The following is a 55,702-nucleotide window of genomic DNA, read 5'->3' on the forward strand; positions in this document are numbered from 1 at the left end:
CCAGGGTGCGCAGGCGGCGGCCGTCGTCGGGCGTGGCGAGCGCGGCCCGCTGGAGGGGGTGGATCTGGAGGGCGACCAGGCCGCCCGCGATCGCGGTCAGGATCATCGCCAGGGTGATCCAGATTTCGCCCATGCGGCCCTGGACTGCGGCGAGCACGATGCCGACGAGCGGCACGATCAGGCCGATCTTGGCGTAACCGCCGGTGATCCGGTGCATGGCGCGGGCCACTCCGAGGCTGCGTTCGGTGTCGGGCGGGCCGCCGGTGACCGGCGCGTACTTGGGGAACAGGCTGGTGGCGACGGCCGATCCGCCGACGAACACGATGCCCGCCACCACATGGATCGACAGCAGAACGTGCTGCACGGGACGTACCCCTCTCATCCTTCAATGTGATTGAAGCTTAACGGCAAGCTTCAACTGCGTTGAAGGATGTGGCCGGTATCACCCGGGCGCGGAGAATGCCGCCAGGATGGCCGCGCCCACCTGTCGCAGGATCGGATCCGAGTCCGGTCCGAACAGCCGGGAATCGACCTCCGACACCACCTTTCGAGCATCGGCGAGCAATCGCTCGCCCTTCGGGGTCAGCTCGATCGTCGACGCCGACCCCGCGCGTGCGGTCCGATCGCGCACCAACTCCGCGTTCACCAGCGACTTCACCGCATTGTGCACGCTCTGCACGCTCGTTCCGGACATGCGTGCCAGATCGCTGAAGGACACCCCGGGCAGGCCCGAGATATGTCCGAGCAAACCCAGCCGGGCAATGGTGAGATCCAAGGGCGCCAGCCCCGCGCCCAGCTCGGACTCCACCTTGCGCGCGAGCGTCAGCACGATGATCGACGCACTGGTCACGGGGGGAGTGGGCCGGGCTTCCTCGGTGGTCACCCGTTTATTTTCCCGTACCGCCCGACACGCCGATTTGCCCGGGCTGAGCTACTCGTCCGATCTGCCCGAGCTGACTAGGCTCCCGCTGGTAGCAAACTGTCAGCAAAGGAGTCGGATGGGCGCGGCGGTGGGGCGGGAGGCCTGGCAGGAACTGATCGAGGGCATGGTGGTCCAGAAGAGACGCCTGGTCCAGTTCCGCGAATACGAATCGGACACCCGGCCCAATCCGGGTGCCAGCGAGGACGAACTGGTCGCGGCCGAGCAGCGGCTGGGCCGGCGACTGGATCCGCAGTATCGGGAACTGCTGACCGTCGCCGACGGCTGGGAGTACTTCGATCTGTCCTACTCGCTGCTCGGCACCGAGGACATCGGTTCGGGCGGGCGGTGGGCCTCGGGCCTGATGCAGGCCGATATCTGGTTCGACGACGACGAATGGGCCGAGGAGGTCGGCGCGCCCAACGATCCCGGGCAATACCAGCTCGTCGTCGAGAACGACATCGGCTACGCCGGGAACATCTACCTGTTCACCGGCCGGGCGACCCGCCTGGTGACCGGTGCGGCGGTGCCGCTGCCGCCCGAGATGACCTACCCGGACCTCTACAGCTTCTTCAGCGCCGAACTCGACAGCATGATCGCCGAAGCCGACCAGGCCACCCTCGGCGAATACTCCGAACCCTGGTGGGGCCGCAATCTGCGCACGCACCCGCCGACGCTGGCCGAGATCGTCGCCAAGATCGACGAACTGCACGCCATCGGCCGCCCGGACAGCCCCTCGCCGCTGCATCCCGGCGCCTCCGACTACGAATTGGCGCTGCTGCACCGCAATGTGGGCGGCTATCTGAATCCGGAGCACCGCGAATTGCTCTCGGTGTCCAACGGTCTGCGCACCCCCTATCACGGCGTCGGCGACATCCTCTCGGTCGCCGAGATCCTCGACGGCGCCCGCTGGCGAGACATGCTGGTGCGCAAGCAGATCGAGGACGATCGCTTCTATCACGATCAGGTCCTCTATCGCCGCGACTCGGATCTGCCCGATCCCGAACCGCTGGCTCCGGTGGCCGAGCGGATCGGGCTCATTCCGGCCATCCCGTTCGCGATCTCCGGCACCGACCCCCAGGGCGTCGACACCCGCGACGGTCATGTCCGTGACCTGCTGATGGACGTCACCGTCGCACGCGGTGCGCATCGCACGTCGTCGGGGACCGTGCGTCAACATCTGCTGCACGCGTGTTGGCGGATCTGGTGGGAGATCGGCTGCCCGACCAAGGTGGCCGGGCGGTAGTCGGTTCGGCGGAAAGCCGGACGGCGGCGCGGCACGGGATCTAGCATCCGCTTACGCTGCCGCTCGACGAAGGGATCGCCCATGGGCTCAGCATCGCGAGGTGAGTCCGTGCGGGCGGCGGCCGCGCTGCGCCCGCGCGACGACGACGCCCTGCGGGCCGAACTGCGGCGCATAGTGGGTGAACTGGCGGTGCCGGTGGCGTTCGGCGGTGTGGTCCGGTCCGATGCCGTGCTGAAGCTGTCGGAGTTCGTCGGCACTCGCACACGTGGTCTGCACGGACTGCTGGTCGCCCCGGCCAGCGGACTGGGTGGACGCGTGGTGGCGCTGGGCCGCCCCGCCGGTGTCGCGGATTACGCGACCGCGCGCTCGATCAGCCACGACTACGACCGGATGGTGGTGGGGGAGGGCATCCGCTCGGTGGTCGCGGTGCCGGTGGTGGTGCGCGGGCAGGCGCGGGCGGTGCTGTACGCGGCGGGCCGGACCGAACCCGTTGGTGATCGGGCCACCGAGGTCGTCGCGCGGGCGGCCGCTCGCCTGTCGACCGAATTCGCGATCCGCGACGAGGTGGATCGGCGCATGCGAATGGCGCGGGCCGCCGCGGCGCCGACGGGTTCGGCGGACCTCGCCGAGGGGATTCGCGATATCCACGCGGAGTTGCGCGGCTTCGCCGGGGGTGTGGCCGATCCGGCGCTGCGGCGTGGGCTGGTGGGATTGTCGGAGCGGCTGGCCGCGCTGGTGTCGGGCGAGCACGCGGCCGAGCCGACGGTGACCCTGTCGCCCCGCGAGCTCGACGTGCTCGCCCAGGTCGCGCTCGGCTGCTCGAATATCGAGGCGGCGGAACGTCTTTCGTTACAACCCGAGACGGTCAAGAGCTATCTGCGCGGTGCCATGCGCAAACTCGACGCCGGCACACGGCACCAGGCCGTGGTCAACGCCCGCCGATTACGTCTGCTCCCGTAGTACCCACTTTCGGGGGTGGTCGCCGCGTGACCCGGCTCACTAGGGTGCCTTGCGCAAGCCACGTTCGATCAGGAGACAGACGATGACCGACCCCGCCGCCCGTGTCCGCCGGCTGCTCGAGGAATACGGCTCGCCGCAGGCGTGCGCCGCGGATCTGCTCTGCGATCGGCATCCGGCCGACGCCGTCGCTTTCACCGTCGTCGAAACCGATCTGACGGCGACCGATCTGACCTACGGGGAGCTGCGCGAGCGCTCCACCCGGTGCGCGGCGGCGCTGGCCGGACTCGGTGTCGAGCCCGGCGACCGGGTTGGCGTGTTGATGGGCAAGTCCGCGGATCTGGTCACCGTACTGCTGGGTATCTGGCGTCGCGGCGCGGTGCACGTGCCGTTGTTCACGGCGTTCGCGGCGCCCGCGGTCGCCTTCCGGTTGACCTCGAGCGGTGCGAAAGTCGTTGTCGCCGACGCGGATCAGCTGCCCAAGCTGGAGCCCGACCCGGCCTGGCGGGTAATCGTGGCGGGCGCCTCCGACGCCGAGCTCGCGCTGGATCGTCTGCTCTCGGAGTATTCCGCGGACGACCCGGGCGGCCGGGCCGTGGCGGTCGGGCCGGAGGGCCTGTTGGTCCAGCTCTACACCAGTGGCACCACCGGAACGCCGAAAGGCGTGCCGGTCCCGCTGCGGGCTCTGGCGAGTATGCAGTCCTACCAGGAATTCGCGCTCGATGTCCGGCCCGAGGACGTGTACTGGAATATCGCCGATCCCGGCTGGGCGTACGGCCTGTACTACACCCTGCTCACCCCGCTGGTGACCGGAACCCGCAGCCTGCTCCTGCATTCCGGCTTCTCGGCCCCGTTGACCTGGCAGGTGCTCGAGCGGTTCGGCGTCACGAACTTCGCCGCCGCGCCGACCGTGTATCGCGCGCTACGGGCCGACAGTTCCGGCGCGCCGACTGGTTTGGCGCTGCGCCGCGCCTCCTCCGCCGGTGAACCGCTGACTCCGGACATTCCGGCGTGGTCGGTGACCACGCTCGGTGTGGCGGTGCGCGACCACTACGGACAGACCGAGACCGGCATGCTGATCGCCAATGCCTGGCACGACGCGGTACGCACCGAGACCCGGGCGGGATCGATGGGGCGGCCGCTGCCCGGTTTCGCCATGGCCATCCTGGCCGAGGACGCCGACCGGGTGCTCGGCCCGGGGGAGCCGGGGCGGGTGGTGGTCGATATCCGGTCGAGTCCGGCCTATTGGTTTCCCGGTTATGTCGACGCGCCGGAGAAGACGGCGTCGCGCTACGCCGGCGACGGTCGCTGGTATGTGACCGGTGATGCCGGGACCGTGGACGAGGACGGGTTCTTCTACTTCTCCGCTCGCGACGACGACGTGATCATCATGGCGGGTTACCGTATCGGCCCCTTCGATGTGGAAAGCGTGCTGGTGCTGCACGATTCGGTGATCGAGGCGGCCGTGGTCGGCATGCCGGACGAATTGCGCGGCGAAGTGGTCGAGGCGTTCGTCGTGTTGCGGGCCGGCGCGCACGGTGGCCCGGAGCTGGAAGCCGAACTCCAGCAGCTGGTCAAGACGAAGTTCGCGGCGCACGCCTACCCGCGCACCGTGCACTTCGTCGACAGCCTGCCCAAGACCCCTAGCGGGAAGGTGCAGCGGTTTCTGCTGCGGCAGCGCTGATCTGCGCCGGTTCGCCCCGGCGGACCACCACGACGCCGACGAGAATCAGTGCGCCGCCGAGCAATTGGAGCGCGCGCGGCGCCTCGCCGAGCAGCAGCCAGGCGAAACTCAGGGCGGCCAGCACTTCGAAGAGTGCGACGAAGGAGGCCAGGCGGGAGCCGAGCAGGCGGGTAGCCGCGATGCCGGAGACGTAGGCGAAGGCCGCGGTCACGGTGCCGAGCAGCAGCACCGGGACCCACCAGGCGACGGTGAAGCCCTGGAACGCAACGGGATTCGTGGCGGCTGCCAGCGGGACCAGCCCGGCCGCGCCCGCGGCGAGCAGGGTGAGTCCGCCGACCGTCAGCCCGCCCGCCGCCAGCACGGTGCCGGGCAGGCTACCCGCGCCCTGGGCGGACAGCACGAAATACGCTGCCGCGCCGATCATCGCGGCCAGCGCCCATGCGATTCCCGCCCAGCTGGCGGCCAGTCCGGAACGCAGGTCGATCACCAGGATCAGGCCGAGGATTCCGATCAGGCCACCGGCGACGGTGGCGGCGCCGGGGCGTTCGCGGTGCCGCGCCCACAGCCAGCCGACCACCGCGATCGGCGCTGTGTACTCGATCAGGAGCGCCACGCCGACCTCCATGTGCCGGACCGCGTTGAAGTACGCGAGCTGGGTGCCGGCCACCGCCAGCAGGCCGTAGGCCGTGATCAGCGCGGCATTGCGGCGCAGCAGCCCCGGCGCGCCGCGCAACTGGATCGCCGCGATCGGCGCCAGCACGGCAGCGGCTACCAGGACGCGCACGGCGACGGCCGCCGCGGCTGTCCATCCGGCGTCCATCAGGCCGCGGGCCAGCGGGCCCGAGAGGCCGAACGACATGGCGGAGGCCACCGCGACGAGCAGCCCGGACCGGAGCCGCCTACTTCTGATGTCATTAGTCATAACCGCCATGGCTGATGACGCTACGGTCGCCTTGGTAATGTGTCAACATGAATTTCGCTCATGACACCGAAGCGTCGCTGGTCGCCGCGGTGGAGCTGGTCAACTCGGCCGAGGACCCCGACACCCTGACCGAGATCGCCCACCTGGACCGGTTTTTCGTCAAGCACGCCTACACCGGCGCGCACGCGCGCACCGCGGCCGAACTCGCCGCCGTCCGCGCGCTGCGCCCGGCTCTGCGCCGCATGCTCACCAGCGATCGCGACAGCACCGTCGACCTGGTGAACGCCACCCTGGCCGAGCAGCACGCACTACCCCAGCTGGTCCGGCACGGCGAGGTCGACTACCACATCCATGCCGTCGCGCCCGACGCCCCGCTCCCGGTCCGGATCGCCGTCGAAACCGCCATGGCCGTCGTCGACCTCATACGCGCCGACGAGCTCAGCCGCCTCGCACTGTGTGCCGACGCCGCCTGCGACGGCATCGTGCTCGACCTGTCCCGCAACCGCTCGCGCCGCTATTGCAGCACCGCCTGCGGCAACCGCAACGCCGTCGCCGCCTACCGGGCGCGCAAGAAGTGATCGGGGCGAGCGAAACCCTTGCCAGTGCACTACCGCGTTCCTAACGTCGGGGAATGAGCGAACCCACCCCCGCCACCGATCCGACGGCCGACTGGAGCTTCGAGACCAAGCAGATCCATATCGGACAGGTCCCCGACAGCAACACCCAGGCGCGCGCCCTGCCCATCTACCAGACCACCTCCTACACCTTCCGCGATACCGACCACGCGGCGGCGCTGTTCGGGCTGGCGGAACCGGGCAACATCTACACCCGAATCGGCAACCCCACCCAGGACGCGGTGGAACAGCGGATCGCGGCACTCGAGGGCGGCGTCGCCGGGCTGCTGCTGTCCTCGGGGCAGGCGGCGGAGACGCTCGCCATCCTGAATCTCGCCGGGGCGGGCGATCACATCGTGTCCAGCCCGCGGCTCTACGGCGGCACCTACAACCTCTTCCACTACACGCTGCCGAAACTGGGCATCGAGGTGTCCTTCGTCGAGGACCCCGACGATCTGGCGCAGTGGCGTGCCGCCCTGCGGCCCAACACCAAGGCGTTCTACGGCGAGACGATCTCCAACCCGCAGAACCACATTCTCGACATCCCCGGAATCGCCGGCATCGCACACGCCGCCGGGCTGCCGCTCATCGTCGACAACACCGTCGCCACACCGTATTTGATCCAGCCGCTGGCGCACGGCGCGGATATCGTCGTGCACTCGGCGACCAAGTACCTGGGCGGGCACGGCGCGGCCATCGCCGGTGTCATCGTGGACGGCGGCACCTTCGATTGGACTGTGCGCGAGGGTGATTCGCCCCGATTCCCCGGCTTCGTGGAACCGGATCCGAGCTATCACGGGGTGGTATACGCCGACCTCGGCGCGCCCGCCTTCGCCATCAAGGCGCGTGTGCAGTTGCTGCGCGATCTCGGCGCGGCCATCGCGCCGTTCAACGCCTTCCTGATCAGCCAGGGGCTGGAGACGCTGAGCCTGCGGGTGCAGCGTCACGTCGGCAATGCGCAGGCGGTCGCCGAATTCCTCGAACAGCGTCCCGAGGTGACCTCGGTCGCCTATGCCGGGCTGCCCTCCTCGCCCTGGTACGAGCGCGGAAAGCAGCTGGCGCCCAGGGGAGTCGGCGCTGTCATCGGGTTCGAGCTGGCCGGTGGCGTCGACGCGGGCAAACGGTTCGTCGACGCGCTCACCCTGCACAGCCATGTCGCGAATATCGGTGACGTGCGGTCGCTGGTCATCCATCCGGCCTCCACCACCCACTCCCAGCTGACGCCGGAGCAGCAACTGAGTTCCGGAGTCACCCCGGGGCTGGTGCGCCTCGCGGTCGGCATCGAGGGCATCGAGGACATCCTCGCCGATCTGCGCACCGGATTCGCCGCCGTGGCACCGTGATTGGGTGGCTCGATCACGCGCTCGCCGCTCGGCGAGCGAGATCTCCCGAAGTGGGTAAGCTTCCGCTCGGCAAACCCGGAGACGCGGGTGCCTTGATGGAGTGATGAGGGATCGGTTGTGGCGGTAAGCGCGGAAACAGCGTGGGTGTTGCTGGCGGCGGGATCAATTTTCGTCTGGGCACTCGTGCTCGGCGTATGGAAATGGCAGGCGATGACCACCGCGGCGGACGGGCGCGCTCACCCCTACGTCGATATCGCACACCGTTCCGCGCTGCTGTATTCGTTCGCGACCGCCATGATCGCGATCTTCGTCGAACTGTCCGGCTGGCCGGCCGCCGTGAACGCCACGGCGGCCGGAGCCATGGTCGTGATGTTCGTGATCACCATCGCCAACTACACGCGCCTGGGCCTCACCCGGGAGACCGAGAACCAGATGCACAATCCGCCACCGGCGCTGCGCTTGGTCCTGGCAGCCCTGATCCTCGGTGAGATCGGCAGCTTCTGCGTGCTGCTCACCGGATTCGCCGTCGAACAGCTCTGAGCTCACCTACCTTTCACGAAGTGCGCGTTGAAGTGCGCGTTGCGGGAACTGTCGGCTGTTTCGGGCGAGACGGTTTCGATCAGGGCCATCAGCCGGCCGATCGCCGGGGCGATGCGGCGCGGGCGGTCGATGATGGCGTCGCAGACAGCGCGGGCGGCGTCGGCCGGCGTCAGACCGCGGTCGCGGAAGTGGGGGTTCGCGGCGGTCATGGGCGTCTGGACCAGGGGCATGTAGACCGAGCTGAAACGGATGTTCTCCGTGAGGGTTTCGGCTTGCAACGTGGTGGTGAGCGTGTCCAGCGCGGCCTTGCTGGCCAGGTAGGCGCCGTAGCCGGGGCCGCCGGCCAGATTGGCTACGGACAGTACGTTGACGATCTGACCGTCGCGGCGTTCGCGCATACCCGGTAGCACCGCCAGCACGAGCCGCGTCGCGGCGAAATAGTTGAGCCGCATGGTGCGCTCGTAGTCGTGAAAGCGGTCGTAGGACTCCGCGACGATGCGGCGAATGGACCGTCCGGCATTGTTGACCAGGATGTCGACGCCGTCGTGCTCGACCAGCACACGCTCGGCCGCCGAGTCCAGCGCCTCGAAATCATTGAGATCGCACGGGTATACGAATGCCTTGCCGCCCGCCTGCTCGATCTCCTGCGCTACGTCCCGCAGTTCCGATTCACGCCGGGCGAGCAGTGCCACCTTCGCTCCGGCCGCGCCGACGCGTACCGCCGCCGCCCGCCCGATGCCCGAGGACGCGCCGGTGATCAGCACGGTTCGCCCCGCTACTCGCTGTTCGAGTGTGTGCTTGCGCCGCAGCCTGGCCAGGCTCAGTTCGGTGTCGAGTCCCTGGGAGATCTTGTCGGCCCACGCCCCAATTCCATACATAGTGATGGATATTAAGTTATATAACTGGTGATGTAAATTGCTCGGCATGGACGCCGCCAACCTGCACCTCATCGCCCGTCGACTGCGCAGCATCGCCTTCGCCGCCACCGGCCACACCGGCGCCCAACGCTTCGCGCCCAGCGAGTACGCGGTGATCGAAGATGTCGCGCTGCACCCGGATTCATCGATCCGGGAGATCACCGAGCGCACCGCGATCGTGCAGAGTCTCGTCTCGCGCATCGTCGCCCGCTATCGCGACGAAGGCCTGCTGGCCACCGCCCCCGATCCGGCCGACGGCCGCCGCGTACTCGTGCGCATCGACCGAACGGTGCGGCAGGAGATCTTCCGTGCGCGTGGCCGCGAGTCGATCGACGCCGCGCTCGCCACCGAACTGCCGGGGCTCGCGCCGGAGCAGCAGCAGAGGATTGTCGGGCTCCTGGACGAATTGGGTGCGCTGCTCCGGGGTGTGCCCGAGCGCTGAACGGGTGCCCTACTGTGCGATCGGCCCCGGCAGTCGCAGGACGTGCTCGACCCCGAATATCCGCCCGGCCAAGCGTTCTCCGGCCGAGAGATGCTGGGCGACCGCGTGCCACGCGACCACCTCGGGCCCGTCGACCCGGTAGGTGACACCTTCGTGGACAACCTCGGCCGATCCTGCCGCGAGCACATTGCGCAGCCAATCGGCGGAGGTGCCATACGGCAGCAGGGTGAGGAAGTCGCCGTCGGCTTCGGCGATGCCGATCGGCGTCTCGTAGGGCTTGCCGCTGACCCGGCCGACGTGCCGGATGACCGACGCGTTGGCGCCTACCCGGCCCGCCGTTTTCATGTTCTGCCGGTTGGTGAAGCGCCGGTTGAAGCGGCGGACCGCCGTGAGGCCGGGGCGGTAGCCGGTGCGCATGGACAGCAGCAGGAACAGGAATCCGGCCAGGGCCAAGCCCACCGGGGTGCCGAGGAGGAACGCGATCCAGATCCACATGGCGGACTCTTCTCTTACGTTGTAAGTCGTGTTCCACAAGCGAAGCATTACAACGTAAGGCTGTCAAGAGCTGGGCGTCTTACCTCGTACGGTAAAGTTGCCCGGCAATGGTTACCGAGCGCCCCCGACTGAGTCGCGAACAGATCCTGCGCGCCGCCGTGGCCCGCGCCGACCGCGACGGTGTCGCGGCGGTCACCATGCGCAGTGTCGCCACCGACCTCCGGGTCGAGGCCATGTCGCTCTACTATCACGTGGCCAACAAGGGCGAACTCCTCGACGGCATGATCGAGGCCGTACTCGACACCATCAACGCGGCCGTCGCGCCGCTGGTCTGCGAATCCCCGGCCGACTGGAAACCCGTACTGCGCCAGCGCATTCTCCGCGCCCGCGCAGTCCTGCTACGTCACCGGTGGGCACCCGCGCTGATCGGCGCCCGCTCGCCGATGAACCTCGCCCTGCTCACCTACTTCGACGCCGTCATCGGCCTGCTGCGCACCGGCGGCTTCACCTACGACCTCGCCCACCACGCCCTGCACGTCCTCGGCAGCCGCGCCCTGGGCTTCACCCAGGAACTGTTCGATTCCGCGGGCGAACAATCCGACGAGGAAGCCACCGCCGCCCTGGCCGCCATGGCCGACCGCTTTCCCCACATCGCGGGCATGATCGCCAACCCGCCGCACCAGGACTCCGGTCCCGAACTCGGCTGGTGCGACGACCAGACCGAATTCGAGTTCGGTCTGGACCTGATCCTCGACGGTCTCGAGCGGCTGCGCGAATCCGCCTGAGGGCCGGTCGGTCGCCCTAGGCGAATACTCGCTGACACAGACCTTTCCGGACTTCGTAGATGCCATGGTCGACCAGGACGGAATCGCGTTCTATCTCCATTCGCCGATGCGGCGGCCACCGGGTGTGCAGCGACCATCGGACTCCGTCCAGTTCCTCGGTGCCGATTTCGAGGTCGGCAAGGTTCGCTTCGGTGAAGTCGTTGAACACTCGGCACACACGGATCGTCTGGTTCGTCATCTCCTTGACCGAGAAGGAAACGTGGCTTCGGAGCGCGATTATCCGCGGTGTGGAGAATGAACAGGCGATCGAATCATGGTCGTCGCACGCGCTCTCCATCATCTTTCGCAGTTGGCCGGCCAGCCTCGCGACGTGGTCCGCGTAGCTGGCCAGATCATCCAGGTAGGTGAGCATGTTCGTGATCGGCGACATATTGTCCGCATGATCTGCCGGGATTTCCTCCACAATACGGTGCTGTATTCCGGATGCGCGCCTGAGCGCCTTGGGAATCCGGTGCAGTCTGTCGAACTCGAAAAGAGCTGATTCCCGGTGGAGTGCGGGCGGCGAACCGAACTCGGGATCGGAGATCTCGATGATGATCTTGTCGCACAAATAGGTCGCGGCCTCGCGGGCGTCCTGCAATTCGCGGTAGATGAGTTTCCGCGTCCACCACCGAAGATCGGAATCGACACTGTGCCACGAATGGAAGCGCTGGAGTCCCGGCCTGTGGGGATCGGCGGGATCGATGCCCCGGGACAGGTCGGGGTCGTCGTCCTCGTCAGCGCGACGAACCGGCACGGCGCCCGGCTTCGGAGGTGAGACGCGCCTTCCCGGTGTGCTGCCTTCGGTGACATGCTGACTCGTTCCCGGGCCGCGGGGAGATCCGGTCGCCGCGCTTCGATCCGAGCGTGCGGGGAGTGGACGCGCGGAAAGGACCTCGGCCAATCCCGCTTCGATATCGAGGCTCGAGCGGAGGTCGGTGACATAGCTGTCGTGCCGCACGGGCAGCAGGATCTCTCGCAGGCCCGCCTCGACGTCGAGGATTTTCGACAGGTCGGCGACCAGTGATTCGTGGCCGGACGTGACTCGGCGAACGATTGACGAAATCTCGTGTGGGTTGTCGGTCATCGGTCCTCGCCCGCCTCCCAGTTGGTCGCGATCGTTCGACGCGCCTTCATCAGGTTGGCGCGGACAGCGGCTCGGGTGATCTGGAGGGTCGAGGCGATCTGCTCCGTGGTGAACTGGGCGAAGGTCCACGCCATGACCTGTCGTTGTCGGGGCGGCAAAGCGGCAAGCGCGCTGAGGAAGTCGAGCTGGCACTCCGCGGCCGCGAAATCGAGATGACCACTCCAGAGCGCTGTGCGCTCGGATATCTCCGCGACCGGATCTTCCGCCAGTCTGCCGAATCGTCGCGCGTACGCGCGGCTGCTGACCGTGCACACCCAGGTCCACGGGTAGTCGATACTCGACCACGACCGCCACAACTTCGTCATCGTGTCCTGCGCGACGTCCGCGGCGTCGGCCTCGGTCGCACCGTGCTGTTCGACTAGGAACGCCACGAGTCGCGGGACGTTCTTGCGGTAGAAGTCACTGAAGGCAGCGACTTCCAATTCGACTGGACTGGCCGTGATTCGAGATGTCCGGGCACGGTGGAGCTGCCCACTCGGGTTGTCCGGCTCACTGGTCACGGGCGTGACCCCGGCTCCGCACCTATGACCACGCTGACCCGTCCGCCGCTGGCACCCACGTCGTCGAGCCGGCTGCCGCCCGGTAGCGCCTCGACGAGTCCGACCACATACCGCTGGCGCGCTCGCTCCTGTTCGGTACGTGCCGATAGCCTCAGCCACAGCCTGCCCAGCGTCAGAAGGTGCACTCCGAACGATGTCGCCAGCAATGCCGTGATCGGGCCCATGGTCTGCTTCCTCTATGTGTGTGTCGTCCACATATATAGAGGCTTCCGAGCGGGCTGATGTGAACTCCGCGGGCCGAATTCGTCGGCATGCCGGTATCGGCCCAGGACGGCCCTGCCGGACCAGGGCAGCTGAGCGCTCGTGCCCGCAATGACCGGAGTGAGAGGTTCCTGAGTGTTTCAGGTTCGGGATCGACGGGTAACTTCCCTCTGGCCTGGCGAATGTGCCAGGCCAGAGGGGTGGAGCGCCCCCGGCAGGAATCGAACCTGCGACCTAGGGATTAGAAGGCCCTTGCTCTATCCAACTGAGCTACGGAGGCAGTGCGTTCCACCATGGCCGACATCGGCCTTGCTGTCCAGCAGCACGGTAAGTATAGCGACCGTCCAGATCGGTACTTTTTAGCGACGGAAACAATTCTTACCGTGTCGGCCGGTGTCGACCCAGGAACAGGTTATCGGCCCAAACCCGGCCGGGCCATGTATTAAGGGTCCAACTACGCTCAGTCGTATGTCGTCACCGCGGGACCCGCACACCGAAGCAGAGGGATCGGACTCCGCCGGGACGGGTGCCACGGGAACATTCGCAGTGGTCACCGCCATCTCGATCGCCATCGCCGCGGTGGTCGCGGCCCTGGTCGTCGGTCTGTCGGCGGCGCAGGCGCTGAGTCTGCTGGGCATTCCGGACCCGGGCTCGCTGACGACCTACGGCCTGCCCGCGGTCCGGGCGCTCGCCGACCTGCTGGCCGCGCTGACCGTCGGATCACTACTGTTCGCGGCGTTTCTGACTCCGCCGCAGAGTAGCGGCCTGCTGGATGTCGGCGGCTACCGCGCACTGCGCCGAGCCTCGAATTTCGCCCTGCTGTGGGCGTGTTGCGCGGCGCTGCTGGTACCGCTGACCGTATCGGACACGACGGGCCGACCGGTCGGGCAGATCTGGCGGCCGGAGGAGTTGTGGCGCGCGATCGGCCTGGTGGACCTGGCCCAGGCCTGGCGGACCACGGTGATCCTGGCGCTGATCGTCGCGATCGGCTGCCGCCTGGCGCTGCGCTGGGGCTGGACGCCGGTGCTGTTCGGCGGCGCGCTCGTCGCCATGATGCCGCTGGCGCTGACCGGGCACTCGTCCTCCGGCGGTGCGCACGACCTGGCGACGAACAGCCTGATCCTGCACCTGGTCTCGTGCGCGGTGTGGGTGGGCGGGCTGTTCGCGGTGCTGGCGTACGCGCTGCGCGACGGGACGCACACTGCGCTCGCCGCCCGGCGGTTCTCCCTCGTCGCGACGATCTCGTTCGTGGTCATCGCGGCCAGCGGCGTGCTCAACTCGGTGATCCGCGTGTCGTGGGCGGATCTGACCGGGACCACCTACGGTCGCCTGGTCGTGGCCAAGGCCGTCGCGCTGATCGTGCTCGGCGGGTTCGGCTACCTCCAGCGGCGCGCCGCGCTGCCCGCCCTGGCCGCCGACCCGCGTGACCGCGGCGCGCTCATCCGGTTCGCCGGAGTGGAGGCGTTGATCTTCGCGGCCACCATCGGACTCGCGGTCGGGCTCGGCCGCACCCCGCCCCCGCCGCCGAGCTCCGAGCCGACACCGGCGGAAGTGGAGATCGGATACAACCTGGCCGGCCCGCCGACCGCGGCGCGTCTGCTGTTCGACTGGCGCTTCGACCTGATCTTCGGCACGCTGGCCATCGTGGTGGCCGTGCTGTATCTGATGGGGGTGCGCCGGCTGCGTTCGCGCGGCGACGCCTGGCCGATCGGCCGGACCATCGCCTGGCTGTCCGGTTGCGCGATCCTGTTGTTCGCCACCTCGTCGGGAGTGGGCCGCTATTCGCCCGCCATGTTCAGTGTGCACATGGTCCAGCACATGGCGTTGTCCATGCTCGCCCCCATTCTTTTCGCGCTCGGCGGCGCGGTCACCCTGGCGTTGCGTGCGCTGCCCGCGGCCGGGAAGAACGGAGCGCCCGGCCCGCGTGAATGGATCCTGGCGGTCGTGCACAATCCGGTCTCGCGGTTTCTCACGCATCCGCTGGTCGCGTCGGCCATCTTCGTCGGCGGGTTCTACGCGCTGTACCTGGGCGGCATCTACGACTCGGTGGTCGACTCGCATGCCGCGCATCTGATGATGAACGCGCACTTCCTGCTCAGCGGCTACCTCTTCTACTGGGTGGTGATCGGCATCGACCCCAAGCCGCGCCGGGTCGAACCACTGACCAGGCTCGGCATGGTGTTCGGTTCGCTGCCGTTCCACGCCTTCTTCGGCATCGCGCTGATGAGCACGACCACGGTGCTGGGCGGCTGGTTCTTCCGCAGTCTGGCACTCGGCTGGAACGGCGACCTGCTCGATGACCAGCGCACCGGCGGCAGCGTCGCCTGGGCCAGCGGCGAGGTGCCGCTGGTGGTGGTGATGCTGGCGCTGTTGATCCAGTGGTCGCGCAGCGACGAGCGACTGGCCAAGCGCACGGATCGCGCCGCCGAGCGCGACAACGACGCCGAACTCGCCTCGCACAACGCCATGTTCGCCGAGCTGGCCCGGCGCGACCACTCGACCCGTCAGTGAGCGAGCCGGTGTGACCGATCAGGGCGTGTGTCAGGACTGTGTGGGGGAGCGGGAATTCGCGGGGCGGGTGTATCGGTCGGATGTGCGGGCCGCGCGCAAGCGACTGGCCGGCCGGGTGCGTAAGACGCCGGTGTTCCACACGTCGGTGCCGGGCCCCAACGGCCCGGTGCCGGTGACGTTGAAGCTCGAATACCTCCAGCACGGCGGCACTTTCAAGGTGCGAGGCAGCTTCAACGCGCTGTTGGAGTCCGGTGCGGCAGCCGAGCAGGTGGTGATCGCCTCCGGTGGCAACGCGGGTATCGCGGCCGCGCTGGCCGCGGCTCAGCTCGGCAAGGGCTGCACGGTGGTGGCCCCGGAATCGGCGCCGCACACCAAGGTCGCGGCCATGTGGTCCTACGGTGCGGAAGTGCGGTGGCACGGAACGACTTACGCCGAGGCGCACGAATACGCGGCGGAGCTGGCGGCACAGCGGCGGGCGCTGCAATTGCACGCCTACGATCTGCCCGCGGTGGTCGCGGGCGCCGGGGTGATCGGACTGGAGCTCGAGGAGCAGGTGCGCGGGCGGCCACCGGTATTGGCGGCGGTCGGTGGAGGCGGCCTGATCGCCGGGCTCGCGGCCGCTTTCGGGCGACGGCAGCCGGTGCTCGGGGTGGAATCGGAGGGTGTGCCCGCGTTGCACGCGGCGCTGGCCGCGCGCCGGCCGGTGGAGGTGCGCCCGACCGGGCGGGCCGCGCACGCGCCGGGCGCCACCAGGATCGGCGATATCGCGTTGGATCTGGCCTGCCGCTACGGGGTGCGCTCGCTGCTGGTCACCTCCGACGCGATCGTCGATGCTCGCGACTATCTGTGGCGTGAGTTCCGCATCGCGGTCGAATTGTCCGGGGCGATCGCGTTGGCCGCGGTGCGCAGCGGGGCCTACGTTCCCGCTCGGGGCGAGCGGCCGGTAGTCGTGCTCTGTAGTGCCAGCACCGATCTCGACATGGGTGGGGCATCGTAGTCTGCCGTTCGGACATCGTGCAGCGGAAAGCCCTGGTCGCAGGGTGTGAAGGACCGGATGTCCACAGTGGGGAAAGTTGTCCACGAATTCGGTTCCGCCGGTCCGTCGCGGGGCCGGAGCGCGCACGCTGGAAGCGAGCACCCGGGCTGCCCGCCCGGGCCGAAATCCGAAGGGGCGTGATCATGTTCGAGACCACGGGGACCATCATCGGCACTGTCGCCACCCCGCCCGCCCGGCGGGTACTGGCCACCGGGGAGGAAGTGGTGTCGTTCCGGGTCGCCAGCACCGCGCGCCGCCGCACCGACCTGGGCGAGTGGATCGACGCGGGCACGCTGTTCGTCACCGTGAGTTGCTGGCGGCGGCTGGTGCACGGCGTCGATGCCTCCCTGCGCCGCGGCGACCCGGTGATCGCGCACGGGCAGTGGCGCGCCGTCGAGTACCGGGCCAAGGACGGCACCGACTGCCGTGGGCTGGAACTGCGCGCCTACGCGGTCGGCCCGGACCTGTCGCGGTGCAGCGCGGTTCTCACCCGTCACTCCGGGTCCGGCTCCGGGCCCGCGAGCCTCATGCGGAATACTTGCACCGGATCGAGCGCTGAAGAACGCGCACGTGTCGGCGAGCATCAGGGGGACGCGACGGCCGTGCCCAGGGCATCGTCCGACCGCGCGGAAACCCAGCCAGCCGAAACCCAGCCGGTCGAGGCCTGATCCGCCCACCGCGTACCCACCCACCCTGGCGGCCGCAGCCCCTTGGCTTCGCTTCGTCCACCCCTAGACCGATAGGCTTGCGTATATGGCTGAGTTCATTTACACGATGAAGAAAGTTCGTAAGGCGCACGGCGACAAAGTCGTGCTCGACGACGTCTACCTGAACTTCCTTCCCGGCGCCAAGATCGGCGTCGTCGGCCCGAACGGCGCCGGTAAATCCAGCGTGCTGAAGATCATGGCCGGAATCGACCAGCCGAACAACGGCGAGGCGTTTCTCGCGACCGGCGCCACGGTGGGCATCCTCATGCAGGAGCCGCCGCTGAACGAGGAGAAGACCGTTCGCGGCAACGTCGAGGAGGGCCTCGGCGAGGTCAAGGTGAAGCTGGATCGCTTCAACGAGATCGCCGAACTGATGGCCACCGACTACTCCGACGAGCTCATGGAGGAGATGGGCAAGCTCCAGGAGTACCTCGACCACGCCGACGCCTGGGATGTCGACTCCCAGCTCGAGCAGGCCATGGACGCGCTGCGCTGCCCGCCGCCGGACGAGCCGGTCACCAACCTCTCCGGTGGTGAGCGCCGCCGCGTCGCGCTGTGCAAGCTGCTGCTGAGTAAGCCCGACCTGCTGCTGCTCGACGAGCCGACCAACCACCTCGACGCCGAGAGCGTGCTCTGGCTCGAACAGCACCTGGCCTCCTACCCGGGCGCTGTCCTCGCCGTCACCCACGACCGGTACTTCCTCGACAATGTCGCGGAATGGATCCTGGAGCTGGACCGGGGCCGGGCCTACCCGTACGAGGGCAACTACTCCACCTACCTGGAGAAGAAGGCCCAGCGCCTGGAGGTGCAGGGCAAGAAGGACCAGAAGCTGCAGAAGCGTCTCAAGGACGAACTCGCCTGGGTCCGTTCCGGTGCCAAGGCGCGGCAGGCCAAGAACAAGGCGCGTCTGGGACGCTACGAGGAGATGGCGGCCGAGGCCGAGAAGCACAGGAAGTTGGATTTCGAGGAGATCCAGATTCCGGCGGGCCCGCGCCTGGGCAGTGTCGTCGTCGAGGTCGAGCACCTGGACAAGGGCTTCGGTGATCGCCAGCTGATCAAGGATCTGTCGTTCAGCCTGCCGCGCAACGGCATTGTGGGCGTCATCGGCCCCAACGGTGTCGGTAAGTCCACGCTGTTCAAGACGATCGTGGGGCTCGAGCAGCCGGACAGCGGCACGGTGAAGGTCGGCGAGACGGTCAAGCTGAGCTACGTCGACCAGAACCGCGCGGGCATCGACCCGAAGAAGAACGTCTGGCAGGTCGTGTCCGACGGGCTGGATTTCATCGAGGTCGGCAATCAGGAAATGCCTTCGCGCGCCTACGTGAGCGCATTCGGCTTCAAGGGCCCGGATCAGCAGAAGCCGGCGGGCGTGCTCTCCGGTGGTGAGCGCAACCGGTTGAACCTGGCGCTGACCCTCAAGCAGGGCGGCAACCTGATCCTGCTCGACGAACCGACCAACGACCTGGACGTGGAAACCCTGGGATCGCTGGAGAACGCGCTCGAGCAGTTCCCGGGCTGCGCCGTGGTCATCTCCCACGACCGCTGGTTCCTGGACCGCACCTGCACGCACATCCTGGCGTGGGAGGGCGACTCCGACAACGACGCCAAGTGGTTCTGGTTCGAAGGCAACTTCGAGGCGTACGAGGCCAACAAGATCGAGCGCCTCGGTCCCGAAGCGGCGCGCCCGCACCGGGTTACGCACCGCAAGCTGACCCGCGACTGAACCCACTCCCGACCGGACGGCGGGGCGAGCGCATGACGCGCATCGCCCCGCCGTTCGGCGTTCGGCACCCGAACATGCTGTCGAGCGCTCGAATTCCGCCGAAGGTGTCACAAAAGTGCCATCTCGCCGAATGTCCTGCGGTGGCAACCCGTCGCGAGCGGACTCGGTCGAAGGAAATTTCGTCGGCCGACGCAGACTCGTGACACTCGCTAGGGTAGGGCTCGTGCATGCGCGGGCGCAGTTCAGTCGACGACGAGTACTCACTGCGATCGCGTCTACGTGAGGGTGTCGGTCCGATAGGTGCTGTGCCAGCGAATTCGACGATGGCAATTCGGCGGCTACCACAACGGCTGTGGTGAACACCCTGTGTTTGGAAGGGATTTCACCCCCGCGCGCGTATCGCACAGCTACTCTCGGACCGGCGTCACTTTGTTGCGGAACCGAATCCGAGGAGTTGGCGAAAAACTATGACGGTCTCGTCCGAATTGTCCAATGGCGGGCGGCATCTGGAGCGAGCGGACGCGTTGGCGTGGTCCGCGAGTTTGCCGGAATCGCTGCGAGAGTCGCTCGGGACACTCGAGGAGGCGTACTTCCGCCACGTCGACGCGGGCGATGTGGACTGTGCGATCACCGGAATCACCCAGATCTTCCGGCGGCACCTGGAACTGGCGATGGTCCGGCCCAAGGGACGGGCCCTGGTTCGGGTGTACCACCCGGAGGACGCGTCCGGCCTGGGCGCCGCCGTCCAGCTCGTCACCGACGACATGGCCCTGCTGGTGGAGTCGATCACCTCGTCGCTGAGCCGGATGGGTGTCAGCGTCAGCGAGGTCATCCACCCCATTTTCGAAGTCGAGCGTGACGAGAACGGCCGCCTCACCAAAGCCGTTCCGCACGAGGTCGATCGCAACGGCGGGGTCCTGCGGGAAAGTTGGATGCATCTGCAGTTGCATCCCTCCACCAGCCGCGAGCTGCTGGACCGGATCGAACAGGCGATGCCCGATGTGGTGGCCGACGTCCGCCAGGTCATCGGTGACACCGACGCGATCCAGGCGGTGCAGAGCAAGCTCGCCGACGATCTGGAGCAGTCCGCCAAAGCCGGCGACGCGCCTTTTCCCGCGGCCGATCTGATCGATACCGCGAATCTGCTGCGCTGGCTGGCCAGCGGTAACTTCACCGTGCTCGGCTTCGCCCAGTACCGCCTGGAATCCAACGGTGACGGTCCGACCGCCTCCAACCCGATGCCCGGCACCTGCCTGGGCGTGCTGCGCCCCGATGTCGGCACCGACTTCCGAGTGCCGATCAACGGCCGCGACCGCCCGCTGCTCATGCTCACCCAGGGCCTGGTCCCGGCCACCGTGCACCGCTCGGTCTACCCGTATTTCGTCGGTGTCGCCGATTGGGACGAGCAGGGCAACATCATCGGTGAGCACCTGTTCATCGGGGTGTTCACGGTGACCGCCGTGCACGAGAACGTGCTGGACATTCCGGTGATCGAGCGCCGGGTGCGCACCGTGATCGAGGACAGCGGCTTCGATCTGGACTCGTTCTCCGGGCAGGCGATGCTGGAGGTCATCCAGTCGTTCCCGCGCACCGAACTGTTCTCCTCCGATATCGCGACCATGCGCAAGACCGCGGTGGCGGTGCTGAACGTGAGCCTGCGCCGACAGGTCCGGCTGTTCATGCGCGAGGACACCTACGGCCGCTTCGTCGCCTGCCTGGTGTACCTGCCGCGCGACCGCTACACGACTCGGGTGCGGTTGGAGATGCAGGAGATCCTGGTCCGCGAACTCGGCGGCGTCTCCATCGACTATTCGGCGCGGGTCAGCGAAAGCGAGCTCGCCAGCGTCTATTTCACGGTCCGGATGCCGGACTCGGATTCGGGTACGCCGCGTGCGGCGCGCACGCTGGCCGACACCTCCGAGGCCAACCGGCTGCGGATCCAGCAGTTGCTCGCCGCGGCCAGCCACACCTGGGACGACTACCTCAACGACGAGGTAAGCACCTCCACAGTGCTCGATCCCGGTGTGGCGCAACGCTATGCGGCCGCGTTCCCCGAGGGCTACAAGCAGGATTTCGGTCCTCGGCACGCGCTCGACGACATCCATCGCCTGGAACGCCTGTCGGCGGGCCGGATCGATCAGCGCCTGTATCGCAAGCCGGGGTCGGATCCGGGTTCCTGGCGGTTCAGTCTCTACATCGGCGGTACCGGCGTCTCGCTGAGCCAGGTGTTGCCGGTGCTGCAGAGCCTCGGCGTCGAGGTGGTCGACGAGCGCCCCTACCAGATCGTGTTCGATCGCCCGGGCGGCCAGACCGTCGAGCGCTGGATCTACGATTTCGGCCTGCTGGCCCGCCCGGAACTGCTGCGCAGCTCGCTGGATCGGGACCTGGACGCGGAACTGCTGGAGGCCTCGGCTCGGGCGGACGCGCTGGAAGCCGAGGTGCGCGGTCTGCGCGCCCGGTTCACCGACGCCTTCGAAGCGGTCTGGTACGGCCGCGCCGAAGCCGACGGTCTGAACGAACTGGTGCTGCGGGCCCGGCTGCCGTGGCGCGCGGTGTCGATCCTGCGCACGTACGCGAAATACCTGCAGCAGGCCGGTTTCCCGTACAGCCAGGCCAATATCTGCCGGGTGCTGCTCACCTACCCGGATGTGGCTCGGTTGTTCGTCGACCTGTTCAATTCCCGGTTCGATCCCGACATCGCGATGCGAGCTCAGCGCCCGGAGGAGGTAGCGGAGCGTGACCATGAAGGGCGTAGTGAGCATCGCCGATCAGATACCGTGGACGAGGACGACGCCACGAAGCTGGAGGCGCAGCTGCGTGGCCGCATCGACGAGGTGGTCAGCCTCGACGCCGACCGCATCCTGCGCGCCATCCTCGGACTGATCAAGGCCACGCTGCGCACCAACTACTTCGTCACCGATCACGAGGGCACGCCGCGCGATTTCCTCTCGATCAAGGTCGAGCCGCAGCTCATCGCCGAATTGCCCAAGCCCAAACCGCAATTCGAGATCTTCGTCTACTCGCCGCGGATCGAGGGCGTGCACCTGCGTTTCGGTCCGGTGGCGCGCGGCGGGCTGCGCTGGTCGGACCGCCTGGAGGATTTCCGGACCGAGATCTTGGGCCTGGTCAAGGCGCAGGCGGTGAAGAACGCGGTGATCGTCCCGGTCGGCGCCAAGGGCGGTTTCGTGGTGAAGCAACCGCCCGCCGCCACCGGCGATCCGGGCGTGGACCGGCAGGCGCTGGGCGCCGAGGGCGTCGCCTGCTACCGCACCTTCATCTCCGGGCTGCTCGACATCACCGACAATGTCGACCGGGCCACCGGTGCGGTGCTGCCGCCCGCGCGGGTGATCCGCCGCGACGGCGACGACACCTACCTGGTGGTGGCCGCCGACAAGGGCACCGCGACGTTCTCCGATATCGCCAACGATGTGGCGCAGCGCTACGGGTTCTGGCTCGGTGACGCCTTCGCCTCCGGCGGGTCGGCGGGCTACGACCACAAGGCGATGGGCATTACCGCCAAGGGCGCGTGGGAGAGCGTGAAGCGGCACTTCCGCGAAATGGATCTCGACACCCAGACCCAGGATTTCACCGTGGTCGGCATCGGCGACATGAGCGGTGACGTGTTCGGCAACGGCATGCTGCTCTCCGAGCACATCCGCCTGGTCGCGGCCTTCGACCACCGGCACATCTTTCTGGACCCGAACCCGGACGCGGCCACCTCCTACGCCGAGCGCCAGCGCATGTTCGAGCTGCCGCGGTCGTCCTGGGCCGATTACGACACCTCGCTGATCAGCGCGGGCGGCGGTGTGTGGGACCGCACCGTGAAGGCGGTGCCGATCAGTCCGCAGGCCCGCCAGGCGCTGGGGCTGGCCGACGACGTGGTCTCGCTGTCGCCACCGGATCTGGTGCGCGCGATTCTGCTGGCACCGGTGGGGCTGCTCTGGAACGGCGGTATCGGCACCTATATCAAGGCCAGTACCGAATCCAATGCCGAAGTCGGTGACAAGTCCAACGATCCGGTGCGTGTCAATGGAAAGCAGTTGCGCGTCAAGGTGATCGGGGAGGGCGGCAATCTCGGTGCGACCGCGCTGGGCCGGATCGAGTTCTGCCGGGCCGGCGGCAAGATGAACACCGACGCCCTGGACAACTCCGCCGGCGTGGACTGCTCGGACCACGAGGTCAATATCAAGGTCCTGCTGGACGGCGTGGTCAGCGCCGGCGTGCTGCCGGAGGCCGAACGCAATCCGCTGCTCGCCTCGATGACCGACGATGTCGCCCGGATGGTGCTGCGGGACAATGTCTCCCAGAACTTCCTGATGGGCATCTCGCGCTTCAACGCGGCCCGCATGCTGAACGTGCACATGCGGCTGATCGAGGATCTGGAGGACCGGCGCGGCCTGGACCGGGAGCTCGAGGCGCTGCCTTCGGATATGGAGATGAAGCGGCGCATGGAGGAGGGGTCGGGGCTGGCATCGCCCGAGCTCGCCAATCTCATGGCGCACGTGAAGCTTTCGCTCAAGGCCGATCTGCTGGAGACGGATCTGCCCGATATGGCGCATTTCGCCGCCCGGCTGCCCGACTATTTCCCCGAACCGCTGCGGGTCCGTTTCGCCACGGCGATCAAGAAGCATCCGTTGCGCCGGGAGATCCTGACCACCATGATCGTCAACGAGGTGGTCGACTACGGCGGCATCACCTACGCGCACCGGCTCAACGAGGAGATCGGCGCCAGCACCACCGATTCCGTGCGCGCGTTCGCGGCGGCCGCCGAGATCTTCGGCCTGCACGACATGTGGGCGCGGATCCGCGGGGCCGACACCTCGATCGGCGTCCGTGACGAGCTCGAGCTCGAGACCAAGAAGACGCTCGACCGGGCCTCACGCTGGCTGCTGAGCAATCGTCCGCAGCCGATCGCGGTCGGCGCCGAGATCAACCGGTACAGCCGGGGCGTGCGCGAGCTGGCACCGAAGGTGCCGGGCTGGCTGCGCGGTCATCATCTGGCCATGCTCACCGGTCAGTCCGCCGACCTGATCGGCCGCGGCGCGCCCGCCGAGCTCACCGATGAGGTCTACGGGCTGCTCAACCTCTTCCCGCTGCTGGATGTCATCGATATCGCCGACATCACCGATCGCGGCGGTGACGAGGTCGGGGCGCTGTATTACGCGCTCAACGACCACCTCAAGATCGACTGGTTGCTCCAGGCGGTCAGTCATCTCGAACGGGGCGATCGCTGGCACGCGCTGGCCCGGCTCGCGCTGCGTGACGACATGTACGGTTCGCTGCGGTCGCTCACCCTCGACGTGCTCTCGGCCGGTGATCCGGAGGAGACCGCCGACGAGAAGATCGCCTACTGGGAGTCCAAGAATCAGTCCCGTCTCGGCCGTGCCCGCGCGGCCCTGGCCGAGCTGTTCGAATCCGGCACCCACGACCTGGCCACCCTGTCGGTGGCGGCGCGGCAGGTGCGCAGCATGGTCAGCGGGGTCGGCGCACAGTCCGAGCGCTGAGTGTGAACCGCGGGGCGGCAGCCGGTTTCAGGCTGCCGCCCCGCGGTGTTATCGCCGCACCAGGCTGGTGCGACCCGCCGCGCCGATCAGCGCCGCGGCACACGCGACTTGCAGAATCCATTGCAGCCAGTCGATACCGCCGGTGGAATCCCAGCCGAAGATCAGGGCGATGATCCCGCCGATGAAGGCGCCGAGCGAGCCGAGCCCCCAGGTCTTGAGGAATGAAATATCTTGCTTGCCCGGTAGCACCAGCCTGGCCAGCGCGCCGATGATCGGACCGATCAGAATCGCGAACAACAACATCCCGAAAATGCGCATGGGGAGAGCCTTTCTCGAACGCTGCGCGTCAGAAGACGCTCCGCCAGTGTAAGAACGCGCGCGTGGTCCCGGATACGGCTGCCGGGCAACGGTTTCGACTCGATCAGGTGGCCAGTACCGGTACCCGGCGCAGGCCCAGCGACAGCGCGCCGACGACGGCCATCAATCCCGCGGTCAACGCGGCCACGCCCGCCCAGCCCGCGCCGGTCCACGCGTGCGCGCCCAGACTGCCGAACACCGAGGCGCCGACGTAGTAGGCGAACAGGTAGAACGCCGCCGCCTGACTGGTGCTCACGCCACCGGCGTGCGCGCGGGCCGCGACCCAGCCGCTGGCCAGGCCGTGGGTGACGAAGAAGCCGACGGTCAGCGCGGCGATTCCCGCGACGACCACGGGCAGCCGGCCGGACAGCGTCAGCCCGGCGCCGATCAGGGCGAGGGCGCTGCCGATCGGCATGATCGCGCGCCGGCCCAGCCGGTCGGCCAGCCGGCCGGACACCGTCGCGCCGATCGTGCCGAGCGGGTAGACGAGGTAGACCAGGCTCACCAGGCCGACGCCCAGCTGGAACGGTGCGCTGGTCAACCGGAAGCCGAGCGCGTTGAACGCCGCCACCAGCGCGCCGACCGAGCATGCGCCGATCACGTAGAGCGCCAGCAGGGCTCGATCGGCCAGGGCGTCGCGAGCCATGGCGACGAGGTCGCGCGGCCGGGCCGGGCGGGCGGCGAAGTTCCGTGAGCGCGGCAGGGTCAGGGCGACGATCACCGCGCACAGGGCCGCGACCCCGGCGGCGGCCACCAGCGCCCACCGCCAGCCGAGCGCTTCGGCGATCGGCGCGGTCACCAGCCGACCGGCCATGCCGCCGAGTGCGGTACCGCCGATGTAGAGGCCCGCCGCCCGCGCGTGCGTGGACGGGTGCAGCTCCTCGCGCAGATACGCGGTGGCTACCGCGGGCAGTCCGGCCAGCGCGAGCCCGCCGAGCAGGCGCAGGGCCAGCAGCGCGTCCCAGCTGGGAGCGAGGGCGCAGGCCAGCGCGAGCACCGCGGAGGAGATCAGCGAGAAGTGGATCAGCCGGGTGCGGCCGACGGCCTCCGACAGCGGGCCGAAGACCAGCAGTGCCAGCGCCAGCGCCGCGGTGGTCACCGACATGACCAGCGTGCTCTGCCCGGGGGTGATGCCGAACGCGGTGACGAATTCCGGCAGCAGCGCCTGGGTGTCGTAGAGCAGGACGAAAGTCGCCATGCCCGCGGCGAACAGCGCCACCAGCACCCGGCGATAGCCGGGGCTGCCCGGCAGATAGCCGGGTGCGCTGTGCTGGAGCTCGGGTGTGGCGACAGAAGTCATCCGATGATTCTGTGCCGCACGGCCTCATGCGTCCAATGCCGCAAATGCCGAAACGCGATACGTCGAACGTATGATGTGTCGGTGCTGCTGCGCGACCTCGATTGGCTGGTGGCCCTGGCCGACCACCGGCACATGACCGATACCGCCGCGATCCTCGGCGTCAGTCAGCCCACCCTCTCGCGCGCCCTCGCACGCATCGAAGGTGAACTCGGCACGCGGCTGTTCGAACGCGTCCCCACCGGGGTCCGGCTCAACCCGAACGGCGAACTCGTCGTCACCGCCGCACGCGACCTGATCGCCCGCTACGAGCAGTTGACCGCGGAACTGGCCGGACGCTTGAACCCCGACAGCGGCGTGGTCCGGCTGGCCTTCCTGGACTCCATGGCGACCTCGCTGGTACCGCAGATCCTGCGCGGCTTCCACGAGCACGCACCCGCCGTGCGGGTACTGCTCAGTCAGGAACCGCACCACCACATCCTCGGCGACCTGCGTACCGGCGCGGTCGAACTCGCGGTCACCTCCTGGCAGGAGCCGGGCGACTTCGGCTGGCTGCCGCTCCAGCGCGAACGCCTGGTCCTGGTCGTGCCGCCCGCGCACCGGCTACGCGACCGCGCGCGCATCGCGCTGACCGACCTGACCGACGACGAATTCGTCACCACCCCGGTCGGTTTCGGCTACCGCACGCTGATCGACGGCCTCTTCGCCGAGGCCGGGGTGACCCCGCGGATCTCCTTCGAGAGCGCCGACCTCGCCACCATCGAAGGTCTGGTCGCCGCGGGGCTCGGCGTCGCCATCGTGCCCGAGCAGTTCGCGGGCGTCTCCGGCACCATCGGCCTGCCGCTCACCACGCCCGCGGCCCGCCGCACCATCGCACTGACCTGGCGCACCGATCAACCACTCGCCCCACCCGCCGCCCGCTTCCTGCGCTACCTCGAAACCGCGTGGCCCGAGCCCTAGCCGCCCCTGTCCGGATCGCGCGGCCGGACATTGCCATACTGGGGGCCGAGATCGATCCCCAGTTTCGGTATGTCCGGGCCGGAGAATCGGAAAGTTCGACATCCAACGGTCTCGCCGATCGCCGACGGCAATGTGGCCGGGCGAGCGCGGCGGGCGGGCCAATCGGAGGTACCACGGTGACGAGTTCGGTGCGCGGGAACGGGCAGTCGTCCGACGCGGTGGCGGTGCTACCCAGGCGGTTTCACGCCAAGGTGGAGATTCGCTGGTCGGATATGGACGCGTTCCAGCACGTCAACCACGCTCGCATGGTGACTCTGCTGGAGGAGGCGCGGATCCCGTGGCTGTTCGACGACGGTCGCCCCACCGTCGCGCTGCGCGAGGGCTGCGTGCTGGCCGATCTGCATGTGCGCTACCGCGGTCAGTTGCGGCACGAGGACACCCCGCTCGATATCGCCATGTGGATCGAGCAACTGCGCGCGGTGGATTTCACCGTCGGCTACGAGGTGCGCGGTGCGGGTGCGGCGCCGGATTCGCCGCCCGCGGTGACCGCGTCCACTCAGCTCGCGGCCTTCGATATCCAGACCCAGCGCCTGCGCCGGCTGACCGAGGCCGAGCGCGAGTACCTCGGCGAGTGGATGTGACGGCGGCGCTTTCGTGATGGGGGAGCAGCGCGTACTGCATGTGGCCGATCCCGCCGAGCGGGAGAATCTGGCCACCTTCCTCGGTCGTGCGGTCCGGCTGGACCCGGCCGCCGTCGTCCGGTTGCGTCGTCGCGACGCCACGCTCGTCTCCGCGTGGGTGGCAACGGGTTTCGAGACGCTGGCGGTGCGTACGGTGGTCGCCGAACTCGGGGTCGACGATGTCACCGTCGGCGCTGATCTGGTACTGGCGGGTCTGCCCTCCGGTAGTCCCGTCGACCTGGGCTATTCGATGGATTCGGCATGGCGCGGCGCCCTGCCGCCAACCGACGGTTTCACCCACGTCGATGATGTTCCGGCCCGCACCCTGGTCGAACTCGCCGAGCGCGGTGCGGAATTGGCGAAGGAGCACGGCAGTGCGCACGGTCCGCCCGCCGCGCTGCTGGACCAGACCGTGCTCACCGTCTCCGCGCCGGGCGTGCAGGTCGAGGTGCCGATGCGGGTCGTCTTCGCGCTGACCGCAATGGATTTCATCCCGCATTCGGGGGAGAAGGCCGAATCCCGGCGCATCCCGCCGACCGAGATCGTGCGGGTGCGCGCCACCGCCACCTGGTTGCGGATCGACGCCCGCTACGGTTCGGTCGCGCGCCGCCGCGCGGGTGCCATCCCGCTGTTCCCGAGCTAGTGCCGGTTACAAAACAACCCGCAGGTCCGCGCCGGGCCCGAGGGATGCGGCGCGAATCCGGTGCGCGGTGGGTGTGTTCGCGGGCCGGGAGAATCTGGCGGCCTGGTCGGTCGGATCAGGCGAGGCCGAGCAGCCGCAGCCCGGCTGTGGTTGCCGCCGCGGCCAGGATCACCACCAGTAAAGGGCATCGTCGCCAGGCCAGGATCCCCGCGACCAGCACTCCGGCGGGCAGTGCAGCGCCGACATGCCCTTCGGTGAACGGCAAGGTCTCCACCGCTACCAGCGCGGCGAGCAGGACGGTCGCACCTACTTCGAGCAGGCGCTTGGCCCGTTCGGGAAACTGGATCCGGCTGCGCAGCGCGGGCCCCAGCCAGCGGAAGGTGTACGTGCCGATCGCCAACGCGACGATCCCGCCGATCAGCATCATCGGGCCGCCACCTCCGAGAGTTCTTGCGGGACGGGCGCATTCTCACCGCGCGTGGTGAAGGCCGCCCACAGCACGCCGGACAGTGCGATCAGGACGGGCAGGCCCGCGGGCAGGAACGGCGCGCTCACCATGGCGACGGCCACACCGACACACACGGACCCGAGCGTGGTCCGGTCCCGCAGCGCGGGCACCACCAGTGCCAGCAGCACGGCCGGGAAGACCGCGTCGAGCCCGAGCGCGCCCGTATCCGGGACCATCGAGCCGATCAGCGCGCCGATCAGTGCACCGCCGGGCCAGGCCGCGAGGACACCGATCCCGCACACCCAGTAGACGAGGCGTTTGCGCGCGGTATCGGATTCGGCGAGCGTCAAGGCGACCGATTCGTCGTTCATCACGTGCACGCCCAGCGCGCGGCGCCAGCCCTTACCGACGACCTCGTCGGGCACCGAGAGCCCGTAGGGCAGATGCCGTGCGTTGACCACCAGCCCGGCCAGCACGGCCGCGATGGGACTGCCGCCACCGGCGAGAATGCCGATGAACAGGAACTCGGCCCCGCCCGCGAGCACGGCGAAACTCAGCACCACCGGCAGCCAGAGCGGGAAGCCCGAGCTGATCGCGGTGGCGCCGTAGGACATCCCGATCATCCAGACCGCCAGCAGCACGGCCGCGATTCCGGAGACGGTGTCCTTCCCGAGTGTTCGCCATATCGAACGCATGTTGTTTATGGTGAACGCTGCGGCGGGGATAAGTCAACACGGTTCCCTGTGCACCGCCCCGACAGTGAGTCAATACACTGAGCGTTCCGAACGGAACGGGAGCTGGGATGGTGCAGGACCAACCGATGGCGGCGCCACCGCAGGCGGTCATCGCCGAATCGCTGCGTCGCGAGCGCGCCCGCGCCGGGCTCTCGCTCACCGAAGTGGCCAACCGCGCCGGCATCGCGAAATCCACACTCTCACAACTGGAATCGGGCAGCGGCAACCCGAGCATCGAAACGCTGTGGGCCCTGTGCGTCGCGTTGAACATGCCGTTCTCCCGGCTGCTCGACCCACCGCGGCCCAATGTGCACGTCATCCGGGCGGGCGAGGGGCCGCGCCTGGCGGCCGAGCACGCCGACTACAGCGCCACTCTGCTGGCGGTCAGCCCGCCGAACAGCCGTCGCGACCTGTTCCGGATCACGGCCGAACCCGGCCACGCCCGCGTCTCGGATCCGCATATGCCGGGCTGTACCGAGCATGTGCTGCTCGCCAGCGGCCGCGCGCTGGTCGGACCGGTCGACGGCCCCGTCGAACTGGGCCCGGGAGACTACATCTGGTACCCGGGTGACGCGCCGCACGTCTTCGAGGCCCTGGAACCGGGCACCTGGGCGACGCTGGTCAACGAGTACACCGCTTAGGCGGCGCCCTCGCCGAGGTACTGCAACCACACCGGGTCGAGTTCGGTGGAGGTCGACAGCAGCCGCCAATGCGGTCCCTTCGGGGAGACCAGCGGATGCCGCAGCGTCCAGCCGAGTTCGCTCAGCATCTTGTCGGCCTTGCGGTGGTTGCACGGCGCGCAGCTGGCGACGCAGTTCTCCCAGGAATGCTCGCCGCCGCGGCTGCGCGGAATGACGTGATCGATGGTCTCGGCCTTGGCGCCGCAGTAACCGCAGCGGTAGCGATCGCGGTGCATGAGCGCGGCCCTGGTCATCGGGACTCGGGCGCGGTACGGCACGTGCACGTAGTTGCGCAGGCGGATGACGGAGGGGACGGCGACCGCGGCTTCGGCGGAGTGGACGACCGGGCCTTCGGCATTGTGATGGACGGCGTCGGCTTTGTCGCAGATGAGCAGGACGACCGCGCGGCGCGCGGACAGGGCGGTGAGCGGCTCGTAGGTGGCGTTCAGAAGCAGCACCCGGCGCTTCAACCAGTGGACGGCCTCGGCGGGAACAGCGGATAGGTGATGGCCGTGATGGGCCTCACCGTGGTGGTGTGCACCACCCGGATGGTGATCGGAGAGGATATGCAGCGGAGTAGCCCCCGACCCACGATTGTGGACGTCGGCGGGCTGGAGTTGTCGGTGCGTCCGGGCCTCGTGTGAGCGGCCGTGCCGTTGTTTCATACGCCCAATATGACCATGGAAACCGGCTGTTTGCACGGTGATTTCGCGCAATGTTCGGTTAACTGCGGCTGAAGTGCGGCCGCGCCGCTATCTGGGCGCTGCTCCGGCGGTGGCGCGCCCGGGCGTGGCGGGCACAATGGTTGGCGGCGGATCACGCGAATCGAGAGGGCCTGGATGACTTCCGGAGAGCAAGCGACATCGTTCTACGAGGCGATCGGCGGGGCGGCCACCTTCCACCGCATCATCGCCGCGTTCTATCGCGAAGTCGCCGCCGACGAGGTCTTGCGCCCGATGTATCCGGAGCAGGATCTGGGCCCGGCGGAGCGCCGGCTGCGGATGTTCCTGGAGCAGTACTGGGGCGGCCCGCGCACCTATTCCGACGAGCGCGGCCATCCGCGACTGCGCATGCGCCACATGCCGTTCACCATCGGCCCGGTGGAGCGCGATGCCTGGTTGCGCTGCATGCGGATCGGCGTCGCCGAGATCGAACCGGAGATCCTGGACGACGCGCACCGCAAACAGCTGCTGGATTACCTGGAAATGGCGGCGAATTCGCTGATCAACAGTCAGTGGTGAATCCCCGGTCGCCGGTGTGACCAGGACACGGGCGGGTGGTGGCTGAACTACTACACGCCATCGGATACCGTTGGCGTCGTGAGCATTCTCGAGACAGTGCTGGTCTTCGTCGGAATTCCGGCGGTGATCTATGGCGCGATCGCTGGATTGTCGTTTCTCGGTAAGCCGCTCGCCGGTGAGAAGCCCGCCCATTTCGACCTCGGTCAGAAGTGGACGCAGCCGCCGGTGCTGTGGAGTGCCACCGACGAGGTGACCGGGCATGGTCACCACAGTGAGTCGCATGGCACCCATGCGGCCATCGAATCCACCGGTGTGGAGCTGATCGGAGGTCGGGCAAGTGGCAAGTTCTAAATGGCCCGCGGTGGTCGAATCCGAACTACCGCACGGGTACGCACTGACCAGTAGCGGCCGCGTGTCCGGAGTGCACGAGGCGGGTGACGTTTTCTACGAGGCACCGTTCAGCGATCACGAGCGCCTGCTGCTGGACAACGTGCTCACCGAGGCGACCCGCGCCACCAAGGTCCGCTTCAACATCTACATCGGCGATCTCGGCGCCGACCCCGCAGCCGGCGCGGACGCGGTCTTCCCCGCGACTCCCGAAGCCGCGCGTTCGGTGCTCATCGCCGTCTCGCCCAATGACAGCGCCATCGAGGTGCGCTCCGGCAACGAGGTCGCCGACCGCGCCAACGATCGAGTTTGCCAGCTCGGTGTGACCGCCGCGATGAGCTCGTTCCGCCAGGGCGAACTGATCGACGGCCTGGTCTCCGCGGTCCGTGTCATGGCCGCCGCCATCGGCCGGTAGTTCCGAACACTCGCTTCCGGCGCGCGTACCCAGCAGGGTGCGCGCGCCGGTCGCGTTCAACCGGAACCGTTCGGCGTGCGCCGATTTCGGCACTTGCATGGCCGCGGAAATTTCGGGCACCTTGGGGCCATGAAGATTCTTGTCACGGCCGCCAGTGGAAATATCGGCCGCAAGGTCGTCGATCATCTGCTCGCGGCGGGCGCCGAGGACGTGCGCGCGCTGTCCAATCACCCGGAGCGGGCCGGGTTCCCGCCCGAGGTCGAGGTGGCTCGCGGTTACCTGGGAAAGGTGTCGACGCTCGGTAGCGCGTTCGACGGCGTGGACCGGATGTACTTGGCTCCGGTGCTGGAGACCGTCGAGGAGGTGGTCGCGCTGGCGCACAAGGCGGGAGTCCGTCAGATCGTCGACCTGTCCGGCGACGAGCACACCGACTGGCAGCCGATCGCCCGGGCGGTCGAGGGATCCGGGGTGGAGTGGACCCACCTCTACGCCGGTGAGTTCAGTGAGAATGCGGTGGGCTGGGCGGATCAGATCCGGGCCGGTGATGTGGTCCGCGATCCGCACCCGGAGGCGGCGAACGCACCGGTCACCATGGACGATATCGCCCGCGTCGCGGCGACGGTCCTGCTGTCGGAGGGGCACGTCGGCAAGACCTACAACCTCACCGGGCCGCAGACACTGACCCGCGCCGAGAAGATCCGGCAGATCGGTGCGGCGCTCGGCCGGACACTCGAGGTCGTGCGGATCCCACGCGCCGAGGCGATCCAACTGTTGGAACCGGCGATGGGCGAATTCGCCGAATGGTATGTCGACGGCATCGGCAGCATGGTCGATCATCCGCAGCGGGCGAGCACGACGGTCGCCGACCTCACCGGAACGGCGACCACCTTCGCCGAGTGGGCGGCGGCCAGCGTCGATCAATTCCGCTGAACCACTCCCGTCTGCCGCCGACCGCGCCGGACTCCGGCGCACACCCGGGTGGGTGCGCGCCGGATCGGGACTACTGCGCGTCGAAAGACCGGGCGCGCAGCGAGCGTTCGACGCCCGCCTTGCCCTCGCTCACCAGGCGGAGCAGTGCGGGTGGGTGGTTGTCGGCGAGGAACTTGTCGGCCTTGGCGACCGCGTCCTGGCTGATGTCCCACGCCGGGTAGAGGCCGACCACCACGGTCTGGGCGACCTCGCTGGAGCGTCGCTCCCAGACGCCCGGCACCTCGGAGAAGTAGCGGTCGGTGAACGGCTGGAGCAGCTCACTCTGCCCGGCCGGGGCGAAACCGCCGACGATCGCGCGGGCGGTGATGTTGGCGACGGTGTCGTCGTCGATCACCTTGGCCCAGGCCTGCTCCTTCACCGCGGCCTGCGGGCGGGCGGTGGCGGCGGCCGCGGCCTGCCGCTTGCCCGCCGCGGTGGGATCGCGCTCCAATTCGGCGTCGATGAACGGGGTTTCCAGCCCGGCGGCATCGATCGCGCCCGCGGCGGCGAGCGCGGCCACCAGCCGCCAGCGCAGATCGGTGTCGACGGTCAGGCCCGGCAGGCCCGCCTCGGCCGGATCGCCTTCGAGCAGGCCGTTCAGCACCTGGGTGTGTCGCTGCTCCAGCTTGGCACCGGTGAGCGCGTTGACGAAGGCGAGCTGATGATCCGAGCCCGCCTCCGCCGCGCGCGCCAGTTCCAGGAGCCGGTCGGCGAATTCGGGCCAGCCGGTGGCCGCCGCCCACGCCGGATCGGCGTAGCTGCCGATCGCGGTGTGCGCCTGCATCAGAAGTCGTTGCACCACACCGATTTCGGACTCCGCACCGACACCGCGCTGCACCAGCGCGACGAAATCGCGGGCTTTCATCTCGGCCTGGCGGGTCATCTCCCAGGCGGCCGACCAGGCCAGGGTACGGGGGAGCGGTTCGGCGATATCGCCGATCCGGTTGACCAGCACATCGAGCGAGCCCGGATCCAGGCGCACCGAGCAGTAGGTCAGGTCGTCGTCATTGACCAGGACGAACTTTCCGCTCGCCACGCCGACCAGCTCGGGGACCTCGGTGCGTTCGGCGGCCTCCAGATCCAGCTCGACCCGCTTGGTGCGAACCAGCTTTCCGTCCTGGTCGTCGTAGACGCCCACGGCCAGGCGGTGCACGCGCCGCTCACCCGCGCCGGGGGCCGCGCCCTCCTGCACGACCGCGAACTTCGTGAACTTGCCGTCGCCGTCGACCTCGAAGTCCGGGCGCAGAATGTTCAGGCCGGTGGTCTTGAGCCACTGCGCGCCCCAGTCGGACAGGTCACGGCCCGACGACTGCTCCAGCGCCGACAGCAGATCGTCGAAAGTGGCGTTGCCGTAAGCATGCTCGGCGAAGTACGCGCGCAGGCCCGCCAGGAACGGCTCCAACCCGACGTAGGCGACCAGTTGCTTGAGTACCGACGCGCCCTTGGCGTAGGTGATGCCGTCGAAGTTGACCTCGACCGCGTGCAGATCCGGGATGTCCGCGGCGATCGGGTGCGTGGAGGGCAGCTGATCCTGACGGTAGGCCCACGACTTCTCCACATTCGCGAAAGTCGTCCAGGCGCTGGCGTATTCGGTGGCCTCGGACTGGCACAGCACCGAGGCGAACGTCGCGAACGACTCGTTCAGCCACAGGTCGTCCCACCACTTCATGGTGACCAGGTCGCCGAACCACATGTGCGCCATCTCGTGCAGCACCGTCTCGGCGCGGCGCTCGTAGGACGCACGCGTCACCTTCGACCGGAAGACGTAGTCCTCCAGGAAGGTGACTGCGCCGGCGTTCTCCATCGCGCCCGCGTTGAACTCCGGCACGAACAGCTGGTCGTACTTGCCGAAGGCGTACGGGACGCCGAAGTTCTTGTGGTAGAAGCCGAAACCCTGTTTGGTCTCGGTGAACAGGCGCTCGGAATCCATGTGCTCGGCCAGCGACGCGCGGCAGTAGATGCCGAGCGGGATGGTGCCGTGCTCGTCGGTGTACTCGTCGGTCCACTCCGCGTACGGGCCCGCGATGAGCGCGACGATATAGGTGCTCATCCGCGGCGTGGTCTTGAAGACGTGCTTGCCCGGCTCGGCGAGCAGGCTGTCCACCGGGGCGCCGTTGGAGATGACCTTCCAGTCGGGCGCGGCGGTGACGCTGATGTCGAAGGTCGACTTCAGATCCGGCTGGTCGAAGCAGGCGAACATGCGCTTGGCGTCGGCGGTTTCGAACTGGGAGTACAGGTAGACCGCATCGTCGGTGGGGTCGACGAAACGATGCAGGCCCTCACCGGTATTGGAGTACTCGCAGTCGGCCTCGACGACCAGTTCGTTGCGTTCGGCCAGGCCCGGCAGGGCGATGCCCTTCTCCTCGTCGTAGGCCGACACGTCCAGCGGGGTGCCGTTGAGTACGGCCGAGCGCACACCGCGCGCCACGATATCGATGTAGGTGCTCGCGCCGGGCTGCGCGGTGAAGGTGACCGTGCTGCGCGAGAAGAACGTCTGCTCACCCGGTTTGCCTGCACCGTCGGTCAGGTCGAGTTCGATGCGGTAGTTCTCGACTTGCACGGTCGAGGCGCGTTCGATCGCCTGTTCACGTGTGAGGTTGGGTGCTGACATGGGGCTCCTTCGGTGTCGAAGAACTGGGCACAGCGGACGTTTCCGCTCACCACACTAATGGTCCGGACCGTCGTGATCAGCTGGGTTTTCGGCACCGGTATCGTTCACCCCGGATCAATTCCCCCCACGATTCGGAGGCTCGACGGTGAAGCATGTGCACGCCGGTAAGGTGCGCGACCTGTACGAGGACGGCGAGACCCTGCTGCTCGTGGCCTCGGACCGGGTCTCGGTCTACGACGTCGCACTGCCCACGCCGATTCCGGACAAGGGCGCGCTGCTGACCCAGCTGTCGAACTGGTGGTTCGAGTTCTTCGCCGACGTGCCCAATCACGTGCTGTCCACCACCGACGTGCCCGCCGAGTTCGCCGGGCGGGCGGTGCGGGTGAAACCGTTGAAGATGGTGATGGTGGAGTGCGTCGCCCGCGGGTATCTCACCGGCGGCGGGCTGAAGGAGTATCAGGCCACCGGCACCGTCTCCGGTATCGCGCTGCCGCCCGGGCTGCGTGACGGCGACAAGCTGCCCGAGCCGATCTTCACGCCGAGCACCAAGGCCTCCGAGGGGCACGACGAGGCGATCACGTTCGAGGACGTGGTGGCTCAGGAGGGGCGTGAGGTGGCCGAGCGGCTGCGCGAGCTGACCCTGTCCATCTACACGCGGGGCGCGGAGCATGCCGCTTCGCGCGGTGTCATCGTCGCCGACACCAAGGTCGAGTTCGGCTGGGACGGTGATGTTCTCACCCTCGGTGACGAGGTACTGACCTCCGACTCGTCCCGGTTCTGGCCGGCCGATCAGTGGGAGCCCGGCCACGCGCAGCCGTCGTTCGACAAGCAGTTCGTCCGCGACTGGTCGGTGTCCACCGGCTGGGACAAGGAGCCGCCCGGCCCCGAGATCCCCGCCGATATCGTCGCCGCGACCCGCGGCAAGTATGTCGAGGCCTACGAGCGCATCACCGGGCGCGGCTGGGTCTAGCCGCCCAGTAGTTCGGCCAGGCGCTGCACGAACGGCGCCTGGCCTTTGGTCAGCTTCTCGCCTGCGGTGTCCAAGCCGAACCACGCCACCCGATCGATTTCGGGGAATGCCGCCGTCTTCCCCGATCGCGGCGGCCACTCCATCTCGAAGGTTCCCGGCTCGATCACCGCGGGATCGAGATCGGCCTCGATCGCCCACACCTGCACGGTTTTGCGTTTGCTCCCGCTGCCGTACTCCACCTCCCCGAGCGCGATCCACTCACCCTCCGGTACCGGCACCCCCAACTCCTCCACGAACTCCCGCCCCGCCGCCGCCCGCGCCTCCTCTTCCCCCGGCACATACCCACCTTTCGGAACAGACCACGCCCCAAGATCTTTCCGCGCCCAAAACGGCCCACCCATATGCCCGACCAACACCTCCACCCCCTCCTTCCCCCGCCGAAACAACAGAATCCCCGCACTGAACGCCTCTGCCATCCCAGCAGTCTGCCCGACCCCACCGACAACCTCAGCCTCCCAAGCTGATCCCGCGTGCCGTGCCCACCCGGGTGCGCCGGTGTATGGGCAGAACCTTCAACGGGTGCTTTCAGACTGCCTGGCGTGCGGAGGGAATAGGCTGCCGCAGTGGCCGCTTGGTATCGGGACTGGGATCCGCTCGACTTCACCACTGAAGTCCGCTTGGACCAGAGTTGGTCTGTGGCTGATGCGATCGAGCGGCTGCGCGCCGACATCGTGGCCCGGGGCCGACCGGCACCGGGTTGATGGTGGTCGTACGAAATTTGTCGGGGTGACAGGATTTGAACCTGCGACCCTCCGCTCCCAAAGCGGATGCGCTACCAAGCTGCGCTACACCCCGTGAGCCACGGCCCGACGGGCGCCGTGGACGAATGATCCCCCGGTGAAGAGCGGGTGACGGGAATCGAACCCGCACCATCAGCTTGGAAGGCTGAGGTTCTACCATTGAACTACACCCGCGAGGCATACGACATCGATGGGATCGCCAGATGTCGTGTGCGCAACGACTGTACCGAATGTCACGGGGGAAATGCCAATCGCCACGGCGGAGGCGGGTGACGGGTGCTCGGGTGTGGTCTCCGGCACACTCTCGGCGTGTCTGCTCGCGACTCTCCAGCGAACTGAAATTGGGTGTAACGCCCGGCCGTCTCCTGCGATGACATACGCGATCGCCATTCGCGAGGCAATGGAAACTCGTTGTAAAACGACGTTTTTCAGCGCCGGGTGGCTTGCTAGGATCCTTTTTGCCGGACGGGGGTATCTGGAAAGGGGGCGGTGAGCGTGCGCCAGGCTTGGTGGACCGACCCGCGTAGCACTCGAGGTGAGACGGGCTGCTGCCTGGGTGCCCTGCGCCCGGCTGCCGACGCTCTCCGTGGCGGGTGAGCGCGATGTCCGAATCGTCACCTCCGGTCAAGCAGATGACGCGTGCCTGGGCTCAGGCCGTATGCGCGGAACCGGGCGCGCACACCACGATGAAGGACCTGGAACCTGTTCTCGTGGAGATCGTCAATCGGCTGCTGCGGCTGGCCGCATCCGAGCCCTTCCCGATGCTGGACGCGCGTGCTCTGGGCGCCCGGCTGGCGGAGCCGCCTTTCGAGCGGACCAGGATGCTGGCCCAGGCCAGCCGCTGGCTGTTGGGTTTCCCGGCGGGCCGCCCGGGCTCACTGGTCGCCACGCGCTGGCCGTTCGTCGCCAGCCAGGCCATCGACAGCTATGCCCAGGCGCTCCAGGAACGTGCCCTGGCGCAGCAGGAGCAGAACATCTCCGCCAAAGTCTCACTGCGCGTGCAGGAAATCGCGGCCTTGCAGCATCGGCTGCGCCACGAGGCCACCCACGACGCGCTCACCGACCTGGCCAACCGCACCCTGCTCCAGGACCGGGTGCGCCGCATGGCCGCCGATCCGGCCGGTCATGTCGGCCTGCTGCTGATCGATCTGGACCGTTTCAAGCAGATCAACGACGGCTACGGGCACGCGGTCGGCGACGAGGTGCTGGTCGAGCTGGCCAACCGGCTGCGTGAGGTGTGCCCGCCGGACACGGTGATCTGCCGGTACGGCGGTGACGAATTCGTGCTGGCGGTGGACCGTGAGTACGGCACCTTGGCCGATATCGCGCATCAGATCGTGGCGGCCCTGCGCGACCCGGTGTGGACCTCGGCGGGGCCGGTACCGGTCTCGGCCAGCGTCGGCACCGCCTACAACCCGCCCGGCACCGCCTGCGATTTCACCGATCTGCTGCGCCGCGCCGATCGGGCGATGTATTCGGCGAAGACCGCGGGCGGCCGCCGGTTCGCGTTCTCCGACAGCGACGAACCGGAGATCGACGCCGCCGTCGCCGGCTGACGGGGAAGCCGGGCGGGGAGGCTTCCCGCCAGGGCGTCCGGGTGAGTCGACCGCCGCTGCGGTACTGCACCAGGCTCAGCCCGGCTGACAGGCCGGGCACCAGAACAGGTTTCGCCCTTCCATCACTGTGTGCAGGACACCGGCGCCGCACAGGCGGCACGGGTCGCCGGCGCGCCGGTAGACGTAGGTGCGCGGGCGGTCGGTGGCGTAGGAGGGGGCGCCGTGGTCGTGCTCGGGCCGCACCACATGCATCTTGCCGCGCCGCACACCGACTTTCATGAGCGCGACCAGATCGGTCCACAGGTCGTCCCATTCGGTGCGTGACAGCGACTGTCCGGGCCGATGAGGCGAGATGCCGTGCCGGAACAGAACTTCGGCCCGATAGACGTTGCCGACGCCGGCGAGTACCGACTGGTCCATGAGCAGCGCGCCGATCGCCCGGCGGGAGCGGTGGATCCGCTGCCAGGCCCGATCCGGGTCGGCGCCGCGCCGCAGCGGGTCGGGGCCGAGCCGGTCGGTGAGCGCGTCCACCTCGGCGGGAGTGAAGATCTCGCAGGCGGTCGGTCCGCGCAGGTCGGTGCCGTGCGCGGCGCCGATCATCCGCATCCGCACCTGCCCGACCGGTTCGCCCATCGGCACGGCGGATTCGGTGAACGCGCCGTACAGCCCGAGGTGCACGTGCACGATCAGGCCGGACTCGTATCGGTGCAGCAGATGCTTGCCCCAGGCCTCGGCCCGCACCAGCACCTGGCCGTCGACCCGGGCCGCGCCAGCGGCGAACTTGCCCTGCGGGCTCCACACCCGCACCGCATCACCGCCGAACGCCCGCTGATGCGCTCGGGCCAGTCGATGCAGCGTATGCCCTTCCGGCACTACCTGTCCCTCTCGATCCGGAAACGCGAAGTGGGACATGACCGGAGCCGGTCATGTCCCACTCGCCGGTGAACTCAGTAGGCGGGGACGGCGGGCGCGACCCCGGACTTCTCGTAGTCGGCCAGGATGTCGATGCGACGCTGATGGCGCTCCTCGTCGGACCACGGGGTGGCGATGAAGGCGTCGACGATGGCGAGTGCTTCCTCGGTGGAGTGCATGCGGCCGCCGATGCCGATCAGCTGCGCGTTGTTGTGCTGGCGGGCCAGCTGGGCGGTTTCGACGCTCCAAGCAAGCGCGCAGCGAGCGCCCGGCACCTTGTTGGCGGCGATCTGCTCGCCGTTGCCGCTGCCACCGAAGACCAGGCCAAGGCTGCCCGGGTCGGCGACGGTGCGCTTGGCGGCTTCGATGCAGAAGGCGGGGTAGTCGTCGAGGGCGTCGTATTCGAGAGCGCCGCAGTCGACGACCTCGTGACCCGCCTGCTCCAGATGGGCCTTGACGTGATTCTTCAGTTCGAAACCAGCATGGTCGGCACCGAGGTATACGCGCATGCCTGGATCCTATCGGTGCCGAAATGCGCCGCCGCCGAGGGTGGCGGATGCCCGAAACAGGGTCAGCCGGTCGACTCCGGGGAACCGGTACGGTCGAATCATGCAGTCGCAGGACCCTGAGCCGATGCCGGAACCGCGTCCCGGTCCACCTGATCCGAGCTACGGGCCCTACCCGACCGGGGTCCATCCGGCACCGTACGGTTACGGCCCGCCGCCGCAGCAGTTACCGCGTGGCCTGTCGCCCTACGGCATGCCCGCCCGGCACAGCTGGGAGATCGCGCTGCTGTGCGTGGTGGTCGGGTTCACCGCGCTGCTGTTCCTGCTCGCCGGTCTGGACATCGTGCTCGTTCTCTTCGTCGGGGGCCCGACGGCTTTCGGTATCTACACCTTCTACCTGCTGCTGGCCCCGCTGCTGCTGTGGTTCGGCCGTGGCGCCAATTACGCCCGGCTGCGGGTGAACGGCGTGAAGATGTCGCCCACCCAGTTCCCGGAGGGCTATCGGATGGTGGCCGAGGCGGCCGCTCGCTTCGGCATGGCCACGGTGCCGGACGCCTACGTGGTCCTCGGCAACGGTCAGATCAACGCCTTCGCCTCCGGCCACGGGTTCCGCCGCTTCGTCGCCGTGAACAGCGACCTGTTCGAAATCGGCGGCGCCGCACGCGAACCCGATGCGCTCGCGTTCATCATCGGCCACGAGGTCGGGCATATCGCGGCGGGGCACGCCTCGTACTGGCGGATGCTCGGCATGTATCTGGCGCCGTTCCTGCCGCTGCTCGGCCCGGCGTTGCTGCGCTCGCAGGAGTACACCGCCGACAACCACGGTGTCTGCTTCCGCTATTCGGGTACGCCCGCGGCGATGGGCACGCTGGCGGCGGGCAAATACCTCAACACCATGGTCGGCTACGACGAGATGGCCAACCGGGCCGGCACCGAGCGCGGGTTCTTCGTCTGGGTCTACAACGCCATGTCCAGTCATCCGGTGCTGACCTGGCGGATGTGGGCGCTGCGTGACCGCAGCCGGCACGGCAAACTGTTCCTGCGTCCGGAGACTCCGCCGCCGCTCGGTACGACGCCGTACGGTCAGGTTCCGGCGCAGCCGCCGAAACCTGTCCCGTAACCGGCGTCAGTCGAAGACCGGGTCCTCGGTGCGGGTGCGCTTGAGTTCGAAGAAGTGCGGGTAGGAGGCGAGCGCGACCACGCCGTCCCAGACCTTGCCCGCGTCCTCGCCGCGCGGGATCCGGGAGAGCACCGGGCCGAAGAACGCGACGCCGTTGACGTGGATGGTCGGCGTGCCGACATCCTTGCCGACCTTGTCCATACCGGCGTGGTGGCTCTTGCGCAGTGCCTCGTCGTAGTCGGTGCTCCCGGCGGCCGCGGCCAGGCCGGCGGGCAGGCCGACCTCGGCGAGCGCGTCGGCCACCACCGCGGCCAGGGTTTCCTGCATGGTGGGGCGCTCGTATTCGGCGCGGCGCTCGTGGATCCGGGTGCCCAGCGCGGTGTAGAGCGGCGCCAGCACCTTGTCGCCGTGCTCCTGCGCGGCGGCGATGGCGACCCGGACCGGGCCCCAGCCGCTGGACATCAGTTCCCGGTACTGCTCGGGCAGGTCCTCGCGGTCTTCGTTGAGCACCGACAGGCTCATGACGTGGAAGCGGGCCTCGATATCGCGGACCTGCTCGACCTCCAGGATCCAGCGCGAGGTGATCCAGCACCACGGGCACAGCGGATCGAACCAGAAATCGGCGACATTCTTCTCGACCGTGTCGGTCACGGGGTGTTCCTCTCGATCGGATGTTCGGCGGCCGTCGCGACGCGCGGGGGGCCGCTATCGGAGACCAACCACAGGATCCTCCGATTCGTTCCCGTTATCCGAACGCCGCCTTCGGCGCGTCCGCCGACAGTAGGGTGGGGTGCGGAGTCCGGTTCCCGATACGGCAAGGAGTCCGCTATGACCGCCGAACGTCATTTCGTCATCGTGGGTGGCGGGCTGGCCGCCGCCAAGCTCGCGGAAGCCTTGCGGGCCAACGACTTCGAGGGGCAGATCACGGTGCTCGGTGCGGAGGAGCACCTGCCCTACGAGCGCCCGCCGCTGTCCAAGGAGCATCTGCTCGGCACGAAGAAGTTCGACGACTTCGTCGCGGAGCCGAGCCAGTGGTATCGCGATCATCGCGTCGATCTGCGGCTCGGCACCGAGGTGACCGGCCTGGACCCGGCCGCGAAAACCGTGTCGCTGCCGGACGGTTCGACGCTCGGCTACGACAAGCTGGCCCTGGCGACCGGCGCGGCGCCGCGCCGGCTGGATCTGCCCGGGGCCGACGGGGCCAACGTGTACCAGCTGCGCACCATCGAGAATTCCGACGCGATCCTGCGGCTGCTGACCGAGCAGATCGGGCGGCTCGCCATTGTCGGGGCGGGCTGGATCGGCCTGGAGGTCGCGGCCGCGGCCCGCTCGGCCGGGGTGGAGGTCACGATCGTGGAAGCGGCGCCGCTGCCGCTGCTCGGCGCGCTCGGGCCCGAGATGGGTGCCTTCTTCGCCCAGCTGCACCGGGACCACGGTGTGGATCTGCGACTGGAGACCGGAGTCGAGGCGATCGACGCGACCGGGCTGCGGCTGGCCGACGGCAGCGCGGTCGCCGCCGACGCGGTGCTCGTCGCGGTGGGCGCGACGCCGAACGTGGAGCTGGCCCGCGCGGCCGGGCTGGCGGTCGAGAACGGCGTCCTCGTGGACGCCGGTCTGACCACCTCGGACCCCGATATCGTCGCGGTGGGCGATATCGCCGCGCAGGACCATCCGCGCCTGCACCGCCGGATCCGGGTCGAGCACTGGGCGAACGCGCTCAATCAGCCGGCCGTCGCGGCGCGGACGATGCTCGGCAAGTCCGCCGAGTACGATCGGCTGCCGTACTTCTTCACCGATCAGTACGACGTCGGCATGGAGTACACCGGTTATGCCGGGGCGGGGGACTACGAGCGCGTGGTGGTGCGCGGTGTGGTGGACGAGCGCGAGTTCGTCGCCTTCTGGCTCGATGCCGACGATCGGATCCTGGCCGGAATGAACGTCAACGTCTGGGATGTGACCGATCGGATCAAGGAACTCATCACGGCGGGGGAGCCCGTCGACGCCGATCGTCTCGGCGATACCTCGATCCCGTTGTGAGCCGCTCGATGAGCGAACACAACGCGGACGTCGTGTGATTGGAAATCGCTACTGCCGCAGGCGTTCGCGCGCTGGGTGTCCGACTCCGCTGATAGGCTGCCGAAACTCGGTGACAGTGGGAGTGGCCTAGCGCGAGGGGGCGAACCTGGTGCGATCGGATGTGGGGCACGAACTGTTCGACGCGGCCGGCGCGGGTGGATTTCACCTGTCCGACCAGGCGGCGCGGCGGCTCGGCGCGGCCTGCGACGCGCTCCTGACGGACCTGCGTGGCGCACGGGTGGCGGCGGCCGATCTGACTGCGGTGCGAGGGTTCCCGGCGCTGCAGTCCGGGCAGGCGCTGGCGCGGGGTTTCGGCGAGAAAGGGCAGCGCTACCTGGCGGCGCTGACCGAGTTCGAGGCCGCGGTGGTGCGATTGCGCGCCGGGTACTTCGCCGCCGCGGGCCTGGTCACCGAAGCCGATGCGGCCCAGGCGATCGCGCTGCGGGCGGCAGCCGAGCAGATGGAGGGGATGCGATGACCGACAACGGCGCGCAGGCCGCGCGGACCGATCCGGCGTACGTTCCCGATCGGGAATCCTTCGACGCCTACACCCACCGGGAGATCTGGGATCAGGTGCACGAGGCGCTGGATCCGGCGGCGCTCGGGCGCACCGCCGACGGCTGGGGGACCACCGCGCGGGCCCTGGGCGAGGCGTTCGACACCTTCGCGGCCACCGTATCCCGGGAATTCGGCGACTGGAACGGTCGAGCCGCCGCATCGGCCCGGGAATCGACCGAGGAGCTCATCCGGGCCGGCGCCGCGGCCCAGCGGGTGTGCGCGGAGGTGCACCGGCTGATGGAGGCGAATTCCGAGGCCGCGCAGAAGGTCCGCGACGCGATTCCGGCGCCTCCGGAACCCTATGTGCCACACCAGGATCCGGTGGTGGAGGTGGTGGAGGGCGGACCTCGGAAGATGGCGCACGATATCGCCGCCGCCGACGCGCTCGCCGACGCGCAGGACGCGCTGACCTTCCTCTACAACACCACGCTGGTCGCCTCCGGTGATGCGGTGCCCGCCTTCGACGACGGGCAGGCGAGCACGCCGTGAGATGGGAGTTCACCCCGGACGAATTCAGCTACGTGTGGTCGGTGGAGACCGGCCTGGACCGGCGGCCCTATCCGATCAATATGGCGCACCGTGGCACGGTACGCAGCGAAAACGACTGGGACAAACTCGATCTCGCGGAGCGACTACCGCGGAACGCCGACCCCGACCTGACCGGCGCGCTCACCCTGTGCGCCCGCTCCGACGCCACCTCCATCACCGTCTCCGGTGACCGCTACACCCCCGACGGCCGGTCCGAGGAGGCGATTCTGGCGTTCGGCGCCGTCCACCTGGTGTGGGGGACGGTGCTGATCGCGGGCCCCTGCGATGTCACCGTCATCGCCTGCCATGCCCGCAATGTGCCCGGCCTGTTGGTGAACGCGATCGGGACCGCGCCGCAGGGTCGGCTGGCGGTCATGCGGGAGCCGCGCGAGGCCGTGCTCTACGACGACCCCAACCGCTGGCAACCCTCCGAAACCGCCCGTCGCGCCGCCACTTTGCGGCGCACCCTGCACCGCCCGATCGACGCGCGCGGTTTCATCACCGTCACCGTCGCGCCCGAGGAGCCGATGTCCCCGCCGACCCGGCACCGGACCTGGCTCGATTTCACCGGTGATGGTCGCTACCTGCTCACCACCAGCAGCGACCTCACCTTGGCGCCGGTGACCGATCAGTCGCTCGCCGCGCAACTCCGGCGCCTCGCGGCGATCGCCTGAGGTTCAGGCCGGTACCGGCGCGGCGGCCAGGAACTCGTCCAGGAATTCCGCCGCACGCCGGTCGAAGTCGCTGTACTGCGCGATCCGTTCGGCGCCCGCGACGGCCGCTCCGACCAGCAGGTTGCCTTCGGCGTCCAGGCGTTGCGGCCGTTCCTCGGCATCGGCGAGCAGACCCACCGTGGAGTAGTCGAACCCGCAGTAGTAGGCGATGCCCGCGCTGAGATTGTTCTCCAGCGCGGCGCGCATGTCCGGCAGGGCGGGGTCGTCACCGGTGATGCCCGCGAGGCCCAGCCAGAGCATGCGTTTGCCCGCCAGGCGCGGCTTGCTGCGGCCGTAGGCGAATCCGTAGTTCCAGACGCGGTCGATCCAGCCCTTGAGCAGGGCGGGCACGGTCTGCCAGTACACCGGGAAGACCGCGACCACGATGTCGGCGTCCAGGATGCGCCGCATATGTGCTTGTGCTTCAGCGGAATACGGCTTCTCGCGATCGCCCCAGTCCGGCTGGTCGGCGGTGTTCATGCGCGGATCGAAGCCCTCGGCGTGCAGATCGAGATAGTCGACCCGGTAGCCGGCCGATGCCAGCCGCTCGGTGGTGCGCCGGGCGGTATGCGCGGTGAGCGAATCGGTGCGGTGGTGGGCGACGACTACCAGGGCGGTGCGGTTCGACACGATGGTTCTCCTGCTCTGCTGAATTCCGCTCGACTGCGGTATGACCAGTAGACCGCCGGAGGTGTGGACGATCCATAGGAGAAACCCTTCGATGGATAGGAGTTCGTCTACGATGTTGGCATGGATCCGGTGAGCTCCCTCCTGAACGACATTCGCGCGGAAGGTTCGGTGGTCACCAACGCGCGCCTCGAAGCCCCGTGGACCATCCGCTTCGCCGACCGCGCGCCGCTGACCATGATCTCCGTACTGCGCGGCGGCGGGACGCTGCTGCTGGGCGACGGTACCCGCAGGCGGGTCGGCCGGGGCGACACCGCGATCGTCCGCGCCACCGAGCCGTTCTTCCTGGCCGACAGCCCCGATTCGCTGACCGGCTCGCACGTCGAGTACGAAATCCATTGCTTCACCGACGAACCCGCGTGCGATTCGACCGAGCTCAGCGGAATCAGCTGGGGCGCCGAGGCTTCCGAGACCGCGCTGATCGTCGGCGCCTACCGTGCCTCCGGGCGCCGCCACGAGCGCCTGCTGCGGGCGCTGCCGCCCGTGCTGGTCATCCAGGAGGACATAGACACCTGCGATTGGCTGGAAAAGGCCGCCGCGGACTGCGGCGCGCACCTGGCCGGTTCGCAGGCGCTGATGGACCGCCTGCTGGACTGGGCGCTGGTCTGCACCCTGCGCACCTGGTTCGACCGGGCGGGCGGTGACGCGCCCACGTGGTATCGCGGCATGGCCGACCCGCTGGTCGCTCCGGCCTTGAAAGCCATGCACGGCAACCCTTCTCGCCCCTGGTCCGTGGCGACTCTGGCCAGCGAGGCGGGCGTCTCGCGGGCGTTGTTCGCCAAGCGGTTCGCCGAGGTCATGGGCCGCCCGCCGCTGGCCTACCTCACCGACCATCGCATGGACGAAGCCGAGGAACTCCTGGCCGGCACCGACCTCACAGTCGCGCAGGTCGCCAGGTCGGTCGGGTACGCGGACCCGTTCGGCTTCAGCGCCGCGTTCAAACGCTATCGGGGCCAGAGCCCTTCGGCTTTCCGCGCGACAGCGGTTGCCTGAGCCGAACCCGCCGCTGGGCGGCGGGTTCGGCTAGAGACGCGGATCGACCGGCTCGGATTCCAGGGCCAGGACCGCGAAGACGGCCTCGTGGACGCGCCACAGCGGTTCGCCCGCCACGAAGCGGTCCAGCGACTCCAGGCCGAGGGCGTACTCGCGCAGCGCCATCGAACGTTTGCGCCCCAGGCCGCGGGCACGCAGGCGGCCGAGGTTGGCCGGGCGCTGGTACTCCGGACCGTAGATGATCCGAAGATATTCCGGGCCACGGCATTTCACGCCCGGCTGGACCAGCCTGCCGGCGCCGCTCGATTCGCCCGGCTCGGCCCGGGTGACCGGCCCGCGCACCAGCGAATCGGCCGGTTTGACGACCATGCCCTCGCCGCCGGCCGCGGTCAGCTCGGTCCACCAGGCGATCGCGGCGGCCTCCTGCTCCGGCTGCGTCAGGTCGAGCACCATCCGACCGGTCGCGGTGAACAGGCCGGTGTCCGCCGCCGCCAGCCGATCGATCCGTTCCAGATGCCACTCGTGCTCGCGGGTCGCGTAGTTGACGCCCTCGCCGGCCAGAATCTGGAACGGGGCCAGGCGGATGCCGTCGAGCCCGTCGACCGGCCAGCAGTACCGGCCGTAAGCGGCGGTGAACGCGTCCGCGTCGGCGCGCCGGGCCTCCGTGCGCGCTGCCAGGTCGGCCACCTCCAGGCCCCGATCCGCCACGGCGGCAAGCAGTTCCGACGCCGAACCGAGCGCGGCGCGGGCGGCCGCGCCGACCGCCGCGTACTGGCTGCGCAGCAGACCGGCCGCCTTGGCCGACCATGGCAGCAGTTCGGCGTCGAGCACCAGCCAGTCGGTGTTCAGCTCGTCGAAGAGCCCCGCGGTCGCGGCGGCCGTACGCACCCGGTCGAGCAGCGCTTCGGTCTGCGCGACATCGTCGAAGAACGGACGCCCCGTACGGGTGTAGATCACGCCGGAGCTGTCGTCGCCGACCCCGAAACGGTCCCGGGCGGCGGTGGCCGATCGGGCCACCACGACGATGGCGCGCGAACCCATGTGCTTCTCCTCGCACACCACCCGCTCGACGCCCTCGGAGCGGTAGTAGGCGAACGCCTCCGCCGGATGCTCGAGGTAGCCGTCCAGGGTCGAGGTCGCGCACGGCGACATGGTGGGCGGCAGGTAGACCAGCCAGCGCGGGTCCAGCGCGAAGCGGCTCATGACCTCCAGTGCGGCCCCGGCGTTCTCCTCCTGCACGCCGACCCGGCCGTGGTGGCGGGTTTCGACCACCCGGCGGCCCAGGACGTCGTCCAGGTCGAGCACGCCCGGATCGCGATGCACCACCCCGGCCGGCGTGACCATCGTGGTGGCGGCCAGCGGACGCACCGGCTCGTACCAGACCTGTTCCGCCGGAACGGAAACCGGCTCCCGCTCCGGGTAGCGCAGCGCGGACAGCCGCCCGCCGAAGACCGCGCCGGTGTCCAGGCACAGCGTGTTGTTGACCCAGCGCAGCTCGGTCATCGGGGTGTGCCCGTACAGCACGGTGGCGCGGCCGCGGTAGTCCTCAGCCCACGGGTAGCGCACCGGCAGCCCGAATTCATCGGTCTCGCCGGTGGATTCGCCGTACATGCAGAAGGATCGGACCCGGCCGGAGGCCCGCCCGTGGAACTCCTCCTTCAAGCCCGCGTGCGCGACGACCAGGTTGCCGCCGTCGAGCACGTAGTGGCTGATCAGGCCGCGGCAGAAATCGAGGACCGATTTGCGGAAGTCCTCGTCCTCGGCCTCCAGCTGGGCCAGCGATTCGGCCAGGCCGTGCGCCGGGTTGACCTTCTTGCCGCTGAGCGCCCGCACCAGTTTGTGCTCGTGATTGCCGGTGACGCACAGGCCGGTGCCCGCGGCGACCATGCCCATCACCAGGCGCAGCACGCCCGGGGTGTCCGGGCCGCGGTCGACCAGGTCACCGACGAACACCGCGGTGCGCCCCGCCGGGTGCCGTGCGCCGATCGGGCGGCCCGCGTCGTCGCGATCCAGCTCGTAGCCGAGCGCACCCAGCAGGGTTTCCAGCTCGGCCCGGCAGCCGTGCACATCGCCGATGACATCGAACGGGCCGGTGAGTTCACGCTTGTCGTTCCAGGCCTTCTCGTCGGCGATGGTCGCCGCATCGATCTCCGCGACACCGCGCAGCACATAGATCTTGCGGAAACCCTCGCGTTCCAGGCCGCGCAGTCCACGGCGCAGGTCACGCTGCTGGCGGTGGACCACGTGCGCGCCGAGGTGCGCCCGATCTGGCCGGGCCGCATTGCGTTCCAGGCAGACCGCATCCGGGACGTCGAGCACGATCGCCACCGGCAGCACATCGTGCGCGCGGGCGACCGCGACCAGTTCCTGACGGGCCTTGGGCTGCACATTGGTGGCGTCGACCACGGTGCGCAAGCCGCGGCGCAGGCGCACACCCGCGATATGGTGCAGCAGCGCGAACGCCTCCGGGGTGGCGGACTGGTCGTTCTCGTCGTCGCTGACGATGCCGCGACAGGCATCCGAGGAGACGATCGCGGTCTCGCGGAAGTGTTTGCGCGCGAAGCTGGATTTACCCGAACCGGTGCTGCCGATCAGGACGACGAGCGAAAGCTCCGGGATGCTCAACTCGGTCATCACGCGGCTCCTTTCTCGTCGTGGCGCGTGAGCTTGGTGAAGACGGACATCTGAGTCGGCGGGCCGACCTCGGGGTCGTCCGCGCCGATCGGGATGAAACGCACGGTGTAGCCGTAGCGTTCGGCGACTCCTTCGGCCCATGTGGTGAATTCGGCTCGGGTCCACTCGAATCGGTGATCGTCATGGCGGAAGACGCCCGTCGCCAGGGTCTCGTAGCGGATGTTGTACTCGGAGTTCGGCGTGGTGACCAGCACGGAAGCCGGTGCGGCCGCGCCGAATACGGCATGTTCGAGCGCGTTCAGGCGCGGCGGGTCGACATGCTCGATCACTTCCATGAGCACGGCCGCGTCGTAACCGCGCAGGCGGCTGTCGGTATAGGTGAGCGCGCCTTGCAGCAGTGTCAGCCGACCGGCCACCCGGGCAGGCATCCGATCCAGCCGCAGCCGCCGCTTGGCGATATTCAGCGCGCGCATCGAGACGTCGACACCGACGATCTCGGTGAACGTCCTGTCCGACAGCAGCTCTCGCAGCAGCGCACCCTCCCCGCAGCCGAGATCGAGCACGCGGTGCGCGCCGACTTCGTGAAGCGCAGCCCGGACCGTTGCGCGCCGCGTCACCGCCAGCGACGAAGTCCGAGCTTCGGGCGCGGCTGCGTCGTGCGCTGATTCGGTTGTACCTGCTGCGGAGTCGGCCGCGCGGTGCGCCGAAGCGTTCGCGCCCGGTTCAGGCTGGGCGGCATGTGCCGGGTCGGTCGTGACCAGTGCGGACTCGGTCGCGACGTGCGCCGACTCGGTCTCGTGCGGCGCGGCTGGTCCCGTCAGCTTTGCTCGGTCCGGCAGCACGTCCTTTGCGGCTACCGAACTGTTCTCCGCTACGGCGCATTCCGGCCCGGCCGTGTCGTCCGTGTCGACCTCGACCGCGTCCAGCAGTTCCGGCTCGACCTCGTCCACCTCGGCGAGCCGGGCCAGTGCGCTGCGCACCAGGGTGTGCCGCCGGGCCAGGTAGCGGCGGGTGATCCAGGCCCGTTCCGGATGCTCGGCGAGCCAGCCGGCGGCGGTGCGGATCAGCTTGTCGACCTCGTCGGCGGCCAGCCAGTAGTGCTTGGCGCCGTCCAGGACCGGCAGCAGTACATACAGGTGCGACAGGGCGTCGGCCAGTCGCATGGTGCCGGTCAGTTCGAGGCGCAGGTAATGGGATTCCCCCCATTCCGGAAACGCCGGATCCAACGGCAGGGCAGTGGCGGTGACCGTCCAGCCGAGCGGCGCGAACACCTTCGGCGCCGCCTCCGGCCCGCCCTTGCACGGCACCGCGGGCAGCTCGATCCGCAACGGCAGCTCCGTGTCCGCCAGCTCCGGGCGCAGTTCGCAGCGCCCGCGCAACGCGGTGCGGAACACCGAGCCCAGGGCCACCGACAGCAGCGAGGCCCCCGCGTAGGGCCGATCGTTGACGTACTGCGCGAGGCTGAAATCCGGTGTGCCGCGGGAACGTCCGCGTACCAGCCGGATCGGGTCCACCTCGAGCAGTAGCGCCACGGTGCAGCGCCGCTCGTCGGCCTCCGGATAGAACACGTGCGCGGTGCCGTAGGACTGGTCGAACGCCTGCACCCGTGTGGGGTTCTTGTGCAGCAAGAACCCCAGATCGGACGCGGGCCAGGCCGCGCCCTCCGGCGGTGTACAGGTGATCGTCACAAGCATGCTGCGATCGTCGCTCACCTGTGCGAACGCCGCAAGGGAGTTTCAGCGGCTCGGGTCGGGCCAGCGCCACTGCGCGACCACCGGAATGTCCTCGCCGTGCGCGCGGGTCCAGGCGCGCGCGTTCCAGCGCGCGTCCACCATCTCCTGGCGCAATCCCGCGGCCTGCTCACCCAACCCCGGCACCCGGTCCACGACATCCATGACCAGGTGGTAGCGGTCCATATCGTTGAGCATGACCATGTCGAAAGGCGTTGTGGTGGTGCCTTTCTCCTTGTAGCCGCGGACGTGGATCTCCGAGTGGTTGGTGCGCTGGTAGGTGAGCCGGTGCACCAGCCACGGATACCCGTGGAAAGCGAAGATCACCGGGCGGTCGCGGGTGAAGAGCGTGTCGAACTCCGAATCCGGCAGCCCGTGCGGATGTTCTCGCTCGGGCAGCAGGCGCATCAGATCGACCACATTGACCACGCGAATCCGCAAGCCCGGCAACCGATCCCGGAGTATCGCGGCGGCGGCCAGCGTCTCCAGGGTCGGTACGTCACCGGCGCAGGCCAGTACCACGTCGGGTGCGGTACCCAGGGTGTCGTTGTGCCCCGCCCACTCCCAGATCCCGGCGCCCCGGGCGCAGTGCACCGCCGCGTCGGTGACCGAAAGCCAGTCGGCCTGCGGCTGTTTCCCGGCCACCACCACGTTCACGTAGTGCTTGGAGCGCAGGCAGTGGTCGTACACCGAGAGCAGGGTGTTCGCGTCCGGCGGCAGATACACCCGCACGATCTCGGGCTTCTTGTTCAACACCACGTCCAGGAAGCCGGGATCCTGATGGGTGAATCCGTTGTGGTCCTGCCGCCAGACATGCGAGGACAGCAGATAGTTCAGGCTGGCGATGGGCCGCCGCCAGGGCACCGCGGCGCTGGCGTCCAGCCACTTGGCATGCTGGTTGAACATGGCGTCGACGATGTGGATGAACGCCTCGTAGCAGGTGAACACGCCGTGCCGGCCGGTGAGCAGATATCCCTCCAGCAGGCCCTGGCACATGTGCTCGGACAACACTTCGATCACGCGGCCGGTGCGGTCCAATTTCGTGTCGTACTCGCCGATTTCGGCCTGCCAGTCGCGGCCGGTGACCTCCAGGATGTCCTGCAAGCGGTTGCTGGCCAGTTCGTCGGGCGCGAAGGTCAGGAAGTTGTCCGGGTTCGCGGCGGTGACATCGCGCAGCCACGCGCCCAGCACCCGGGTCGCCTCGTGGTGTCCGGCGCCGGGCGCGTGGACCTCGACGCCGTAGTCGCGCCAGTCCGGCAGGCGCAGATCGCGAATCAGCGTGCCGCCGTTGGCGACCGGGTTGGCGCTCATGCGTGCGTCACCGGCGGGCATCAGGTCGATCAGTTCCGACACGGGGCTGCCCGCCGTGTCGAAGAGCTCCTCGGGGCGATAGGACCGCAGCCACTGTTCGAGGACCGCGCGATGCCGGTCGTCGGTGCGCGCGGCGGGCAGCGGCACCTGGTGGGCGCGGTAGGTGCCTTCGACCTGTTCACCGTCCACCCTGGGCGGGCAGGTCCAGCCCTTGGGTGTGCGCAGCACGATCATCGGCCAGGCGGGCCGGGCGCCGTCGCCACCGCCGCGCGCGGCGCGCTGGATCCGCTCGATGCGCTCCAGGCAGGTGTCCATCGCGGCCGCCATATCCTGGTGCACGGCGGCCGGATCGCTGCCCGCCACGATCACCGGTTCGTAGCCGTAGCCGCGCAGCAGCGAGATCAGCTCCGACTCCGGAATCCGGGCCAGCACAGTCGGATTGGCGATCTTGTACTGGTTCAGCGCGAGCACCGGCAGCACGGCCCCGTCGCGCGCCGGATTCAGGAACTTGTTGGCGTGCCAGCTGGTGGCCAGCGGGCCGGTCTCGGCCTCACCGTCACCGACCACGCAGAACACCGTCAGGTCCGGATTGTCCAGGGCCGCGCCGAAAGCGTGCAGCAGCGAATAGCCGAGTTCACCGCCCTCGTGGAACGAGCCCGGGGTCTCCGGGGCGCAGTGACTCGGTACGCCGCCGGGGAAGGAGAACTGCGCGAACAGCGCGCCCATCCCGGTGCTGTCCCGCGGAATGTGGCTGTAGAGCTCGGAGTAGGTGCCCTCCAGCCAGGCGCACGCGTTCGGGCCCGGGCCGCCGTGCCCGGGGCCCGCGACGAACACCGCGTTCAGTCCGCGCCCGCGGATCGCGCGGTTGGCATGCGCCCACACCAGATTCAGGCCGGGCACCGTGCCGAAGTGGCCCAGCAGCCGCGGTTTGATGTGCTCGGCCACCAGCGGTTCGCGCAGCAGCGGATTGCTCATCAGATAGATCTGGCCGACCGCCAGATAGTTCGCCGCGCGCCACCAGGCATCCAGGGCGGCCAGTTCGCCCGGCGGCAGCGGGCCCGGCGCGTCGCCCAGCCGATACGGGCGCGGGGCTGTGGTGTCGCCGCCACCGCCGCCCTCGTTGTCGGCCGAAGTGTCGTCTTCGGCGCTGGTCGTCCGGGTCATGCCGACTCCTCACGCTCGGTGCTGCCAACCGTCTTGCGTGCGGTACCCATTCTGCGTGAGATATGCCCGGATCGAGGCCGGATGGGTGTGCGCGGGTCGGGTGCAATAGTGTTCGGCCGCATGCGAACACTCGGCAGGATCATCGGAATCGGCACCATCGCCGCGGCCGCGCTCACGCTGGTCGGCTGTGGCGGCGACGACCAGCCCGCCGCCGACCCGAACCGCGTCTGCACGGCCGACGACATCAAGGTCACCGGCGGTTTCGGCGAGAACCCGAAGATCACCATCCCGGACGACTGCAAGCCCCCGACCGAACTGATCACCAAGGATCTGGTCGCCGGCAGCGGCCCCGGCGCGACCGCCGGCCAGTCGCTCACCATGAACTACTCGCTGGTCACCTGGTCGGACAAGAAGAAGCTGGACAGCTCCTTCGATCGTGGCAAGCCCTTCCCACTCACCCTCGGCGCCGGCATGGTCATCCAGGGCTGGGACGAGGGCCTGGTCGGCGTCCAACAGGGCGCCCGCCGCCTCCTGATCGTCCCCCCGTCCCTGGGCTACGGCTCTGGCGGCAACGGCGTCAAGCCGAACGAGACCCTGGTCTTCGTCACCGACGCCGTCAAGATCGGCTGATAGCGATCGGACCGCACGGGGCTATCTACTGGTAGCCCCGTGGCCCTCGATCCAGGTGGCGCGCCAGTGGTAGCCGTCCTGTTCCGCCCGCTCGGCGGCGAAGCTCACGCTCTCACCGCGTCGCAGGGTGCGGAATCCGCCTGGACGGGTACCGGCGGAGGCCGGATCGATGAGCGAGAAGTGCGCCCACACCGCACCTTCGATGTCGGGTGCTTCGAGCAGGCCCCAGCCTTCTGCTTCGTGCCATCGGCTCACCCGGCCCGTGTGCACGCGAGTTCCGTCACGGTAATTCGCCATGCTGTGAGCCTAGGACGACTCCGGGGGTGGACACAGCCACTCGCGGCGCTTCAACTAACCTGGTCGGGATGCGTACACCGCGTCGTCGTCCAGACGAGCGGGTCCCCTCCACCATCGGGGCGGGCTTCGGCGTGCGCACATGCAGATTTCGCGTGACCAGAACGAACACCGAACCGAACAACGAACAAGGAGCATGTCCGTGAAGAGCACCGTCGAGCAGCTGAGCCCGACCCGGGTCCGGATCAATGTCGAGGTGCCCTTCGAGGAGCTGAAGCCCGACTTCGACAAGGCGTACAAGGCGCTGGCCCAGCAGGTCCGCATCCCCGGCTTCCGTCCCGGCAAGGCCCCCGCCAAGCTGCTCGAGGCCCGTCTGGGCCGCGGTGCGGTGCTGGAGCAGGTCGTCAACGACGTGCTGCCCGCCCGCTACAGCGAAGCCGTGCAGGCCTCCGACCTGAAGGTCATCGGCCAGCCGGAGATCGACATCACCAAGATCGAGGACGGCCAGGAACTGGCCTTCACCGCCGAGGTCGACGTGCGCCCGGAGATCACCCTGCCGGCCTACGACGCCATCGAGGTCACCGTCGACGCCTTCACCATCGAAGACGCCGATATCGACGAGCAGCTCCAGTCGCTGCGGCAGCGCTTCGGCACCCTGACCGGCGTGGAGCGCCCGGTCAAGGAGGGCGACTTCATCTCCATCGATCTCTCCGCCACCGTCGACGGCGAGGAAGTGGCCGACGCGTCCACCTCCGGCCTGTCCCACGAGGTCGGTTCCGGCCAGCTCATCGAGGGCCTGGACGAGG

General features: G+C 68.6%; 53 protein-coding genes and 3 tRNA genes (2 of these 56 cut by a window edge). 31 read left to right on the plus strand and 25 right to left on the minus strand.

What is annotated here, in order from left to right:
• Both ACFVMC_RS15520 and ACFVMC_RS15525 read right to left on the minus strand, forming a co-directional pair.
• Window positions 1-364, minus strand: partial view of a hypothetical protein gene (locus ACFVMC_RS15520; protein ID WP_379210706.1) — the 5' portion only. 71 nt of this gene lie to the left of the window's left edge; the window shows 364 of its 435 coding nt (coding positions 1-364); its start codon is at window positions 362-364; its stop codon lies beyond the left edge, outside the window.
• A 78-nt stretch (window positions 365-442) separates the two neighbouring features.
• A complete protein-coding gene (locus ACFVMC_RS15525; RefSeq protein ID WP_379210708.1) occupies window positions 443-883 on the minus strand; it encodes a MarR family winged helix-turn-helix transcriptional regulator in 441 nt (146 codons plus the stop codon).
• A 115-nt stretch (window positions 884-998) separates the two neighbouring features.
• Between ACFVMC_RS15525 and ACFVMC_RS15530 the strand changes: the two genes are divergently transcribed.
• The 3 genes from ACFVMC_RS15530 (at window position 999) to ACFVMC_RS15540 (ending at window position 4,806) form a co-directional block, all read left to right on the plus strand.
• On the plus strand, window positions 999-2,165 hold the full coding sequence (locus tag ACFVMC_RS15530; protein WP_379210710.1) for an SMI1/KNR4 family protein: 1,167 nt from the start codon (window positions 999-1,001) through the stop codon (window positions 2,163-2,165).
• 81 nt (window positions 2,166-2,246) lie between these two features.
• Window positions 2,247-3,125, plus strand: coding sequence for a response regulator transcription factor (locus ACFVMC_RS15535; RefSeq protein WP_379210712.1), 879 nt, complete (start codon window positions 2,247-2,249; stop codon window positions 3,123-3,125).
• 82 nt (window positions 3,126-3,207) lie between these two features.
• Window positions 3,208-4,806 (plus strand): AMP-binding protein, encoded by a 1,599-nt coding sequence (locus ACFVMC_RS15540; protein WP_379210713.1) that lies wholly within the window; start codon window positions 3,208-3,210, stop codon window positions 4,804-4,806.
• Here the strand turns inward: ACFVMC_RS15540 and ACFVMC_RS15545 are convergent.
• A complete protein-coding gene (locus ACFVMC_RS15545) occupies window positions 4,766-5,737 on the minus strand; it encodes an EamA family transporter (RefSeq protein ID WP_379210715.1) in 972 nt (323 codons plus the stop codon). The genes ACFVMC_RS15540 and ACFVMC_RS15545 overlap by 41 nt on opposite strands.
• 38 nt (window positions 5,738-5,775) lie before the next feature.
• On the opposite strand from ACFVMC_RS15545, the gene ACFVMC_RS15550 reads away from it, so the two are divergent.
• The 3 genes from ACFVMC_RS15550 (at window position 5,776) to ACFVMC_RS15560 (ending at window position 8,225) form a co-directional block, all read left to right on the plus strand.
• Window positions 5,776-6,306 (plus strand): CGNR zinc finger domain-containing protein, encoded by a 531-nt coding sequence (locus ACFVMC_RS15550; protein ID WP_379210717.1) that lies wholly within the window; start codon window positions 5,776-5,778, stop codon window positions 6,304-6,306.
• Window positions 6,307-6,359: 53 nt separating this feature from the next.
• Window positions 6,360-7,685 carry a bifunctional o-acetylhomoserine/o-acetylserine sulfhydrylase gene (locus tag ACFVMC_RS15555; RefSeq protein ID WP_379210719.1) on the plus strand — a complete coding sequence of 442 codons (1,326 nt, stop codon included), beginning with the start codon at window positions 6,360-6,362 and terminating at the stop codon, window positions 7,683-7,685.
• Window positions 7,686-7,802: 117 nt separating this feature from the next.
• Complete coding sequence (locus ACFVMC_RS15560; RefSeq protein WP_379210721.1) at window positions 7,803-8,225, plus strand: hypothetical protein; 423 nt, start codon at window positions 7,803-7,805, stop codon at window positions 8,223-8,225.
• A gap of 2 nt (window positions 8,226-8,227) precedes the next feature.
• Here ACFVMC_RS15560 and ACFVMC_RS15565 read toward each other — a convergent pair whose 3' ends face one another.
• A complete protein-coding gene (locus tag ACFVMC_RS15565; protein WP_379210723.1) occupies window positions 8,228-9,103 on the minus strand; it encodes an SDR family NAD(P)-dependent oxidoreductase in 876 nt (291 codons plus the stop codon).
• 46 nt (window positions 9,104-9,149) lie between these two features.
• Here ACFVMC_RS15565 and ACFVMC_RS15570 point away from each other — a divergent pair, with 46 nt between their 5' ends.
• Entirely contained in the window at window positions 9,150-9,584 is a 435-nt protein-coding gene (locus tag ACFVMC_RS15570; RefSeq protein WP_379210724.1) for a MarR family winged helix-turn-helix transcriptional regulator, read from the plus strand.
• Window positions 9,585-9,593: 9 nt separating this feature from the next.
• On the opposite strand, the gene ACFVMC_RS15575 is transcribed toward ACFVMC_RS15570, so the two are convergent.
• A complete protein-coding gene (locus tag ACFVMC_RS15575) occupies window positions 9,594-10,079 on the minus strand; it encodes a nitroreductase/quinone reductase family protein (protein ID WP_379210726.1) in 486 nt (161 codons plus the stop codon).
• A 107-nt stretch (window positions 10,080-10,186) separates the two neighbouring features.
• On the opposite strand from ACFVMC_RS15575, the gene ACFVMC_RS15580 reads away from it, so the two are divergent.
• Window positions 10,187-10,864: a TetR/AcrR family transcriptional regulator C-terminal domain-containing protein gene (locus ACFVMC_RS15580; protein WP_379210728.1), complete on the plus strand. Its 678-nt coding sequence runs from the start codon at window positions 10,187-10,189 to the stop codon at window positions 10,862-10,864.
• 16 nt (window positions 10,865-10,880) lie between these two features.
• Here ACFVMC_RS15580 and ACFVMC_RS15585 read toward each other — a convergent pair whose 3' ends face one another.
• From ACFVMC_RS15585 to ACFVMC_RS15595, 3 genes are all read right to left on the minus strand, one after another.
• Window positions 10,881-11,990 (minus strand): hypothetical protein, encoded by a 1,110-nt coding sequence (locus tag ACFVMC_RS15585; RefSeq protein WP_379210730.1) that lies wholly within the window; start codon window positions 11,988-11,990, stop codon window positions 10,881-10,883.
• Window positions 11,987-12,472 carry an RNA polymerase sigma factor gene (locus ACFVMC_RS15590; protein WP_379210732.1) on the minus strand — a complete coding sequence of 162 codons (486 nt, stop codon included), beginning with the start codon at window positions 12,470-12,472 and terminating at the stop codon, window positions 11,987-11,989. Before ACFVMC_RS15590 ends, ACFVMC_RS15585 begins: the two co-directional genes overlap by 4 nt.
• 545 nt (window positions 12,473-13,017) lie before the next feature.
• Window positions 13,018-13,091: transfer RNA gene (locus ACFVMC_RS15595), tRNA-Arg, on the minus strand.
• 188 nt (window positions 13,092-13,279) lie between these two features.
• Here ACFVMC_RS15595 and ACFVMC_RS15600 point away from each other — a divergent pair.
• From ACFVMC_RS15600 to ACFVMC_RS15620, 5 genes are all read left to right on the plus strand, one after another.
• Window positions 13,280-15,322 (plus strand): cytochrome c oxidase assembly protein, encoded by a 2,043-nt coding sequence (locus tag ACFVMC_RS15600; protein ID WP_379210734.1) that lies wholly within the window; start codon window positions 13,280-13,282, stop codon window positions 15,320-15,322.
• Between the two features lie 10 nt (window positions 15,323-15,332).
• Window positions 15,333-16,319, plus strand: coding sequence for a serine/threonine dehydratase (locus ACFVMC_RS15605; protein ID WP_379210735.1), 987 nt, complete (start codon window positions 15,333-15,335; stop codon window positions 16,317-16,319).
• A gap of 182 nt (window positions 16,320-16,501) precedes the next feature.
• Complete coding sequence (locus tag ACFVMC_RS15610) at window positions 16,502-17,026, plus strand: single-stranded DNA-binding protein (RefSeq protein ID WP_379210737.1); 525 nt, start codon at window positions 16,502-16,504, stop codon at window positions 17,024-17,026.
• Between the two features lie 85 nt (window positions 17,027-17,111).
• Window positions 17,112-18,788: an energy-dependent translational throttle protein EttA gene (gene ettA / locus ACFVMC_RS15615; protein WP_379210738.1), complete on the plus strand. Its 1,677-nt coding sequence runs from the start codon at window positions 17,112-17,114 to the stop codon at window positions 18,786-18,788.
• Between the two features lie 467 nt (window positions 18,789-19,255).
• Window positions 19,256-24,292 carry an NAD-glutamate dehydrogenase gene (locus ACFVMC_RS15620; RefSeq protein ID WP_379210740.1) on the plus strand — a complete coding sequence of 1,679 codons (5,037 nt, stop codon included), beginning with the start codon at window positions 19,256-19,258 and terminating at the stop codon, window positions 24,290-24,292.
• Window positions 24,293-24,340: 48 nt separating this feature from the next.
• Here the strand turns inward: ACFVMC_RS15620 and ACFVMC_RS15625 are convergent, their stop codons facing one another.
• Together ACFVMC_RS15625 and ACFVMC_RS15630 are read right to left on the minus strand one after the other, a co-directional pair.
• Window positions 24,341-24,610: a GlsB/YeaQ/YmgE family stress response membrane protein gene (locus ACFVMC_RS15625; RefSeq protein WP_379210742.1), complete on the minus strand. Its 270-nt coding sequence runs from the start codon at window positions 24,608-24,610 to the stop codon at window positions 24,341-24,343.
• 103 nt (window positions 24,611-24,713) lie between these two features.
• Window positions 24,714-25,949, minus strand: a complete 1,236-nt coding sequence (locus ACFVMC_RS15630) for an MFS transporter (protein WP_379210744.1) — start codon at window positions 25,947-25,949, stop codon at window positions 24,714-24,716.
• Window positions 25,950-26,030: 81 nt separating this feature from the next.
• Here ACFVMC_RS15630 and ACFVMC_RS15635 point away from each other — a divergent pair, with 81 nt between their 5' ends.
• From ACFVMC_RS15635 to ACFVMC_RS15645, 3 genes are all read left to right on the plus strand, one after another.
• Window positions 26,031-26,906, plus strand: a complete 876-nt coding sequence (locus ACFVMC_RS15635) for a LysR family transcriptional regulator (protein ID WP_379210746.1) — start codon at window positions 26,031-26,033, stop codon at window positions 26,904-26,906.
• A gap of 188 nt (window positions 26,907-27,094) precedes the next feature.
• Window positions 27,095-27,547, plus strand: coding sequence for an acyl-CoA thioesterase (locus tag ACFVMC_RS15640; protein ID WP_379211517.1), 453 nt, complete (start codon window positions 27,095-27,097; stop codon window positions 27,545-27,547).
• Window positions 27,548-27,563: 16 nt separating this feature from the next.
• On the plus strand, window positions 27,564-28,229 hold the full coding sequence (locus tag ACFVMC_RS15645; protein ID WP_379210748.1) for a hypothetical protein: 666 nt from the start codon (window positions 27,564-27,566) through the stop codon (window positions 28,227-28,229).
• 115 nt (window positions 28,230-28,344) lie between these two features.
• Here ACFVMC_RS15645 and ACFVMC_RS15650 read toward each other — a convergent pair whose 3' ends face one another.
• Both ACFVMC_RS15650 and ACFVMC_RS15655 read right to left on the minus strand, forming a co-directional pair.
• Entirely contained in the window at window positions 28,345-28,656 is a 312-nt protein-coding gene (locus tag ACFVMC_RS15650; protein ID WP_379210750.1) for an AzlD domain-containing protein, read from the minus strand.
• Window positions 28,653-29,372: an AzlC family ABC transporter permease gene (locus tag ACFVMC_RS15655; RefSeq protein WP_379210752.1), complete on the minus strand. Its 720-nt coding sequence runs from the start codon at window positions 29,370-29,372 to the stop codon at window positions 28,653-28,655. The genes ACFVMC_RS15650 and ACFVMC_RS15655 overlap by 4 nt, the downstream gene beginning before the upstream one ends.
• A 107-nt stretch (window positions 29,373-29,479) precedes the next feature.
• On the opposite strand from ACFVMC_RS15655, the gene ACFVMC_RS15660 reads away from it, so the two are divergent.
• The gene (locus ACFVMC_RS15660; RefSeq protein WP_379210754.1) at window positions 29,480-30,052 is read left to right on the plus strand and encodes a helix-turn-helix domain-containing protein; all 573 of its coding nucleotides are present in this window, start codon (window positions 29,480-29,482) and stop codon (window positions 30,050-30,052) included.
• Here the strand turns inward: ACFVMC_RS15660 and ACFVMC_RS15665 are convergent.
• Entirely contained in the window at window positions 30,049-30,756 is a 708-nt protein-coding gene (locus ACFVMC_RS15665) for an HNH endonuclease (RefSeq protein ID WP_379210756.1), read from the minus strand. The genes ACFVMC_RS15660 and ACFVMC_RS15665 overlap by 4 nt on opposite strands.
• A gap of 174 nt (window positions 30,757-30,930) precedes the next feature.
• Between ACFVMC_RS15665 and ACFVMC_RS15670 the strand changes: the two genes are divergently transcribed.
• The 4 genes from ACFVMC_RS15670 (at window position 30,931) to ACFVMC_RS15685 (ending at window position 33,064) form a co-directional block, all read left to right on the plus strand.
• Entirely contained in the window at window positions 30,931-31,332 is a 402-nt protein-coding gene (locus tag ACFVMC_RS15670) for a globin (RefSeq protein WP_379210758.1), read from the plus strand.
• Between the two features lie 78 nt (window positions 31,333-31,410).
• On the plus strand, window positions 31,411-31,683 hold the full coding sequence (locus ACFVMC_RS15675; RefSeq protein ID WP_379210759.1) for a hypothetical protein: 273 nt from the start codon (window positions 31,411-31,413) through the stop codon (window positions 31,681-31,683).
• Window positions 31,670-32,134, plus strand: coding sequence for a DUF5130 domain-containing protein (locus tag ACFVMC_RS15680; RefSeq protein WP_379210761.1), 465 nt, complete (start codon window positions 31,670-31,672; stop codon window positions 32,132-32,134). The genes ACFVMC_RS15675 and ACFVMC_RS15680 overlap by 14 nt, the downstream gene beginning before the upstream one ends.
• Before the next feature lie 129 nt (window positions 32,135-32,263).
• Window positions 32,264-33,064: an NAD(P)H-binding protein gene (locus ACFVMC_RS15685; protein WP_379210763.1), complete on the plus strand. Its 801-nt coding sequence runs from the start codon at window positions 32,264-32,266 to the stop codon at window positions 33,062-33,064.
• Window positions 33,065-33,134: 70 nt separating this feature from the next.
• On the opposite strand, the gene pepN is transcribed toward ACFVMC_RS15685, so the two are convergent.
• A complete protein-coding gene (gene pepN / locus ACFVMC_RS15690) occupies window positions 33,135-35,714 on the minus strand; it encodes an aminopeptidase N (RefSeq protein WP_379210765.1) in 2,580 nt (859 codons plus the stop codon).
• Between the two features lie 145 nt (window positions 35,715-35,859).
• Here pepN and ACFVMC_RS15695 point away from each other — a divergent pair, with 145 nt between their 5' ends.
• Window positions 35,860-36,684 (plus strand): phosphoribosylaminoimidazolesuccinocarboxamide synthase, encoded by an 825-nt coding sequence (locus ACFVMC_RS15695; protein ID WP_379210767.1) that lies wholly within the window; start codon window positions 35,860-35,862, stop codon window positions 36,682-36,684.
• Here the strand turns inward: ACFVMC_RS15695 and ACFVMC_RS15700 are convergent.
• The 3 genes from ACFVMC_RS15700 to ACFVMC_RS15710 all read right to left on the minus strand — a co-directional run bounded on the left by ACFVMC_RS15700 (window position 36,681) and on the right by ACFVMC_RS15710 (window position 37,658).
• Window positions 36,681-37,160 carry an NUDIX domain-containing protein gene (locus tag ACFVMC_RS15700; protein WP_379210769.1) on the minus strand — a complete coding sequence of 160 codons (480 nt, stop codon included), beginning with the start codon at window positions 37,158-37,160 and terminating at the stop codon, window positions 36,681-36,683. The two genes, ACFVMC_RS15695 and ACFVMC_RS15700, sit on opposite strands and share 4 nt — an antisense overlap.
• 305 nt (window positions 37,161-37,465) lie before the next feature.
• A tRNA-Pro gene (locus ACFVMC_RS15705) sits at window positions 37,466-37,539 on the minus strand.
• A 48-nt stretch (window positions 37,540-37,587) separates the two neighbouring features.
• Window positions 37,588-37,658: transfer RNA gene (locus ACFVMC_RS15710), tRNA-Gly, on the minus strand.
• Window positions 37,659-38,086: 428 nt separating this feature from the next.
• Here ACFVMC_RS15710 and ACFVMC_RS15715 point away from each other — a divergent pair.
• Window positions 38,087-39,040, plus strand: a complete 954-nt coding sequence (locus tag ACFVMC_RS15715; protein ID WP_379210771.1) for a diguanylate cyclase domain-containing protein — start codon at window positions 38,087-38,089, stop codon at window positions 39,038-39,040.
• Window positions 39,041-39,115: 75 nt separating this feature from the next.
• Here ACFVMC_RS15715 and ACFVMC_RS15720 read toward each other — a convergent pair whose 3' ends face one another.
• Window positions 39,116-39,913: an Fpg/Nei family DNA glycosylase gene (locus ACFVMC_RS15720; protein ID WP_379210773.1), complete on the minus strand. Its 798-nt coding sequence runs from the start codon at window positions 39,911-39,913 to the stop codon at window positions 39,116-39,118.
• A gap of 74 nt (window positions 39,914-39,987) precedes the next feature.
• Complete coding sequence (locus ACFVMC_RS15725; protein WP_379210775.1) at window positions 39,988-40,461, minus strand: ribose-5-phosphate isomerase; 474 nt, start codon at window positions 40,459-40,461, stop codon at window positions 39,988-39,990.
• Window positions 40,462-40,711: 250 nt separating this feature from the next.
• On the opposite strand from ACFVMC_RS15725, the gene ACFVMC_RS15730 reads away from it, so the two are divergent.
• The gene (locus ACFVMC_RS15730; protein ID WP_379211519.1) at window positions 40,712-41,578 is read left to right on the plus strand and encodes a M48 family metallopeptidase; all 867 of its coding nucleotides are present in this window, start codon (window positions 40,712-40,714) and stop codon (window positions 41,576-41,578) included.
• A 6-nt stretch (window positions 41,579-41,584) separates the two neighbouring features.
• Here ACFVMC_RS15730 and ACFVMC_RS15735 read toward each other — a convergent pair whose 3' ends face one another.
• Window positions 41,585-42,229, minus strand: coding sequence for a disulfide bond formation protein DsbA (locus ACFVMC_RS15735; RefSeq protein WP_379210776.1), 645 nt, complete (start codon window positions 42,227-42,229; stop codon window positions 41,585-41,587).
• A 177-nt stretch (window positions 42,230-42,406) separates the two neighbouring features.
• Between ACFVMC_RS15735 and ACFVMC_RS15740 the strand changes: the two genes are divergently transcribed.
• The 4 genes from ACFVMC_RS15740 to ACFVMC_RS15755 all read left to right on the plus strand — a co-directional run bounded on the left by ACFVMC_RS15740 (window position 42,407) and on the right by ACFVMC_RS15755 (window position 45,414).
• On the plus strand, window positions 42,407-43,615 hold the full coding sequence (locus tag ACFVMC_RS15740) for an NAD(P)/FAD-dependent oxidoreductase (RefSeq protein ID WP_379210777.1): 1,209 nt from the start codon (window positions 42,407-42,409) through the stop codon (window positions 43,613-43,615).
• Window positions 43,616-43,763: 148 nt separating this feature from the next.
• Window positions 43,764-44,132 carry a hypothetical protein gene (locus ACFVMC_RS15745; RefSeq protein ID WP_379210778.1) on the plus strand — a complete coding sequence of 123 codons (369 nt, stop codon included), beginning with the start codon at window positions 43,764-43,766 and terminating at the stop codon, window positions 44,130-44,132.
• Complete coding sequence (locus ACFVMC_RS15750; RefSeq protein ID WP_379210779.1) at window positions 44,129-44,701, plus strand: hypothetical protein; 573 nt, start codon at window positions 44,129-44,131, stop codon at window positions 44,699-44,701. The genes ACFVMC_RS15745 and ACFVMC_RS15750 overlap by 4 nt, the downstream gene beginning before the upstream one ends.
• Window positions 44,698-45,414: an ESX secretion-associated protein EspG gene (locus tag ACFVMC_RS15755; protein WP_379210781.1), complete on the plus strand. Its 717-nt coding sequence runs from the start codon at window positions 44,698-44,700 to the stop codon at window positions 45,412-45,414. The genes ACFVMC_RS15750 and ACFVMC_RS15755 overlap by 4 nt, the downstream gene beginning before the upstream one ends.
• A 3-nt stretch (window positions 45,415-45,417) precedes the next feature.
• Here the strand turns inward: ACFVMC_RS15755 and ACFVMC_RS15760 are convergent, their stop codons facing one another.
• Window positions 45,418-46,083 (minus strand): NAD(P)H oxidoreductase, encoded by a 666-nt coding sequence (locus ACFVMC_RS15760; protein WP_379210783.1) that lies wholly within the window; start codon window positions 46,081-46,083, stop codon window positions 45,418-45,420.
• Window positions 46,084-46,203: 120 nt separating this feature from the next.
• On the opposite strand from ACFVMC_RS15760, the gene ACFVMC_RS15765 reads away from it, so the two are divergent.
• Entirely contained in the window at window positions 46,204-47,133 is a 930-nt protein-coding gene (locus ACFVMC_RS15765; protein ID WP_379210785.1) for an AraC family transcriptional regulator, read from the plus strand.
• Between the two features lie 30 nt (window positions 47,134-47,163).
• On the opposite strand, the gene ACFVMC_RS15770 is transcribed toward ACFVMC_RS15765, so the two are convergent.
• From ACFVMC_RS15770 to ACFVMC_RS15780, 3 genes are read right to left on the minus strand one after another with little or no spacing between them, the layout of a single operon-like run.
• Window positions 47,164-49,767 (minus strand): polynucleotide kinase-phosphatase, encoded by a 2,604-nt coding sequence (locus ACFVMC_RS15770; RefSeq protein ID WP_379210787.1) that lies wholly within the window; start codon window positions 49,765-49,767, stop codon window positions 47,164-47,166.
• Window positions 49,767-51,461: a 3' terminal RNA ribose 2'-O-methyltransferase Hen1 gene (locus tag ACFVMC_RS15775; RefSeq protein ID WP_379210789.1), complete on the minus strand. Its 1,695-nt coding sequence runs from the start codon at window positions 51,459-51,461 to the stop codon at window positions 49,767-49,769. Before ACFVMC_RS15775 ends, ACFVMC_RS15770 begins: the two co-directional genes overlap by 1 nt.
• A 42-nt stretch (window positions 51,462-51,503) precedes the next feature.
• Window positions 51,504-53,972 (minus strand): phosphoketolase, encoded by a 2,469-nt coding sequence (locus tag ACFVMC_RS15780; protein WP_379210791.1) that lies wholly within the window; start codon window positions 53,970-53,972, stop codon window positions 51,504-51,506.
• A gap of 120 nt (window positions 53,973-54,092) precedes the next feature.
• Between ACFVMC_RS15780 and ACFVMC_RS15785 the strand changes: the two genes are divergently transcribed.
• On the plus strand, window positions 54,093-54,602 hold the full coding sequence (locus ACFVMC_RS15785) for an FKBP-type peptidyl-prolyl cis-trans isomerase (RefSeq protein WP_379210793.1): 510 nt from the start codon (window positions 54,093-54,095) through the stop codon (window positions 54,600-54,602).
• A 21-nt stretch (window positions 54,603-54,623) separates the two neighbouring features.
• Here ACFVMC_RS15785 and ACFVMC_RS15790 read toward each other — a convergent pair whose 3' ends face one another.
• Window positions 54,624-54,899 (minus strand): cold-shock protein, encoded by a 276-nt coding sequence (locus ACFVMC_RS15790; protein ID WP_379210795.1) that lies wholly within the window; start codon window positions 54,897-54,899, stop codon window positions 54,624-54,626.
• 199 nt (window positions 54,900-55,098) lie between these two features.
• Between ACFVMC_RS15790 and tig the strand changes: the two genes are divergently transcribed.
• Window positions 55,099-55,702, plus strand: partial view of a trigger factor gene (gene tig, locus ACFVMC_RS15795; RefSeq protein ID WP_379210797.1) — the start only. 755 nt of this gene lie beyond the right edge of the window; only the first 604 of its 1,359 coding nucleotides appear in the window; the start codon lies at window positions 55,099-55,101; its stop codon lies beyond the right edge, outside the window.

Source organism: Nocardia sp. NPDC127579, assembly GCF_042672005.1.
GTDB lineage: Bacteria > Actinomycetota > Actinomycetes > Mycobacteriales > Mycobacteriaceae > Nocardia.

Excerpts from the sequence above, each read along its gene's own strand:
- ACFVMC_RS15535 (WP_379210712.1), top strand. The coding sequence starts at position 2,247 with ATGGGCTCAGCATCGCGAGGTGAGTCCGTGCGGGCGGCGGCCGCGCTG.
- ACFVMC_RS15765 (WP_379210785.1), top strand. The coding sequence starts at position 46,204 with ATGGATCCGGTGAGCTCCCTCCTGAACGACATTCGCGCGGAAGGTTCG.
- ACFVMC_RS15530 (WP_379210710.1), top strand. The coding sequence starts at position 999 with ATGGGCGCGGCGGTGGGGCGGGAGGCCTGGCAGGAACTGATCGAGGGC.
- ACFVMC_RS15785 (WP_379210793.1), top strand. The coding sequence starts at position 54,093 with ATGCGAACACTCGGCAGGATCATCGGAATCGGCACCATCGCCGCGGCC.
- ACFVMC_RS15620 (WP_379210740.1), top strand. The coding sequence starts at position 19,256 with ATGACGGTCTCGTCCGAATTGTCCAATGGCGGGCGGCATCTGGAGCGA.
- ACFVMC_RS15555 (WP_379210719.1), top strand. The coding sequence starts at position 6,360 with ATGAGCGAACCCACCCCCGCCACCGATCCGACGGCCGACTGGAGCTTC.
- ACFVMC_RS15600 (WP_379210734.1), top strand. The coding sequence starts at position 13,280 with ATGTCGTCACCGCGGGACCCGCACACCGAAGCAGAGGGATCGGACTCC.
- ACFVMC_RS15630 (WP_379210744.1), bottom strand. The coding sequence starts at position 25,949 with ATGACTTCTGTCGCCACACCCGAGCTCCAGCACAGCGCACCCGGCTAT.
- ACFVMC_RS15750 (WP_379210779.1), top strand. The coding sequence starts at position 44,129 with ATGACCGACAACGGCGCGCAGGCCGCGCGGACCGATCCGGCGTACGTT.
- ACFVMC_RS15655 (WP_379210752.1), bottom strand. The coding sequence starts at position 29,372 with ATGCGTTCGATATGGCGAACACTCGGGAAGGACACCGTCTCCGGAATC.
- ettA (WP_379210738.1), top strand. The coding sequence starts at position 17,112 with ATGGCTGAGTTCATTTACACGATGAAGAAAGTTCGTAAGGCGCACGGC.
- ACFVMC_RS15770 (WP_379210787.1), bottom strand. The coding sequence starts at position 49,767 with ATGACCGAGTTGAGCATCCCGGAGCTTTCGCTCGTCGTCCTGATCGGC.
- ACFVMC_RS15580 (WP_379210728.1), top strand. The coding sequence starts at position 10,187 with ATGGTTACCGAGCGCCCCCGACTGAGTCGCGAACAGATCCTGCGCGCC.
- ACFVMC_RS15665 (WP_379210756.1), bottom strand. The coding sequence starts at position 30,756 with ATGAAACAACGGCACGGCCGCTCACACGAGGCCCGGACGCACCGACAA.
- ACFVMC_RS15670 (WP_379210758.1), top strand. The coding sequence starts at position 30,931 with ATGACTTCCGGAGAGCAAGCGACATCGTTCTACGAGGCGATCGGCGGG.
- ACFVMC_RS15585 (WP_379210730.1), bottom strand. The coding sequence starts at position 11,990 with ATGACCGACAACCCACACGAGATTTCGTCAATCGTTCGCCGAGTCACG.
- ACFVMC_RS15700 (WP_379210769.1), bottom strand. The coding sequence starts at position 37,160 with ATGGCAGAGGCGTTCAGTGCGGGGATTCTGTTGTTTCGGCGGGGGAAG.
- ACFVMC_RS15740 (WP_379210777.1), top strand. The coding sequence starts at position 42,407 with ATGACCGCCGAACGTCATTTCGTCATCGTGGGTGGCGGGCTGGCCGCC.
- ACFVMC_RS15685 (WP_379210763.1), top strand. The coding sequence starts at position 32,264 with ATGAAGATTCTTGTCACGGCCGCCAGTGGAAATATCGGCCGCAAGGTC.
- ACFVMC_RS15540 (WP_379210713.1), top strand. The coding sequence starts at position 3,208 with ATGACCGACCCCGCCGCCCGTGTCCGCCGGCTGCTCGAGGAATACGGC.
- ACFVMC_RS15575 (WP_379210726.1), bottom strand. The coding sequence starts at position 10,079 with ATGTGGATCTGGATCGCGTTCCTCCTCGGCACCCCGGTGGGCTTGGCC.
- ACFVMC_RS15715 (WP_379210771.1), top strand. The coding sequence starts at position 38,087 with ATGTCCGAATCGTCACCTCCGGTCAAGCAGATGACGCGTGCCTGGGCT.
- ACFVMC_RS15725 (WP_379210775.1), bottom strand. The coding sequence starts at position 40,461 with ATGCGCGTATACCTCGGTGCCGACCATGCTGGTTTCGAACTGAAGAAT.
- ACFVMC_RS15625 (WP_379210742.1), bottom strand. The coding sequence starts at position 24,610 with ATGCGCATTTTCGGGATGTTGTTGTTCGCGATTCTGATCGGTCCGATC.
- ACFVMC_RS15570 (WP_379210724.1), top strand. The coding sequence starts at position 9,150 with ATGGACGCCGCCAACCTGCACCTCATCGCCCGTCGACTGCGCAGCATC.
- ACFVMC_RS15550 (WP_379210717.1), top strand. The coding sequence starts at position 5,776 with ATGAATTTCGCTCATGACACCGAAGCGTCGCTGGTCGCCGCGGTGGAG.
- ACFVMC_RS15775 (WP_379210789.1), bottom strand. The coding sequence starts at position 51,461 with ATGCTTGTGACGATCACCTGTACACCGCCGGAGGGCGCGGCCTGGCCC.
- ACFVMC_RS15565 (WP_379210723.1), bottom strand. The coding sequence starts at position 9,103 with ATGTATGGAATTGGGGCGTGGGCCGACAAGATCTCCCAGGGACTCGAC.
- pepN (WP_379210765.1), bottom strand. The coding sequence starts at position 35,714 with ATGTCAGCACCCAACCTCACACGTGAACAGGCGATCGAACGCGCCTCG.
- ACFVMC_RS15730 (WP_379211519.1), top strand. The coding sequence starts at position 40,712 with ATGCCCGCCCGGCACAGCTGGGAGATCGCGCTGCTGTGCGTGGTGGTC.
- ACFVMC_RS15610 (WP_379210737.1), top strand. The coding sequence starts at position 16,502 with ATGTTCGAGACCACGGGGACCATCATCGGCACTGTCGCCACCCCGCCC.
- ACFVMC_RS15650 (WP_379210750.1), bottom strand. The coding sequence starts at position 28,656 with ATGATGCTGATCGGCGGGATCGTCGCGTTGGCGATCGGCACGTACACC.
- ACFVMC_RS15790 (WP_379210795.1), bottom strand. The coding sequence starts at position 54,899 with ATGGCGAATTACCGTGACGGAACTCGCGTGCACACGGGCCGGGTGAGC.
- ACFVMC_RS15545 (WP_379210715.1), bottom strand. The coding sequence starts at position 5,737 with ATGGCGGTTATGACTAATGACATCAGAAGTAGGCGGCTCCGGTCCGGG.
- ACFVMC_RS15645 (WP_379210748.1), top strand. The coding sequence starts at position 27,564 with ATGGGGGAGCAGCGCGTACTGCATGTGGCCGATCCCGCCGAGCGGGAG.
- ACFVMC_RS15780 (WP_379210791.1), bottom strand. The coding sequence starts at position 53,972 with ATGACCCGGACGACCAGCGCCGAAGACGACACTTCGGCCGACAACGAG.
- ACFVMC_RS15660 (WP_379210754.1), top strand. The coding sequence starts at position 29,480 with ATGGTGCAGGACCAACCGATGGCGGCGCCACCGCAGGCGGTCATCGCC.